Consider the following 57671-nt stretch of genomic DNA (forward strand, 5'->3'; position numbering starts at 1 on the left):
AGGCGCTTGCCCTTGGCGCCGCCGGAGAGCAGGAAGGCCCCCATGCTGGCCGCGAGGCCGTAGCAGATGGTCACCACGTCGGGAGCGACCTGCTGCATGGTGTCGTAGATGGCCAGACCTGCCGTGACCGATCCCCCCGGCGAATTGATATAGATCTGGATGTCCTTCTCAGGGTCTTCCGCTTCGAGGAAGAGCAGTTGGGCCACAAGGGCATCGGCGACGGCGTCGTCGATGCCGGTGCCCATGAAGATGATCCGCTCCCGCAGCAGGCGCGAATAGATGTCGAAGGCCCGCTCGCCCCGGCCGGATTGCTCCACCACCGTGGGCAGCACGCCGGGACTGGCCATCGGCGAACCGCCCGCGCTGACGCTGGGCAGGCCGTTCCAGGGACGCTCCCCCTGCCAGCGGTTTTGAACCGGGTGGGGGCGCAGGGTGCTGAGAGGGGCGTCGATCACGCGGTGGCTGCCGGGCTGTCGGACTGGTCGGTCAATCTATGGGGAATCCCAGGCCTGTGGATTCAGGCCGGTTCGGGATTCCCTCAGGCCTGGGAAGTCAGGCCTCCGCCGGGGCCGCAGGATCGGTCTCCGTGGTGGCCTCGGTTGCCGGGCTGTCGTCGCTCTCCTGCTGCGGCGGAGCCTCGGAGATGGTGCTGTTCTCCTCCAGCCACTCCAGCAGTTTGCTGCGCAGCAGGTCGTCGGTCACCGCCAGCCGCAGGCGCTCCGGATCGATCGCGTCGCTGTCGCTGAGGCTGCGGCTCACCTCCCGCAGCTTCTCCTGGATCTCCTCGGCGGCCACCTCGATCGCTTCGGCGGCGGCCAGGGCCTGGAGGGCCAGGTTGCGGCGCAGACGCTGCTCCGCCTCCGGCCTTGAGGTCTCCATCAGGCTGCGTACCAGTTCGGGAGTGAAGAGCTTCTTCACGTCCATGCCCTGCTGGGCGATCTGGCCGGCGGTCTGCTCGATCAGGGCGCGGATCTCCTCCTGCACGAGGGTTTCCGGCAGTTCCACCTCCAGCTGCTCCACCAGGGCGGTGAGCAGGGCGTTGTGGCGGTTGTTGCGGGTGCGTTGCTCGGCATCCTCCTGCAGCCGTTGCTCCAGGTCCTGGCGCAGCTCGGCCAGGGTCTGCTTGTCGCTGGCCTGCTGGGCGAAGGAGTCGTCCAGGGCCGGCAGTTCGTGGGTCTTGAGCTCCTTCAGACTGATCGCGAAACGGGCCTGGCGGCCGCGGGCCTCCTCCTGGGGGTAGCTGTCGGGGAACTGGCACTCAATCGTGCGGTTCTCGCCCACGGCCATGCCGATCACCCCCTCCACGAAACCGGGGATCATCCGATCAACTTCGAGTTCGACCTCCATGGTCTCGCTGCTGCCACCGGTGATCGGCTCATCGGTGTCGGCATAGACGCCTTCGAAGCTCATCACGGCCACGTCACCGGCGGCGGCCGGGCGGCCTTCCACCGGCACCAGGGTGGCCAGTCGCTTGCGCTGCTCCTCGATCAGCTCGTCGACCCGGGCCGGATCGAAGGGCACGCTCTCGGCTGCCGCCTTCAGGCCCCGGGTGACCTTGAGGCTCGGGCTGGGCTCCACATCCATCACGAGGGTGAGGGTGAGCTCACTGCCGGGGCTGAAGCGCTCCAGCAGCTGCTCGAAGCCTTCGCTCAGTTCGGGGCGGCCGATCGCTTCGATCGCCTCCTGCCGGATCGCCTCCTGCACGATGGCCTCCACCAGCTCCTCGAGGGCCGTGGCACGGATCCGCACCGGTCCGATCTGCTGGAGCAGCACCGGCCGCGGCACCTTGCCTTTGCGGAAACCAGGCAGCTTGATGCTGCGGCTGAGTTTCTCGAGGGCGGTGTCGTAGCTGGCCTGGCAGCGCGCAGCAGGGACGGCCACCTCCACGGCGATGCGGCTGCCGGGCCTTGGACTGGTGTTGACCGTCAGCTCTGGGCTGCGGTCCGTGGGATTGGCGGACTCGGCGGTGGCAGGCATGAAGGGGGCGGATCAACAGGCAGCCCCTCATCCTAGAAAGTGGCCCAGGACACGCCGCGCCACGTATTGTGCGGAGGACGACGACGACGTCCATATCCCTGCTGCCGGTCCGGACCGGGCTTCTTGCCCTATGGCCGGAACTGCAGCAACGGTCTCGATTCCGGTTGAGCCCGCCTGAACAAGATCGCCCTTTGCAGCGATTCTTGAAGCGACACAATTAATTGCTTGCAATTGTTTGCTCGCAGTTGATTTGGTCTCAGGCGACCTCGCCTGACGCATACCCCCGGCGCCCCACCTCTCAGCAGCATCTGCCACGGCTCGAGCCCAGCCTGGAGACAGCTCCCCACTCCGGTCACGACATCCGATTCGTCGCCGCCAGTTTTTTCACTTCACGTTCACCCACTCCCCAACCTCCCCTCCCCCACCCTGTCGACCGGTTCGGCCGGCCTCTGCCGCCGCTCTCCTCGATCGCACTCCGCCACTCCGCCCTGCCCGAACTGCGTCGGCACGGCGCTCCTGCCCCGCAGCGCTCCTTGATCGACCACCCGGTTTTCGTTGACAGCCACGTTCTCATCCACAGCTCTGGCCGTTGACGTCATGGATCCCTCCCGTTCCCGCCGCTCTTGACCGTTTCTCACCCCCTCACCACCGCTGCCAGCTCTGCCGCCCTGCCGCAGCGCCCCCTGCGGATCGCGATCCTTGGTGCCACCGGCGCCGTTGGCCAGGAGCTGCTGCAGCTGCTGGAGGAGCGCCGCTTCCCCGTGGCGGAGCTGCGGCCCCTGGCATCGCCCCGCTCTGCCGGCCAGACCCTGACCTGGCAAGGACGCAGCCTCACGATCGAACCGGTGACGGAGGAGGCTTTCGACGGCGTTGATCTGGTGCTGGCCTCTGCCGGTGGTTCGGTGTCGAAGCAATGGGCGCCGCTGGCGGCCGCGGCCGGCGCCGTGGTGATCGACAACTCCAGCGCCTTCCGCATGGATCCATCGGTGCCGCTGGTGGTGCCGGAGGTGAATCCCGAGGCCGCCTTCAGCCACGGCGGCATCATCGCCAACCCAAACTGCACCACGATCCTGCTCACCCTGGCGCTGGCACCGCTGGCGGCGCGGCGCCCGATCCGCCGGGTGGTGGTGAGCACGTATCAGTCAGCCAGCGGCGCCGGCGCCCGTGCCATGGAGGAACTGCAGCGCCTCAGCCGCACGGTGCTCGACGGTGGTGAGCCGGTGAGCACGGTGTTGCCCCATTCCCTCGCCTTCAACCTCTTCCTGCACAACTCCCCCCTGCAGCCCAGTGGCTACTGCGAGGAAGAGCTGAAGATGCTGAACGAGACCCGCAAGATCATGGGGCTGCCCGATCTGCGGCTCACGGCCACCTGTGTGCGGGTGCCGGTGCTGCGGGCCCACTCCGAGGCGGTGAACATTGAATTTGCCGAGCCCTTCCCGGTGGAGGAGGCGCGGCAGCTTCTGGCGCGGGCGCCCGGGGTGGAACTGCTCGAGAACTTCGAGACCAACCGCTTCCCGATGCCCACCGATGTGACCGGCCGCGACCCGGTGGCGGTGGGTCGGATCCGCCAGGACCTGAGCGATCCCAACGCGCTCGAACTCTGGCTCTGCGGTGATCAGATCCGCAAGGGCGCGGCCCTCAACGCCATCCAGATCGCCGAGCTGCTGCGCGATCCCGCCGCCATGCCGGCGGCACCCGTTTCTGCCGGAGGTGCCGCTTGAGCCCTGGGAACGCGGCAGCATCGCCTTGGTTGAACGCGCCCTTCGGCCGGGTCGTCACCGCCATGGTGACCCCCTTCGCCGCCGATGGGTCGGTGGACCTGGCGCTGGCCGGCCGCCTCGCCGATCACCTGGTCAGCCATGGCTCCGATGGCGTGCTGGTCTGCGGAACCACCGGCGAATCTCCCACCCTCAGCTGGGAGGAGGAGCACCGTCTGTTCGCCGCGGTGAAGGAGGCGATCGACGGCCGGGCCCAACTGATTGCCGGCTCCGGCAGCAACTGCACCGCGGAGGCGGTGGAGGCCACCCGTGCCGCGGCTGCCTTGGGTGCCGATGCCGCCCTGGTGGTGGTGCCGTATTACAACAAGCCTCCCCAGGAGGGCCTGGAAGCCCATTTCCGGGCTGTGGCCGAGGCAGCACCTCAGCTGCCGCTGATGCTTTACAACATCCCCGGACGCACCGCCTGCAGCCTGGCCCCCGACACCGTGGTGCGCCTGCTGGATCTGCCCAACGTGGTCAGCTTCAAGGCTGCCAGCGGCACCACCGAAGAAGTGAGCCAGCTGCGCCTGCTCTGTGGCGATCGCCTGGCCATCTACAGCGGCGACGATGCCCTCACCCTGCCGATGCTGGCGGTGGGAGCGGTCGGCGTGGTCAGCGTCGCCAGCCACGTGGCCGGACCCCAGATCAGGGCCATGATCCAGTCCTTCCTTGCCGGCGATGCCGCCGGGGCCCTGGCCCTGCATGAGCAGCTGCTGCCCCTGTGCAAGGCCTTGTTCTGCACCACCAATCCCATCCCCGTCAAAGCCGCCCTTGAGATCAGCGGCTGGCCGGTGGGTGCCCCCCGTCTTCCCCTTCTTTCCGCCGATACCGACGTGCGTCAACGCCTCATTTCTGTCCTGGCTGCCCTGCGTCCTACCTGACGCCAAGGCTTGCGCTGCCCGACGACGGACCGCCGTCCGTCCTTACGCTCGCTTCATCGGTCTCTTTCTCTTTTCTTCTCTCCTTTTTCCTACATGACCAATCAGAACGGCCACGCTCGTCCAAGTTCCTCCCCCGGCACCAACGGCAAGACGCCGGCCCTGCGGGTGATTCCCCTGGGGGGCCTGCATGAGATCGGCAAGAACACCTGCGTGTTCGAATACGGCGACGACATCATGCTGGTCGATGCCGGCCTGGCCTTCCCCAGCGATGGCATGCACGGCGTCAACGTGGTGCTGCCCGATACCAGCTATCTGCGCGAGAATCAGAAACGCATCCGCGGGATGATCGTGACCCACGGTCACGAAGACCACATCGGTGGCATCCCCCACCACCTCAAGAACTTCACGATCCCCGTCATCTATGGCCCCCGCCTGGCCATGTCCCTGTTACAGGGAAAAATGGAGGAAGCCGGTGTCACCGATCGCACGGTGATTCAGACGGTGGGTCCGCGTGATGTGGTGCAGATGGGTCAGCACTTTAAGGTGGAGTTCATCCGCAACACCCACTCGATGGCGGATAGCTTCACCCTGGCGATCACCACGCCGGTCGGCGTGGTGGTGTTCACCGGTGATTTTAAATTCGATCACACGCCGGTCGATGGCGAGCACTTCGACATGGCTCGTCTGGCCCACCACGGCGAGCAGGGGGTGCTGTGTCTGTTCAGCGACTCCACCAATGCGGAGGTTCCTGGCTTCACGCCATCGGAGCGGGCTGTGTTCCCCAAGCTCGATCAGCACATCGCTCAGGCTGAGGGTCGGGTGATCATCACCACCTTCGCCAGCTCGATCCATCGGGTGTCGATGATCCTGGAACTGGCGCTCAAGAACGGTCGCAAGGTCGGTCTGCTGGGTCGTTCGATGCTGAACGTGATCGCCAAGGCCCGGGAGCTCGGCTACATGCGTGCCCCCGATGAACTGTTCGTGCCGATCAAACAGATCCGCGATCTGCCCGATCGCGAAACCCTGCTGCTGATGACGGGCAGTCAGGGTGAGCCACTGGCCGCGCTGAGCCGCATCTCACGCGGTGAACATCCGCAGGTGCAGGTGAAGAGCAGCGACACGATCATCTTCTCGGCCAGCCCGATTCCGGGCAACACCATCTCCGTGGTGAACACGATTGATCGCCTGATGATGCTTGGCGCCAAGGTGGTGTATGGCAAGGGTGAAGGCATCCACGTATCTGGGCATGGTTGCCAGGAAGACCACAAGTTGATGCTGGCCCTCACCCGGCCCAAGTACTTCGTGCCGGTGCACGGTGAGCACCGCATGCTCGTCTGCCACAGCAAAACGGCCCAGTCGATGGGGGTGCCCGCCGACAACATGCTGCTGATCGATAACGGCGATGTGGTCGAACTCACCCCCGATTCGATCCGCAAGGGCGAACCGGTCAAGGCCGGCATCGAACTGCTCGATGCCTCCCGCAACGGCATCGTCGATGCGCGCGTGCTCAAGGAACGCCAGCAGCTGGCGGAAGACGGCGTGATCAACCTGCTCACCGTGATCAGCACCGATGGTGTGATGGCGGCCCCGCCCCGGGTGAATCTGCGCGGTGTGGTCACCACTGCCGATGCCCGCAAACTCTCGGTCTGGACAGAGCGCGAGATCAACTGGGTGCTCGAGAATCGCTGGAGCCAGCTGGCGCGTAACAGCGGCGGCAACGCCCCTGACGTGGACTGGGTTGGTGTGCAGCGCGAGATCGAGCTGGGGCTGCAGCGTCGCCTGCGCCGCGAGCTGCAGGTGGAGCCGCTGATCATCTGCCTGGTGCAGCCCGCCCCGGCCGGTACGCCCGCCTACAAGGGGCGCGCCGATGTCGAGCCCGATTCCCGGCCTGCGTCGCGGGGTCGCCGTGATGGCGGTCGGGAGATCGTCCGCAACGGCGCCTCCCAGCCCCAGCGTCAACCGGTGGCCGCTGCAGCTGCCGTCGCGTCAGCGCCCGCATCAGCCGCCCCATCCGCCGCTGCCGTCGCGGTAGCCCCGCCGGTGGCTGTGCCTGCCGCAGTTGTGCGTGAGGTGGCAGTCAAGGAGGAGGAGCCGGCCGGTCGCACTCGCCGCCGCCGCTCCGCCGCCGTGGCCGGTTGATCGCCGCTTGAACCTTGCTGCTGTCAGGAGTGGTGCGCGCCCTCAGCGCAGCACCACCCGCAGCAGGCCGCGGCCCAGCTCCTCCTCTTCCTCCGGAGTGAACAGGGGTGGCGCCATTGGATCTTCCTGCGCCTGCGCCTTCTCCAGAGTGAGGGTTGGAGTGCCATTCGCTTCGATCGGCACCACCTCGATCTCCTCGGCTCGGGCGGGATCGGCTTGGTGCACTTCGATCAGCTCGGGTTCATCCACCACCTCCACCGCGATCGGTCCCGAAGGGATTGGTGCAGCTGCGGCTTGTTCACGATCCGCCTGCGAGTCCGGCACGGCGATGCCTGCGGGGCCAGTCGGCGCCAGGGCCAGGCTGCCTGCGGCCGCTGAGGCCGGCATCACCGCTGAGGCCTGCAGAAAGGGATTGGAGGCCATCGAAACGGCGCCGGCGCCATCTGCCGCGGGCTGGGCTCCGGGGTCGCTGCCGCCCAGATCCACCATCCAGGGCATGGCCGACGCGGGAGTTTCGACTCCGCTGTTGCCTACGGCGGTTGGCGTGAACGGGAACGCCGCGCCAGCTGCATCGGCCGCTGCGACGCCCAGAGCTGCGGCTGAACCAGTGGCTGCAGTCTGCGGACCCTCTGCTTCTCCACGCTCCTGCTCAGCGTCGGATGTCCCCTGCACCGCGCCACCAGGAACGACGTCGACGTGCTCGGTGCCGTCCAGTACCGGTTCGGCTGCCGCGGTGCTGCTGAGCAACACCTGGCAATGCTCCAGCCCCTGCTGGGCGATGTCCAGCAGGATCGGTTCCGGCCTGGCCTGCTGCACCGTGGTGTAGTGCTCGGCGGCGGCGCTGGCGTTGCCGAAGCCATAGAGCTGGGTGTGGCCCAGCAGCAATTCCAGCCGCACGCTCAGTGAGGGGTTTGCTGCTGGATCCAGTTGCCCCAGCAGCTGCTGCCCGAGGGAGAGGGCTTCAGCCCAGTGGGCCTCGCTGTAGGCCAGCTCCACGGCGGCGTAGAGGGGCTCCTGGGTCTCAGTCATGCAGCGGCGATCCTGTGGTGGGCCCAAGCAGGGCCAGTGTGCTGCGATCCCAGCACAAGCGCCAGCCACCGGCCAGATCCAGCCGGCCCGGACCGCGGCGCGGCGCCAGGCGGGCCAGCAGGGTCTCCAGCTGACGGCTGGACAGCGGCTGCTGGGTGTGCTGGCTCAGCCAGTGCTGCAGCAGGGCCCGTTGGCTGGCCAGGCTGAGGGCCACCAGCGGCGCCCGTGGCAGTTGCCGGGTCGAGGTGGCCTGCAGGCCAGCCAGGGCCAGGGCCACAAGTTCGTCATCCCGTTCCAGTTCCTCGGCCAGCCGTTCGGCCTGGGCGCCGATCCGTTGGCTGGCACCGGGATGGAGCTGCTCCAGCACGGGCAGCACCTCCTGCCGCACCCGATTGCGGGCGAAGCGCGAGTCGGCATTGCTTGGGTCCGTCCAGATCGGCAGGCCGAGCTCCCGGCAGAGGCGGGCGGTGTCGCTGCGGCTGAACAGCAACAGCGGCCGCACCAGTTGGATCGCTGGCTCGGCGGCGCTGCCCGGCGGCGCTGGCTCCAGCAGGGGGCGCTGGCGCCGCAGGCTGGCCAGGCCGCGCCGGTGGCTGCCGCGGGCCAGGTGCAGCAGCAGGGTTTCGGCCCGGTCGCTGGCGGTGTGGGCCGTCACCACCCGACGGCAGCCCAGCCGCTCGGCCCAGTGGGCCAGCCGTTCGTACCGCCAGCGCCGCGCCGCCGCTTCCTTGGGTGCCAGCGCTTCGGCGCGATCGATCTGCAGCGGCAGTTCGTGCTGCTGGGCCCACTGGGCCAGTTCAGCGGCCTGCTGGCCCGACTCGGGCCGCCAGCCATGGTCGCCATGCCACAGCTGCAGCGACCAGCCATGCAGACGCGATAAATCCTCCAGCAGGCCCGTCATTGCCATCGAATCCTGCCCGCCGGAGACGGCCAGCAGCAGCGGTGTGCCGGCGGGCAGCAGCTGGGGCTGCCGGCGTAGCAGCTGGTGCAGCCGCAGATGATCCGGGCTCCAGTGCGGCTGGGCATGGGCCGGGGCCCCAGGTGGTGCCTCGTGGGGGTTCACGGTTTCAGATGGGAGAATCACGAATCCAGCTCTCTGCGCCGCCGATGTCGCGTCTGTCCAGCCTGCCCAGCTCCCTGCAGCGCGCCATCGCCGAGCGCCGGGCCCTGAAGGTGATCGCCGGTCTCTCCAATTTCGATGCCGCTGCAGTGCAGTGGATCAGCCGAGCCGCCGGTGCCGGTGGCGCCGACCTGATCGATGTGGCCTGCGATCCGGAGCTGGTGACCCTGGCGGCCGCCGCCTCGGGCCTGCCGATCTGCGTGTCTGCGGTGGATCCCGAGCTGTTCCCCGCAGCGGTGGCCGCTGGCGCCGCCATGGTGGAGATCGGCAACTACGACAGCTTCTACCCCCAGGGCCGCATCTTCGGAGCCGAGGAAGTGCTGGCGCTCACCCGCCGCAGCCGCGAGCTGCTCGGCGATGTGGTGCTCTCGGTGACCGTGCCCCACGTGCTGCCCCTGGATCAGCAGGAGCAACTCGCCATCGATCTGGTCGCCGCCGGCGCCGATCTGATCCAGACCGAAGGCGGCACCAGTGCCCGGCCGTTCAGCCCCGGCAGCCTTGGCCTGATCGAGAAGGCGGCACCCACCCTGGCGGCCGCCCATGCCCTCAGCCGTGCCGTGACCGTGCCGGTGCTCTGCGCCTCCGGCCTCTCCGCCGTCACCCTGCCGCTGGCCATCGCCGCCGGTGCCGCCGGCGTGGGTGTGGGCTCCGCCGTGAACCGCCTCGGTGATGAGCTGGCGATGGTGGCGGTGGTGCGCAGTTTGCGCGATGCCCTGGCGCCGGCGACTGCGACGACGGCTGTGCCAGCCGATCGCTGATCGCAGGTCCTTCTCCGGCGCCGGCTGATGGGCTGGCGCCTGGCAGGGGTCCTGTCTACCGTCGAGGCATTCCCTGCGTCGAAGGATCGATGGGTTCGCTGGCCTGGCTGTTGCAGTGGCCGATCCGGGCCGTGGTGCTGCTGATCGTTGCCCAGTTGCCCCTGGGGGTGGAGATGCAGGGTTTCGGGGCGGCGGTGCTGGCTGTGATCGTGATCAGCCTGCTGGGGGCGCTGCTGGCGCCGCTGCTGAAGTTGCTGCTGGCGCCCCTCTGGGTGATCACCAGCCTGGGCGGGCTGATCGCGCCGATCAGCTGGCTGTTCGACGGCCTGATCACCGTGGCGCTGTTTGCCCTGGCGGCCTCTCTGATCCCGGAGTTCCGGCTGCGCAACGGCCTGCTCAGCGCCGTGCTGGGAGCGTTGGTCTACACCTTGCTCACCGGCGCGGTTCTGAGGGTGTTCGGGTTGGAGCGGGGCTGAGGCCGGCAACCCGTAGCGGGGCAGGCAGCACCGATCGGCCCCAACCGTGAGAATGGCCTGATGGCCTTTCAGCTGCACGCTCCCTACGAGCCCAAGGGCGACCAGCCCACCGCCATCGAGGCCCTCGTGGATGGGGTTGAAGGCGGTGAGCGCTATCAGACCCTGCTGGGAGCCACCGGCACCGGCAAGACCTTCACGATCGCCAATGTGATCGCTCGCACCGGTCGGCCGGCCCTGGTGCTGGCCCATAACAAGACCCTGGCGGCGCAGCTCTGCAATGAGCTGCGCGAGTTTTTCCCGAAGAACGCGGTCGAATATTTCATCTCCTATTACGACTACTACCAACCCGAAGCCTACGTGCCGGTCAGCGATACCTACATCGCCAAAACGGCGTCGATCAACGAGGAGATCGACATGCTGCGCCACTCGGCCACCCGCTCGTTGTTCGAGCGGCGCGATGTGATCGTGGTGGCCTCGATCAGCTGCATCTATGGTCTCGGCATCCCGTCGGAATACCTCAAGGCGGCGGTGAAGTTTCAGGTGGGCGACACGCTCAATCTCCGCGCCTCGCTACGGGAGCTGGTCAACAATCAATACTCCCGCAACGATCTGGAGATCTCCCGCGGCCGCTTCCGTGTGCGCGGCGATGTGCTGGAGATCGGCCCCGCCTATGAAGACCGTCTGGTGCGGGTGGAGCTGTTCGGCGATGAGGTAGAGGCGATCCGCTACGTCGATCCCACCACCGGCGAGATTCTGCAAAGTCTCGAAACCATCAACATCTATCCGGCCAAGCACTTCGTGACGCCGAAGGAGCGGTTGGCCGAAGCCATTGGCGAGATCCGCGCCGAGCTGCGCCAGCGGCTTGACCTGCTCAATAGCCAGGGTCGCTTGCTGGAGGCCCAGCGCCTCGAGCAACGCACCACCTACGACCTCGAGATGCTGGAACAGGTGGGCTACTGCAACGGCGTGGAGAACTACGCCCGTCACCTCGCCGGTCGGCCGGCCGGCACGCCGCCGGAGTGCCTGATCGATTACTTCCCAGACGACTGGCTGCTGGTGGTGGACGAGAGCCATGTGACCTGTTCGCAGCTGCAGGCCATGTACAACGGCGACCAGAGCCGTAAGGGTGTGTTGATCGAGCATGGGTTCCGTTTGCCCAGCGCCGCCGACAACCGCCCGCTCAAGGGGGAGGAGTTCTGGCAGAAGGCGCAGCAGACCATCTTCGTGAGTGCCACCCCGGGTAGCTGGGAGCTGGCCCAGAGCCAGGATCAGGTGGTGCAGCAGGTGATTCGCCCCACCGGCGTGCTTGACCCGATCGTGGAGGTGCGTCCCACCGAGGGTCAGGTGGACGACCTCTTGGGGGAAATCCGCGTCCGGGCCGAGAAGCAGGAGCGGGTGCTGATCACCACCCTGACCAAGCGGATGGCTGAAGACCTCAGCGACTACCTGGCCGAGAACGGCGTGCGGGTGCGGTATCTGCACTCCGAGATTCACTCGATCGAGCGGATCGAGATCATCCAGGACCTGCGCAACGGGGTGTACGACGTGCTGGTGGGGGTGAACCTGCTGCGCGAAGGTCTTGACCTGCCGGAGGTGTCGCTGGTGGCGATTCTCGACGCCGACAAGGAAGGCTTCCTGCGGGCCGAACGCTCCTTGATCCAGACGATCGGGCGGGCGGCGCGCCACGTGGAAGGGGTGGCGCTGCTCTATGCCGACAACCTCACCGAGAGCATGGAGAAGGCGATCTCTGAAACCGAGCGCCGCCGCGCCATCCAGCATGCCTACAACGTGGCCAACGGCATTATCCCCACCCCGGCTGGAAAGCGGGCTGGCAATGCCATCCTCGCTTTCCTGGAGCTATCCCGCCGGCTGAGCGATGAACAGCTTGAAGAGGCGACCGAGCAGGCTGAGAACAATGCGGTGCCGCTGGAATCGCTCCCCGAACTGATCACCCAGCTGGAGGACAAGATGAAAGCCGCGGCGAAGAATCTCGAGTTCGAGGAGGCGGCCAATCTCCGCGATCGGATCAAGCAGCTGCGCCAGAAGTTGGTGGGGAGGGCCTGATGCCAACCCCCGCCGAGCTGATGCTCAACCTCATGCTCGGCTTCGTGGGCATGGCCTACGTGCTGTATGGCCGCAAGCAGGATGCGCTGGTGCCGCTGGTGAGCGGCATCCTGCTGATGATCGTGCCGTATTTCCTGCCCGGCGTGCTGCCCCAGCTGATCGTGGGGCTGCTGTTGATCGCGTTGCCGTTTCTGTTGCGGCGTTGAGGCAGCTCAGGCCGGGGCTTCACTGCCTTCGGCTCGGTGCTGCACGCCACCGCCCAGGCCGAAGGCGCCGTGGACCACCCGCAGGGCCTCGACGCCATCGGCCTCGGCCACCACGCAACTGGTGCGGATTTCGCTGGTGGCGATCAGCTCGATGTTGATGCCGGCGTCAGCCAGGCTGCGGAACATGCGGGCGGCGGTGCCGGCGGTGCAGGGCATGCCCGCGCCCACCGCACTCACCCGGGCGATCGCCGGACCTTCCTCGAAGCGGGTGCCGGGCCATTGCTTCAGCAGCGGCGCCAGGGCCCGTTCCGCCTGGATCAGGTCGCCCTTGCGCAGGATGAAGCTCATGTCGCGGCTGAGCTGGCCGGGGCTGCCGTGGGTGCGCTCCGACTGCACGATGGCGTCGAGGCTGATGCCGTTGTCGGCCAGGGCGCGGCAGATCGCGGCGGCGGTGCCGGGCCGGTCCGGCACCTGCCGCACTGTCACCTGGGCCTGATCGCGATCAAGGGCCACGCCACGGACGGCCGGATCGCCCAGGTGGCAGGGCGGCGGATCATGGCGCAGCTGATGCTCGCCCAGCTCAAAGGCCTGGGCCGCCGACCGCAGGGCCTTGCTGCCCTGGGGGGCCTCCACCAGGCAGCTCACCTTCACCTCACTGGTGGCGATCAGCCGCAGATTGATGCCGTCGCGGGCGAGGGTGTCGAACAGGCGGGCGGCCACTCCGGGGCGGCCCATGATGCCGGCCCCGGCGATGCTGAGCTTCGCCATGCCGCCTTCGGCGCTGAGCAGGGCTGCCCCGGCGCCCATGGCCGCCAGCACCTGTTCACAGACCGTGCGGGCTGCCTCCATCTCGGATTGGTGGAGGGTGAAGGCGATGTCGTTGCTGGCGCCTTCGTGGGTGGCCTGCACGATCAGATCGACGTTAAGCCCCGCAGTCCCCAGGGCCTCGAACAGTTGGGCGGCCACGCCGGGGCAGTCGGGCACATGGGCCAGGGCCAGCACGGCCTGATCGACCTGCAGCTCCGCCGCGTCCACCGGCTTGCCCAGCTCCAGGCCTTCGCTGCCGATCGACCGGGGGGCGCCGCTGGTCAGGCGGGTGCCTGGGGCGTCGCTCCAGCTGGAGCGGACCACCAGGGGCATGCCGTAGTTGCGGGCAATCTCCACCGCCCGCGGGTGCAGCACCGCCGCGCCGAGGCTGGCCAGCTCCAGCATCTCGTCGCAGGTGACCGTGTCCATCAGCTGGGCGTCGGCCACCTTGCGGGGATCGGTGGTGAGCACGCCGGGCACATCGGTGTAGATCTCGCAGGCGGCGGCCCCGAGGGCGGCGGCCAGGGCCACGGCCGAGGTATCGGAGCCGCCCCGGCCCAGGGTGGTGATCTCGGGGGTGCCGGCCCGGCCGCTGCTGGTGCCCTGGAAGCCGGCCACCACCACCACCTGGCCATCGGCCAGCAGCCGCTGCAGCCGCTCGGTGCGGATCTCGAGGATGCGGGCCCGCCCGTGGGACGACTCGGTGATGATTCCCGCCTGGGTGCCGGTCATCGAGACGGCCGGTACCCCTTCGGCGTGCAGGGCCATCGAGAGCAGGGCGATGGAGACCTGCTCGCCCGTGGATAGCAACATGTCCATCTCGCGCTGGGGCGGATCGCTGCTGATGGCCTGGGCCAGGCTGGAGAGTTCGTCAGTGGTGTGGCCCATCGCCGAGACCACCACGACCAGGTCGTGGCCCTCCTCGCGGCAGGCGGCCACGCGCCGGGCCACGGCCCGGATCCGCTCCACGTCGGCCACCGAGGTGCCCCCGAACTTCTGAACGAGCAGGGCCATCGGCGGGTCGGACGCGGCGGGAACGGGCGATTATCGGCCCGCATGGTCAAGGGTGATGCCCCCGGCAAGCAGGAAACCATCGCGGAAGGCATCACCCGGCGTTGCGCCCCGCTTCAGGGCGGCCTCCACGTCCAGCAGCTGGCTGAGCAGCTTCAGCAGCGGCCCCGGGCCTCGGCCACGGAGCTGCTTGCGCATCACGTAGATCCGCTTGGGGTTGCCGATGCCGGCGGCCTTGGCGATGGTGGCCACGTCGGTCTCGCCGGTTTTGTCCAGCAGGCTCACCCACAGCCAGCCCCGGATCTGACTGGTCAGTGCCGCCACGATCCGCAGGGCCGGTTCGTTCACCTCCAGCAGGCTGTCCACCAGGGCGATCGCGTCGGCGGGACGCCCCGCCAGCAGGGCGTCGCCCACCGCCAGGCTGGTGGTGGCGTGGCTGCCAATCAGGGCCCGCACTGCAGCGACGTTGATCGGGCGGGCTGTGGGTGTCGCCGCTGAGGGTCCCGGGGCGGTGCCGGCATAGAGCGCCAGTTTTTCCAGCTCGCTGGCCAGGCGGGCGCTGTCGCTGCCGATCGCCTCGCACAGGGCCTCGGCGGCGGCCGGCTCCAGGCTCAGGCCCAGCTCATGGGCGGTGCGTGTCACCAGATCCAGCTGGCCGGCTCCGTCCCAGGCGGCCGGCAGAGTGAAGCTCCGTTCCCGGGCCACCGCCTTGAGCGCCTTGGTGATGCGCAGGCGGGCGTCGGGTTTGTTGCTGCTCACCAGCAGCAGGTGGCAGGTCTCGGGCACCAGCTCCAGGCAGGCCTCCATCTGGGCCGCCAGCTCCGCCGGACACTGGCTGGTGAAGGGGCTGCGCTGCAGCACCACCAGCCGCGCTCCGCTGCCGAAGGGCGGGGTGCGTGCCTCCTCCAGGGCCCGGGCGGCCTGGCCGGCATCGTTGCCGTCGAGGCGGCTGAGGTTGATCGACGCCCAGGCCGGATCCACCAGCTCGGTCACCAGGGCCTCCACGGCCCGCTGGCGGGCGGCTTCGTCGTCGCCCCAGTAGAGATGGATCGGCATCGGTGCGGCGCGGCCGGATGGAGCGGCAGAGGCTGGAGCAGGAACAGGAACAGGGAGCGGAGCGCGTGCCTGGCGCGCTGGCCGGTTTCGACCATCCGATCTTCACCGAAAGCCTGCGCCGCATCCACGCCTGGTTGGGGGAGACGGGTTTCCGCGGGGTGGAGCAGGAGGTGCTCGAACGGCTGGTGCACAGCAGCGGCGATCCGGCGCTGGCGCCCTTGCTGCGCTTCAGCACGGGGGCCTGCGACGCCGGACTGGCGGCACTGTCGGCCGGAACGGCGATCCTCACCGACACGGCCATGGCTGCGGCGGCGGTGGCGCCAATGGCGCGGCGCACCTTCGCCAACCCCGTGCACAGCGTGCTGGCCTGGGCTCCGGCGGTGGCGCCGGCCGGCTGCACCCGCGCGGCGGCGGGCATGGCGCGGGCCCTGGCGGAGCATCCCGGCGCCGTGGTGCTGATCGGCAGTGCCCCCACCGCGCTGGAGTGCCTGATCGATCTGGCCGGCCCATCTGCTGCTCACGATCCGATGGCGCCAGCCCTGGTGATCGGCATGCCGGTGGGCTTCGTGGGGGTGCTCGAAAGCAAGCGCCGCCTGGCCCGCAGCGGCCTGGCCCAGATCCGACTGGAAGGCAGCCGTGGGGGTGCTGGCCTGGTCGGGGCGGCTGCCAATGCCCTGCTGCGCCACGCCTGGCTGACCGCGAACGCCTGAGCCCTGCCCTGAGGGCGTCAGGCCGGTCGCTCAGGTCGACGCGACCGGGCCTGGTTCTCGATCCAGCCCCACCGCCACGTGGCTGTTGGCCTCGATCCGATCGAGCACCTGGCGGGCCCGCTGCACCACCACCGGCGGCACCCCGGCCAGGCGGGCCGCCTCGATGCCGTAGCTGCGGCTGGCGCCGCCGGTCACCACCCGATGCAGGAACACCAGGTCGTCGCCGGTTTCCTGCACCAGCACCTGGGCATTGGCCACGTTGGGCAGCAGATCGGCCAGCTCATTGAGCTCGTGGTAGTGAGTGGCGAAGATCGTGCGGGCACCGATGCGTTCGGCCAGGTGCTCGGCCACGGCCCAGGCGATCGAGAGTCCATCGAAAGTGGCGGTGCCCCGGCCGATCTCATCGAGCAGCACCAGGGAGTGGCTGGTGGCGTGATGCAGGATGTTGGCGGTTTCGGCCATCTCCACCATGAAGGTGGACTGGCCGCTGGCCAGGTCGTCGACGGCGCCGACGCGGGTGAAGATCCGATCGGCAATGCCGAGGCGGGCGCTGCGGGCTGGAATCCAGCTGCCGATCTGGGCCATCAGCTGCAGCAGCCCGCTCTGGCGCAGATAGCAGCTCTTGCCGCTGGCATTCGGACCGGTGAGCACCAGCAGATCCGGAATGGCGGTGGAAGGGGGCGCCGAGGTGGCCGACTCGGCCGGCGGGTCGAGCGGCGATGGCGGCGCAGACCCCAGCCGCAGGCTGTTGGCCGTGAAGGGCTCTTCCACCAGCAGCTGCTCCACCACCGGATGGCGCCCCGCTTCGATCCAGAGCTCGCGCCCCTCGACGATCTCCGGGCGGCAGTAGCCGCCGATGGCCGCCACTTCCGCCAGCGAGGCGATCCCATCCAGCTCGGCCACCCGTCGCGCCGCCTCCCGGATCACGGCGGCGCGCTCCCCAACTTGCTCGCGCAGGGCGCAGAACAGGTCGTACTCCCGCTGGGCGGCCCGGGTCCGCAGCTGCAGGATGCGGCCTTCGCGGCCCTTGAGCTCGGGGGTCACGAAGCGTTCTTCGTTGGCCAGGGTCTGGCGGCGGATCCAGTGCGTTGGTACCGAGGCGGCCTTGGCGCGGCTGACCGAGAGGAAGTAGCCGAAGGTGCGGTGGTACTGCAGGCGCAGGTTGGGGTTGCCGCTGGCGCGGCGCTCCAGGGCCTCCTGCTGCTCCAGCCAGCTGTCCTGGTCGTCGAGCTGGTTGCGCAGGCCGTCGAGGCGGGCATCGACGCTGTCGTGGATCAGGCCGCCATCGCTGAGGTTCAGCGGTGGATCGTCCACCAGGGTGTGGCGCAGCACCGCCGCCAGCTCCACCAGCTCCGGCCAGGTGCGTTGCAGCGCCGCCAAGGGAGGGCTGCTGGCCTGGGCGAGCAGGCCGGCCAGCAGCGGCAGCCGCTCCAGGCCGTCGGCCAGGGCCACCAGATCCCTGGCCGAGGCGGTGCCGGCGCCGGCCCGGCCCGCCAGCCGCTCCAGATCACCCATGGGCCGCAGCAGGCGCCGCACGCTCAAGCGCAGCGAACGGCTGGCCACCAGTTCGCCCACGCCGTCCTGACGGGCGCTGATCGCGGCCCGATCCACCAGGGGAGCCTCGATCCAGCGGCGCAGACAGCGCCCTCCCATGGCGGTCATGGAGCGATCCAGGGCCCAGAGCAGGGAGCCCTGCAGGCTGCCCCCCAGCTGGGTGCGGGTCAGCTCCAGGTTGCGGCGGGTCTGGGCGTCGAGCACCAGCTGGTCGCCGGCATGCCAGAGCCGAGGCATGTCCAGGGGCACCAGCCGGCCGGTTTCGGTGCCCTCCAGATAGGCGAGCAGTCCACCGGCGGCGCGCAGGGCCAGGGGGGCTTCGGCCAGGCCCAGGCCATCGAGGCTGGCCAGGCGGAAGCGCGCCAGCAGTCGTGCCCGCGCCTCCGGTGCCGCAAACGGCGTGCGGGGCTGGGTGGTGAGCAGCAGGCCCTCAGGGCACCAGGCCGGTTCGGGCTCCCCGCTCCAGAGCACTTCGGCGGCGTCCTGCTGCAGCAGCTCCTGGTGCAGCAGATCCGTTCCCTGCCGCTCGGTGAGCCGGAATTCGCCGGTGCTTACGTCGGCCACGGCCAGTCCCCAGTGGTTGCCCTCCCGCACCACGGCCACCAGCCAGTTGTTGCGGCGGGCGCTGAGCATGCCCTCGTCCAGCACCGTGCCCGGCGTGAGCACGCGGGTGATGTCCCGCTTGAGCAGGGCCCCCTTGGCTGGGGTGGTCTCCAGTTGGTCGCAGAGGGCAACGCTGAGGCCGTGGCGCACCAGTTCGCTGCAATGACGCTCGGCCGCGTGGTGGGGCAGGCCCGCCATCGGGACGCGCCCGATCGCCTTGCCGGCCTCCTTGCCGGTGAGGGTGAGCTCCAGCAGGCGCGAGAGCGTGATCGCGTCTTCAAAGAAGCACTCGAAGAAATCCCCCAGGCGGTAGAGCAGCACCCGCTCGGGATGGGCCGCCTTGAGTTCAACGTAGTGGCGCAGCACCGGCGTCAGCTGGGCCGGATCCACCAGGCTGTGGTGATGCCAGCGGGGCAGGTCGTGATCGGGCAGGTCGTCGGTGTCGGCCAGACCAGCGGCTGCGGCACAGGATCCGTCAGGGGTTGCTGCACTGGCGGAGCCACTGGGCTCCGTTTCCAGACCACCGAGGTCATTGCCGTTGCCGTCACCGGAGGCGAGGCCCATGCCGCCAGCCGCTCTGGCTGGCCGGCGCCGGCGGGGCCGGGCCGTGGCATCGGCCTCCAGCTGGGCGTCGTCCAGCGCCTCCCCATCACCGCTGCCGCTTGCCTCGGCTGGGGCCTGATCTGAGCAGGGAAGCGCGGCCGGAGCTGCGCCGAACAGGTCTCCCTGCAGACCCAGATCGGCCACCAGCGACAGCTGCTGCTCGGCTCCCGCGGCCACGCTGGCAGGACGAACGAGGCTCGATCGTAGGGGGCCTGGCCGTCCCGCTCCCGACAACTTGTGAAGGAACCTGCCGGCCCCGGGCCGGGGGCAGGAATCGTCGTGTGAGAATCCCGAAACTGACCGTCGGCGACCCCCTGCCGCTGCCGGCCATCTCCGTTGCCGCACCCATGCAGATCCTCAACACCCTCACCGTTCTGGCCCTGGTGGTGATGTCGTTCGCGCTGGTGGTGGCGGTGCCCGTGCTTTACGCCAGCAGCGACGACAGCGGCCGCTCCAATCGCATCATCCTGCTGGGCGGGGCCGCCTGGGTGGCCTTGGTGCTGCTCAACTGGGGCATGAGCTATTTCGTGGTCTGATCCCTTTGGCCAGTTTTGAAGGTCGCTTCACCGACGCTGCCAGCCTCCGCATCGCCGTAGTGGTGGCGCGGTTCAACGACCTGGTGACCGGCAAGTTGCTTAGCGGCTGCCTGGATTGCCTGTCCCGCCACGGCATTGATGTGGGCGAGGCGAGCGCCCAGTTGGATGTGGCCTGGGTTCCCGGCAGTTTTGAGATCCCCCTGGTGGCTCAGCGGCTCGCTGCCAGTGGCCGCTATCAAGTGGTGGTCACCCTCGGCGCCGTGATCCGCGGCGACACCCCCCACTTCGATGTGGTGGTGGCCGAAGTGAGCAAGGGCGTGGCCAGCGTCGCCCGCGACACCGGTGTGCCGGTGATCTTCGGCGTGCTCACCACCGACACCCTGCAGCAGGCCCTGGAGCGGGCCGGCATCAAGAGCAACCTGGGCTGGAGTTATGGCCTGCAGGCTCTGGAGATGGGCAGCCTGATGGCGGCCCTGCCCTGAGGTTCCGGCCTGTGCCGCCGGCCAAGCTGACGACGCCGGCGGATGGGAACACCGGTCTGCCCTTAGGTTTTGCTTCTGTCGTATGAGCGGTTTGCCCTGGCGTAGGCCCCGTCATCTGCTGGCGTTATGCGCCGGTCTCGACCTGGCCGCCTGCCTGGTGCTGGCTGCCGCGATCGATGCGCTGCGGGGAACCGATCTGCTGGCACAGCCTGGCTGGCTGGTGGCATTCGGGCTGGTCTACCTGCTGTTCGGCTGGCTGCTTGGCACCTATACGGTGCTGCGCTGGCCCTGGCTGCGGCTGCGGCTGGTGATCCTGCGGCTGGCGATCACCGCCCTGGCCACCATGCTGCTGGTGGCCCTGGTGGACTGGTTTCTCAACCTGCCGGCTGGTTTGTTCCTCAGCCACCGCAGTACTCAGGTTTATCTGCTGGGTTCCCTCAGCGTCTGGGCTCTGTTGGTGCGTCTCGCTCTGCGCTGGGTTGGCCGCCGCTATCCCCAGCGGGACTGGGGTCTGATGGCCGCCCCCCACGAAACCCCGTCGATCCTGCGTGAATGGCAACGCACGCCGTTTGCTGTCACGCCCCGGGTGCTGCCCCTCTCTGGTCATGCCGTCTCCCCCGGTGGGGTGGTGCTCGGCAGTGACCTGCGCCTGGCCCCCGACCAGGAGCGTCAGCTGCGCGCCCTGGGGGAGGGGGGCGTGCCGATCACCACGGTGATCGAGCTGGCGGAGCGGGAGCTGGAGCGCCTGCCGCCGGCTCTGTTGCCTGGGGATTGGCTCTCCCAGGCCGACATCCCCTGGTCTGACACCTTCAGCGTCCAGCGTCAGCTCAAGCGTGCCGCCGATGTGGTGGTGGCGCTGCTGCTGCTGCTGCTCGCGCTGCCGGTGATGCTGCTGGCCGGCCTGTTGATCTGGTTGGAGGACCGCGGCCCGGTGTTCTACGTGCAGGCCCGCAGCGGCTGGATGGGCAAGACCTTCCGCCTGCTGAAGCTGCGCACCATGACGGATGCAGATGCGGATGCCCCCGCCAGCTGGACCGTTCCCGGTGATGGCCGCATCACCAGAGTCGGGCAGGTGTTGCGCCGGGTGCGGCTCGATGAGCTGCCGCAGCTGGTCAATGTGCTCAGCGGCGACATGAGCCTGATCGGTCCCCGGCCGGAACGTCCCGAGCACGAGGCCGACCTTGAGGCCCACATCCCCCACTACCGCAAGCGGCACTGGATGCGACCCGGCCTGAGCGGCTGGGCCCAGGTGTCGGCACCCTATGCCGCCAGCCTGGAGGAAGCCGAACTCAAGCTCAGCTACGACCTCTATTACCTCCACAACTGGAGCACCGCCCTGGATCTGTTGATTCTGTTCAAGACCATCAAGATCGTGCTCAAGGCAGGAGGACGCTGAGATGAAGGCACTGGTGTTCGGCTGCACGGGCCAGGATGGCTCGCTCCTATGTCGCTCGCTGCTGCGCCAGGGGGTGGAGGTGGTGGGGCTATCGCGTTCCAGTAATCCCAACCTCGCCACCCATCAGCAGCTCGGCATCGCTGGGGACCTGGAACTCACCACCGCCGATCTCTGTGATTTCCGCGAGATCCTGGAGCTGATCACACGCCACCAGCCCGACGCGATCTACAACCTGGCGGCTCAGTCGTCCGTGGGCCTCTCCTTCCGCCAGCCGGTCGATACCTTCAACAGCATCATCAACGGCACTATCAATCTGCTGGAGGTGGCGCGCTTTGCCTCCTTTGACGGCCGCCTCTACTTCGCCGGCAGCAGCGAGATCTTCGGCAACACCGACCAACCAGCCGGTGTGGGCAGCCTCCGCCATCCGCTCAGCCCCTACGCCATCGCCAAGGATGCCAGCTTCAACACCGTGCAGGTGTACCGCCAGGCCTATGGACTGAAGTGCGTCACCGGCGTGCTGTTCAACCACGAATCGCCTTATCGCTCAGCCACCTTCGTGACCCGCAAGATCGTCGATGGGGCCCTGCGTTGTCTGCGTGATCCGGGTTTCCGCCTGCAACTGGGCGATCTCTCCGTGGCGCGTGACTGGGGCTGGGCGGAGGAATACATCGAGGCGATGCAGCTGATCCTGCATGCCGATCCGCTGCAGGATCAGGTGATCTGCACGGGGCGGATGGAAACACTGGAGTATTTCGTGGCCCGGGTGTTCCGTGAGCTTGATCTCGATTGGCACGACCACGTGGATCTGGTGGCAAGCCTGCGGCGTCCCTCGGAAATTCTCTGCAGCGTCGGCGATCCGGCGCCGATGCAGGACCGCCATGGCTGGCGGGCCCGCCGGGATGTGGACGGGGTGATCACGGCCCTGATCGCCCATGCCCGGCAGGCGTCGCTGCCCTGATTCGGCGGCTCTGAGCTTCCCCCTACGCCCCAGACCGCAGACCGCCATAGGCCTCGAGGTGCTCCTCGACCAGCCGCTCCATGCCGTAGTGCTGCCGCAGGCGCTCGTAGGCCTCGCCACCGAGCCGCTGCCGGGGCCGGTCGAGGTCAGCTCTGGGGCCCTCGGCCAGCCACTCGGCCCAGGCGCCGGCATTGAGGGCCGGCAGCAGGGTGGCGTAGCTCTGGCCCACCTCCCGGTGCACCTCCAGATCGGAGGCCACCACCGGGGTGTCGCAGGCGAGGGCTTCGATCAGGGGGAGGGAGAACCCCTCAGCCAGCGACGGCACCAGCACGGCTTCGGCGTGGCGGTAGAGCCAGGCCAGCAGCGGATCCGTCGCGGCCAGCTGCAGCACGGCACCTTCGAGCCCCTGGCCGCTGATCCAGCGCCGTTCCTCTGTTCTCCAGGGGCCTCCACCGGCACAGACCAGCAGGGGCTGATCCCTGTGGCCCGCCCGGTTGGCGTCGCCGCGGTGCAGCAGGCTCAGGGCCCGCAGCAGCGTCAGGCCGTTCTTGTAGGCGTGGCGCTTGCCCACCATCAGCCAGAACCGTCGCCCTTCCAGCGCCGCCACGGGCTGGGGGACCAGCCTGTCGATGGCGGTGGCCAGGTGGATCACCCGCAGGGGCGCCCGCAGGTTCGGCTGGAAGAAGGCCAGGTCGTCGGCGCTGGCAGCGCTGATGCTGAGGATCAGGTCGGAAGCCTCCAGCCACCCCGCCTTGTTGGCATGGGGGGAGCGCAGGCCCGGCAGGAAGAAGTGCTCGGGATGGCGCTCCGGCGTCATGTCGAACAGGCTGCTGACCAGGCGTTGATGGCGGCGCAGCCGGTAGGGCCGACCGCCGTAGTAGGTGGCGTGCACCACATCCGCCTGGCGCCAGGGCTGGTGCGCGGGCCAGCGGCGCTCGCCGGCCATCCACACCTCGGCGCCGGCGGTGCCCAGCTCCTGGGCCAGTTCGCGGAAGTAGCGGCTGATCCCCCCGCGCCGCTGCCGCCGGAAGATCTGGCCATCGAAGCCGATGCTGACGCTCGGGGAGGGGCGAGAGGGCATGCTTCAGTCTCCGGTATCCCGGGTCACAGCGTGCCCATGGACCCCCGCCCTGCCGCCGATCCCAACTCCGCCGCTTCCGATTTGAAAGCCGGGCTGCCGCTGGTGACGCTGATCACCCCCTGCCTCGAAGCCGCGAGCACCTTGCCCGAGACGCTCATGAGCGTGGCGCGGGCCCGGCAGATCCTGCAGCAGAGCGGTGAGGAGCTGGAGCATCTGGTGCTTGATGGCGGCTCCCGGGACGGCACCCAACGACTGCTGGAGCGGCATGCAGCCCGTCATTCCTTCTGCTGCTGGCAGACGGATATCGGCGGCGGCCCCTATGCCGCCATGAATGTGGGTCTGCGGCTGGCGCGCGGCCACTACAGCCATGTGCTCAACGCCGACGATCTCCTGCTGGATCCAGGCGCCTACGCGGCCTTCCTCCTGCAGGCTCGGCGGCAGCAAGCCGCTCTGCTGCTGGCCTCGATCGGTTACTTCCGCCGGCCTGACCGTTGGCTGCGGGCCCGCTGGATGGTGCCATCCCCGCCACGGGATCCGGCGCTCTGGCATCAGCAGCTCCGCAGGGGGCTGCACTATCCCCATCCCGGCTTTCTGGCCGAAACCGCTTTATACCGAACCACCGGGTTCGATGAGCGCTACAGCCTCTCCGCCGATTACAAGCTGATGCAGACGCTGCTGCTGCGACCCGAGCTCGCGGATCGCGTCCAGATCTGCTCGGACCCACTGGTGGCGATGGCGGAGGGCGGGGCCACCGGCGGCTGGCGGGCGATCCTGCGGGGCCGGCGGCAGTTGCTCGCGATCAACCGGGAGCTGGGGATCGTGGCGCCGGCCTGGCGGCGCTACTGGGGCAAGCTGCGCCTGCGGCTGGGGCCGCGGCCGGCTCCGATACCCTTGCCCGATTGTCCAGGAGTGGAGGGGTGGCGCCGCTGAACATCGCCTTCGATGTGAGCCAGACGGGTCGGCGCAAGGCTGGTTGTGGGTTCTACGCCGCCGCCCTGATCGACGGCCTGCTGGCCTCGGGTGCAGCGCACCACTTCACCCTGCTGACCAGCTTCGGCGATTTCTTTCACGATCCCACCCAGGCGGCGGCCTTTCCGCATCGCCGCCAGGGGGTGGCCTACGGGCCGCGCCTGCTGCGCCGCAGTGATGCGGAGGCCTTCTGGCGGGATCAGCAGCGGGTGAACGAACGGCTCGGCGGTTTCGATCTGGTGCACGCCAATAACTTCTGGTGTCCCCCCTGGCGGTTGCCCTGCCGCTTGATCTACACGCTCTACGACATGAGCTTCGCGGAGCACCCGGAATGGACCACCGAGAAGAATCGACTTGGTTGCTTCCAGGGCGTGTTGCAGGCCTCCCTGCATGCGGACTGGCTGGTGGCCATCTCCCACGCCTCGAAGCGTGCGTTCCTGCGCCATTACCCCCACGTGGTGCCAGAGCGGGTGCGGGTGATTCATCCCGCCTCCCGCTTTGATCAGCCCGGCTTCGATGTGCAACCCGCCCAGCCGCGTGGTGAGTTGTTCCGCAGCGGCCAGCCCTTTCTGCTCTCCACCGGCACGATCGAACCGCGCAAGAATCAGCGCTTCCTGCTGGAGGTCTACAACCGCTTCCGGGAGCGTGGTGGTGCCGCGATTCCGCTGGTGCTGGCGGGTGGCAAGGGCTGGTTGATGGAGGGCTTCGAGAAGGATCTGGCCGCCTCCCCCTGGGCTGCCGACATCCACCTGCTCGGCTATGTGAGAGATCGGGAACTGGTCTGGCTGTACCGCCACTGCCTGGTCAATCTCTATCCCAGCCACTACGAGGGTTTCGGGCTGCCGGTGCTGGAGGGGATGGGGCAGGGGGCTCCCGTGATCTCCTCCAACAGCACCTCCCTGCCCGAGATCGTGGCCGATGCCGGCCTGCTGCTGGCGCCGGATGATCGCGACGGCTGGGTGGAGGCCATCGAGAGCCTGGTCGCGGAGCCGCGGCGGCGCGAGGCCTTGGCGGTGGCGGCCCGGCAGCGGGCTGCCGGATTCAGCTGGGAGGAGAGCACTGGGCAGCTCCTGGATCTCTATGCGGAAGCGGGCAGCCTGGAGAGGCGTCATCGCTTGGTTAGTGTTCACTGAAATCCAGATGGACGATTTGTATTCTGGACTCAGTTCAGCACTTGGGAGATGACCTGCCGAGGGGACTGTCAGATGGAGAGCACTTTGCAGAGCAGGCCCATCAGTCCTTTCCCTGCAGGCTTGGAGCAGATCTTTTCCTGTCGGTATCTTCAGTCTTCACTCAAATCGTTTTGACCAGTGAGCTGGGGCCAACCTGATGGCTGAATCCAGTGCTTGTTTTATCGCCTTCGGGGCTGCCTGGCAGGGGCAGTGGTTTCAACCTTCGTGATACAATCGCAAAAAAACACGGTTGATGAGCTTGGAGCGGATTGCGTTTACGATTTGCAATGCGAGCTATCTTCCGTATGCGATTGAGTGCGAGCGCTCGTTTTTAGCCCATCACCAGAGCGGCTGGACGTTTCTGATATTTTTGGTGGATCACCCGCGATTGCTGCCGCATGACGTGAATGCGCTGAGGCAGATATTGTCTTCTGATAAAAGCAAGATCTTCGCGGTTTCGGATATTTTCTCGGGATCCAAAGATGTCTCTGGCATGAGCCTATATTATGATATAACAGAATACAGTACCGCCCTAAAGCCATGGATTTTTTCCTATGTGTTTGAACACTTTGCCCCCGCCTCGGCTACTTATATTGACCCGGATATTCAGTTCTTCGGTTCCTTTCCCCGCGAGGAGATTTTCTTTGGTGAATTTGATTGCTTGGTAACGCCGCATGTTCTGACAGACTCATTGAATTCTGTGCAGCAGCCAACACTCCAGAACATCCGATCTTGTGGATCCTATAATTTTGGCTTTGTTCACTTTGAGAATACTTCACCTTCGATGCGGGTGATTGATTTCTGGAGGCGACAACTCGTTTACGATGCTCTAATAAGTTTTGAAGAGAATTTATTTACTGATCAGAGATTTGGCGATTTGTTTCCCTGTCTCTGCAGCGTTCGTGTCAGTCATAATCCTGCTCTTAATGTTGCCTACTGGAATCTGCAGGAGCGCCTGGTTCATGGGATCCCTCCAGATCTCCCCTCTGTTCGGCTTGTCAGTGGTGGACAAGAACAGCAACGTGATCATCCCCTGATTTTCTTTCATTTCAGTGCTTTAAGCCCTCATGGCTCAATAGGAATTTCAAGGCATGGAGGGGTGCAGCCAAGATACGCGCGCGGTAGCAATAAGACGATTGAATGTCTTATGACTAATTATGAAGCAGCCATAGCCCTTCATCGTCAGAAGATTGAGGACCTGGCTCTTCTTCTGCGGCCTGATCTGATTGGCGCCATTGGCTTTGATCATGCCGGTATCCAGAAAGTCTATCGACTGAAACCCCAGCAACGCCGGGATCTCAATCGGTTTCTTAAGGCTCGAGCTGCAATGAATGCCCTGTGCCTTCCTCCCTCTCGGTTTGTTGATGAAGACTCTTTTCTCAGTTCACTCCACGGGTTTGCTTCGCAATCCGACAGTCTCATTCGTCAATCAGCCTTAAATATATTTGGAGCAATTGGTCTCCAGATTCCTGGACTCAGCTTGCACCCTGCCCAGGCCGGTGGGGATGTTGAGCGGGGACCCAAAGCCCAGCTCAACATTGTGGGCTATCCCAACTTCTCGTTCGGGATCGGGAGAATTACGGCATTGATTCTTGAAGGGCTAACGAATGCAGGGATTAGAATTTCATTCGTGGTAGATCCTGCCAATGCTAAGTCTGTCCTGCCAGGTGACCTTGCATGGGTTGAATCTCTTTCTTCTCTTTCGTCTTTTAACCCTGAGGTTCCAACACTATTTTTGATCAATGCTGATCAGCTTCTCCACTATATTAATACGGGCATCGCTGAGCACTGCTTTTCCAGGGTCTGCAATCTGGGCTATTGGTGGTGGGAGCTGGAGCGCCCCGTGCCTGTCCATAGCGAGGCGGCCCGCTTTCTGGACAAAGTGTTAGCGCCAACTCGATTTATTTTTGACAGCCTTGCTCATGCAGTTCCATCTCGCAAGCTCGTCTATGCTCCACTTGATTATCATGAGCTTTACAGCAGTCTAAATGCTTCCAGCGATAAGTTGATTGAGGATCAAGGGCAAGACCATGGAGCCCAGGGCTTTCTTTATGGATTGGGCTTGGATTTAGAGCTCAAAAAGTTTGCTACGCTGACTTTGATGGTGTTTGACTTCCATAGTTGTATCGAAAGGAAAAACCCCTGGACGGTGCTGGATATTTTCTCTGAAGCTGATTTTACTGATCATGCTTTGATCATCAAATGCTCTGGCGGGGCTGCAATGGCTGATCAGTATGTGCGCTTGATTGAGAGGGTTGCTGCCATGCCTAATGTCTTCCTCCTAGATAAACGGCTCAGTGAGGCTGATCTGGGCAGGCTTTTCAGCGCATGCCAGATCTACGTTTCTCCTCATCGGGCCGAAGGCTTGGGTCTCAACATCATTGAGGCCGATGCCAGTGGTTTGGCGACGGTTACGACCAATTATGGCGGAATTTCAGATTATCCATTTTTTGGGCCGGGTCCACACTTCAGGGTGGGATACCGCAAGGAGCCCATATCCTCCGGCTCGCTTGTTTATCAGCCTTATCTTAAGGGCATGACGGATTCTCTGCTCTGGGCCGAGCCAGATCAGGTGGATTTTGGCCGTGGTTTGCGCGAGTGCATTGCACAGGTTTCTTTGCTTTCAAACACACAGCCTGTAGACGCTGTTTCCGGCTCTGTGATCCCGGTTCAGTCGACAACCATCGTTTCAGTCCTCCAAGATCTATTGGTGAGTCAGGCTCAAGCTGTTTCGGTTCACCGAGCCAGCCTCTCCAAGGCAGTGGCGGCCCGGACACCTGCTGCCATTGCAGTTGTGCCAACGCTTTCAGAAGCCAAGCGCCAATTATATTTTGCCGCTAGCCAGTTATTGCGCAGTGTCAAGCAGTCGCTGTCTGCAGTCAAGAATCTGGCGAATGTCTGCCGATTGATTCTCTGGCTTCTTTTGCGTCGGCGTATGCCACTTCGGACCCTTTTACGCTCTCTCGTCTCGCGTCGGGCTTATCTTCGGCGTCCCCGGATCCTCGGCAGGGTCAACACTCCTCCGGCAAGCATGGATTAATCCCCTTCCATACGCTCCAGTCGAGGCAGGTCAGCCTGTAGTGGTCGATGAGCTGCCTCAGGGGGGGCTGTCAGGACGACCGTTTCGAGGTTGAAGTCAAGCAGCGTCCCAGGGCGCGCCAAGGTCTGGTCATGACCCAGGAGCTGCTGCGCAGCATGGCTTCGATCTGCTGGCCCAAATCCATGATCTTGGCCTGCAGCATCTCGCTTTCGTTGGCCCAGTGCCGCTGCCGCTCTGCCCAATGTCGTTGCTTGTCTGCCCAATCCCGCTCACGGGCAGCCCATTGATCCTCACGCTGGGCAAGTTGCTGGCGGCTCACCTCGCAAAGGCGATAGAGCAGCTCAGCCTCTTGGAGTGCCCAGTGACATTGGCTGGCCTGAAAGGCGGAATCGCTCTGAATGTGGGGAGCTGCCAGCTGTCCGACCGCCAGAATGTCGTGCTGATCGGGAGTGTTCCCTCGGGTACTTTTCTCGTCGTGGATGGCGGTGACATCACTGGCGTAGTAAGGCGTCTTGTTGAGCTGATGCCAGAGATCCAGGCAGAGGGCGATGTCTTCGCCGCAGACTCTGAACGTCTCACGCAGCCCGCCCACGGCTAAGAAATCGGAGCGTCGGAGCAGCATCAAGGCTCCCGTCACGGCTGGAATTGGCCCCGATTCGAGCGCCTCTGGACTGTTGGGGTCGATCAAGGACCCCAACTGCGGGCGGAGACGGTTGTAAGGAAGCCCTTGGTTGGAGAACAGCAGCCCGGCATGGCCGAGTCGACCGTCGGAGCAGCGCAGCTGGCCCCCCAGTACCCCCACCTCCGGATGTTGGTCCAGTTGATGCAGAGCCCGATCGATGCTGCCAGGATCGAGGATCAGATCATCGTTCAGCAGGAGCAGCCAGCGGCCCTGCGCCTGGTGGGCCAGGGCGTTCATGTTGCTGGCGAAGTGATAAGGCTCCCGCTGGGCGATGCGAAAACCGGGTGAGGCCGCAGAGGCGGGCGCCAGATCCGCCTCCGCTTCGGCGCTGCCGTTCCAGGAGCAGAGCACCTCATCGCCGGGGTGCCAGAAAGCGCGCGCCTGCTGGAGGCTGGCGAGCATGCGGTTGAGCAGTGCCGGTGTGCGGGAGATCACCAGGCAGGAGAGGCCGGTGGATCCGGCATCGCCGGAGCTGGATGGACGCGAGCTCGTGGGGTCGGGCGGCAGCATCGGAGTCAGGTCCAACCCTCCTGAAGGCCGGCGGCCAGGGGCAGCTCCAACCAGGGGTGGCGCTGCTGCAGCTGCCGACTCACGGCCCGCAGGTGACGGTGGGTGGAGGTGGCCAGCATGGAGGCGCCGTGGCGGTGGTAAGTGGCCAGCACCTGGGGGGCCAGCACACCCTGGTGCCCGGCTTCCATCAGCTTGCACCAGAAGTCGTAATCCTCCCATCCACCGGGGATGTGCTCATAGCCGCCCACGGCTTCCCAGCTGCTGCGCCGCACCAGGGCCATGGCATCGACCACGTTGCGCTGACGGAAGTGGGTCCGCTGCCAGCTGAGGCCGCTGATCAGGGTGGAGGGAGAGGCTGCGGCGCCGGTTTCGTCGACCACCTCCACCAAGGGATGCACCACCGCCACCGCACTTGGGCTGGCGTTGCCCACGGCCAGGCAGGTGGCTACGGCTTCAGGTTGGAGAAGGTTGTCGGCGTCGAGCACGAAGCACCAGGGGGAGCGGGCCCAGCGGAAGGCTGTGTTGCGGGCTGCGGCCAGGCCGCCGTTCTGGTCATGCCGCAACAGCAGGGTCCGCGCGAATCGGTGTCCGTGCTGGTCAAGCCAGACGCGGACGCGTTCCTCGCCGCCGTCTGCGGAGGCGTCGTCCACCACGATCAGCTCCAGGTGACCGTGGCTCTGGGCCCGCACGCTCTCCAGCGCCGTCACGATCCGCTCGGCGTAGTTGTGCAGGCTGATGCAAACTGCCGCGGTGGGTTCCGCCATTTGCTGCTCCCACAGGGAGCGGGCTCTGGGTTCGGGGGTGATCACCGGGGGGGGAGGCAGCGCGCCCTGGGCTCGCCAGACCAGCTCTTTCACCAGTTCTGCCGCGCTGAGAGGAGCTGTGAAGGCCTGGGGTGGCAGCCATCCAGTGCGGGGATCTGCCGGGGGGCTGAGGGCCTGCCAACCCCTCAGCCGCCGTTCGGCCTCTGGCGGAGTGAGCCGCACCAGCTGGAGGCCGGCCCGGTTGCAGCCCTGCAGCCAGCTGGCCAGCAGGCGAGCCTGCTGCACCCCGGCGATCGCCACCGCCTCGAACTCAGGCCAGCCCCACAGGGGCGGCTGCAACTCTCGCTCCCAGCTCGCGCCCGCGCTGCCCAGGGTCAGGATGGGCGCCTCTGCGGCCAGAGGTTCTGCGGCCAGAGCCTCTGCGGGCGGCAGGCCGAGCTGGAGGCAGGCCTCGGCTGCCATACCGTCCTGGCTGAGCCAGCCGTTGGCGTTGCCCTGGGGCTCGATGGGTCGGGCATTCACCCCAAGGCGGCGCAGCAGCGGCACCAGGTCGGACCGGGCGAACACCCAGGGCAGCAGGGCCAGCCCGAGCAGCTGCAGGCTGGCGGCGCCTGGCGGCAGCGGCTCCAGCAGCAGGGCCAGCGCGCCATCGTCATCACCGGCGGTGGTGGCGGCGGTCTCCCCGTCGAGACAGTCGAAGCCGGGGGGCAGCGGCAGGTGCTGCAGCCAGGCATGCACCTGCCAGTCGAGCAGGTCGCCGTCGGGCACCAGCACGCGGCAGCGCCGGGGGATCGGTGGTGGATCGTTCAGCAGCGCCTCCGGCAGGAGGAAGCTCTCCGGCGCCGCCGCTGCAATGGCCTCCAGCTCCTCGGCGCTGAAGCCCTGCCGCTGCCATTGCAGGATCCGGGCCACGGCTTGTTCGGGGTCTTGGTCGCTCAGGGCCAGGGCGGCGGCACCCCAGGGATGCAGGCCCTCGAGCCGGGCCGTGCGCCAGAGGGCCTGCCGCTGCGGGGTCCCCGCCAGCCAACGGGGTTCGGCCACTGGGCAGGGCGGCAGCTCCGCCGCCAGACCGACCTGCAGGAAATGGAAGAGCGGCGCTCCCGCCACCGTCAGCCCCCGCTCGCGGCACGCCTGCAGGTAGAAGGCCGTGTCGAAGAGGGGATGGACGGAGCGCCCCTCCCGCCAGCCCCGCCAGCTGTAGTGCTCCAGTGGCTCATGGTCGCTGGAGAGGCCAGGTGAGCGGCGGCGGTAGTGGCCGGGATCGAACCAGGGACCTGGATCCGGGCAGGGCACCAGCGCAGCCCGGCGGCGCAGCAGCCGCGCCCGCAGGCCGCTGCGAAACGGAGGGCAGGCAGGTAGAGGCCGTGGACGGGGATCATTCAGCCAAAGCTTCAGTTCGCCCGGCTCGCGGGTCTTTGCGTCGGATCGGCTTCGATCCAGATGCGCCAGGGTGCGCAGATGCTGGTGCAACCGGCACAGCTCTGGATGGATGGGCAGTGGCAGCTCGGCCGCGGCGCGGCGGCTGCGGCGATGGGCGGGGCGGATACGGGCGGCGGCCGCATCGAGAGTCTCCTGCGAGGGCTCGCTGCACCGGCAGAAGCGCGCCAGGGCCTCCAGCTGGCGGCGGCAGGCGGTGGGCTCGAACCAGGCGGCGTAGTCCACCACCAGCAGGGGCAGGTTGTCGCCACCGTTCAGCAGTGCCTGGTGGTGGCGCCACCAGAGCCGTTGGGCTCGCCAGGCGGTCATGCCGGCGGCCAGCCGGTCGCGCTGCAGGAGCGACACCATCACCTCGGCCGGATCCCGCACGCTGAGCACCAGCTTCAGGGGCTGGTCCAGCTCGGCTGCCACCTGGCGCCAGAGGGGCAGCAGCAGGGAGGTGCGGGGATCTTTCAGGGCCCAGGGGCCCGGCTGGCACCGCTGTTCCTCGGCCAGCAGCCGGGTCAGGCTGGCGGCGCACCGCCGCACCGCCGGAAAGCCGAGCCAGCCCTCGGTGAGCTCCATCACTCCCGCCTCGGCGGGCCACCACTGGCCGAGGCTGATCAGCAGCTGCTCCTGCAGGGCTGTCAAGTCGGCACGTTCGTAGTAGCCCTCAGGGTTGTGGGGATCAGCAGCGATCAGATCCCCCGGCAGTGGCACCCCCAGGGCCGGCAGCAGCGAACCCAGCAGTGAGGTGCCGCTGCGGTGCATGCCCACCAACAGGATCAGGGGAGGGTGCGCCGAGCTGCTCAATCCGGGGCTGGGGCGGCGGACGACTCAGGGTAAAGGGAGCGCTCCCAGTCGCTCCAGCGGGGATTCACAGCCCGCAGGCGCTGCCGGTCGCTGGAGCTGAAGCCGGGTTCGTCTTCGACGACTTCGGTGGGTTTGGCGTTCTCCCGTGGTGGCGTTTCCAGGGGCAGGGTGCCGGCGGGCAGCAGGGGGAGGAGCAGGCGGTTGAAGTCTGAGGCGAGATGCTCGAGCCGCAGGGCCTCCGTGCCCTGATCCACCGCGAAATACTGCAGCCACCAGTCGGCCGCCACCCACGTGCCACCCAGGCGGAGGGAATAGAAGAGGCCGCTGCGCACCGGCTCAAAGGGCAGGTCCGCCAGGTCCATGTGTCGCCGTTTGTGCTGCCAGTCGCTCACCAGCCACTGCTCCAGCCGCCGGGCGGTGATGAAGCGGCGCCGCGGCCCGGCCTGCCAGGAGCCACGGCCCTCGCGCAGTGCGATCGAATCGTGCTTGGCGGAGGTGTCGTCGGCGTCGACCGCAATGCCCGGCAGGGCCAGCTCACGGAAGAGCCTGGTCATGCTGGTGCCGCCGGTCTTGGGCAGATGCAGCCACAGAAAGGAGTCGGCAATGATCATTCCGTGCTCCGCTGCCGACGTGCGACTGACCTGAGCGAGAGTATCTGGGGCAACTGGCGGAGAGATGGCTGGGGCGAGAGAGATCGATCCAACAGCGGCGCCCCTGCCCGATTTCCTCGGCCTCGGCGTGCAGAAAGGGGGCACCACCACCCTGCAGCGGCTGCTGGAACGGCATCCGCAGGTGTTTCTGCCGGCGGGAAAGGAGGTGCACTTCTTCAGCCTGCACTACGGCGAAGGGGAGGCCTGGTACCGGCATCACTACGCCGCTGCGGCCCCCCACCAGCGCTGCGGCGACATCACGCCGTATTACCTGTTCCACCCCGCCGCGCCCGGGCGGATCCAGGCGCTGCTGCCGCAGGCGCGGCTGATCGTGCTGCTGCGGGATCCGGTGGAGCGCGCCCTCTCCCAGTATTTCCACTCGCGCCGCCTGGGGCTGGAACCCCTCGATCTCGACGCCGCCCTCGCCGCCGAGCCCCAGCGCCTGGCCGGTGCAGAGGCGCTGCTGGCGGCGGGGGATGGAGTGGTGGTGGGGCGGCACCGCAGCCACCAGGAGCACAGCTACCTCAGCCGCAGCCGCTACGAGCAGCAGCTGGACCGCTACGAGGCCCTGTTTCCGCCCGGCCAGCTGCTGCTGCTGCGCAGTGAGGACCTGTTCGCGGCGCCGGAGCGGATCTGGCCGCTGCTGCTGGAGTTCCTTGCCCTGGATCCCTGCCCGCTGCCGGCGGAGGCCGCCTCCCTGCGGGCCAATGCCGGCCGCGGCGAAGCCGGCCACGTGCCGGAGGCGCTGCGGCGGCGGCTGCGCCAGGAGCTGGAGCCCACTTACCGGGCGATGGCCGCTCGCTACGGGATCAGCTGGCCCTGAGCCGGGCCACAATGCGCCGATCAGCGGGCGGGCGCGGGATGACGGCGGACGTGACGGCGGACGAGCAGGGGCTGCGGCCCTGCCGGGTGCGGGTGGTGGTGCCGCACTACTACCACCAGGGTCCTGGCCACATCGGCTACGGCTCCACCCGCGCCGATTCGCTGCTGGAGCGCCAGATTGCCCTGTCTCGCTGCCTGGGGGGCCTGCTGGCCCTGAACCGGGCCGAGCGCGATGAATTGCTGCTGATCGACCTCCGCGCCATCGGCCTCACGCCGGGCAGCACCTACCCGGAGCGGCGGCTCAGCGGCGTGCAGGTGGAGCTGCATGTGTTCGTGACGGGCGACCGCTGCCTGGCGCCGGTGCTGAAGCACTACGGCCGCCGGATCCAGGTGCACCAGGTGGAGCTTGAGGATCCCCGGCGCTTGCCCCACGAGGCGCGCCGCTTCCTGCTGGATTCCGAGCCCGATGCCGATCTGTATCTCTACCTCGAAGACGATCTGGTGGTGGCGGATCGCCTCTTTGTTGACAAGTTGCTCTGGTTCCTGGAGCGCACCGGCCACCAGCTGGCCCTGATGCCTCACCGCTACGAACTCACCGGCGATCCGCGGATGCCGCGCCTGTTTGTGGATGGCCCGATTGCACTGGAGACACTGCAGCGCCTGGGCCGAGCGCCCCAGGAGGGTGTGGCCCAGGGGCGCTTCTGGGATGGGCAGGAGGTGGTGTTCGATCTGGCCAGCAATCCTCATGCCGGATGCTTTGCGGTGAGCGGGCCCCAGAGGCAGCTGCTGCGCGAGCAAGGCGTTCCAGACGACGGTTTTGTGGGGCCGCTGGAAACCGTGGCTACTTACACGGTGCTGCGGCACTTTCCGGTGGTGAAGCCCGCCTGGGCCTGCCGCGATTTCCTGCTGATCGAGCACGGCCACCCCTCGTTCCTGATTCACCGGCCGGTGCTGCCGCGGGTCTGAGGTTCAGCCGGCCAGCGTTGTGCTGACCAGCTTTCAGCTGTTCAGCAGGATCAGATCGGTGCTGGGGTCGATCTGGCCGGCCGCCACGGTCTGGAAGAACAGGTCGCCGCTGTCGTACGCGGCTGTGGTGTTGTTGATCCAGAGGTAGGTGCCCGTCAGCGACCCGGCCGTTACGGTCACCTCGAAGGTGGCGATGAAGGCGGTGGTGGAGGCTCCGCCGAGGGGATCAAGGGCGGCCTTGAGGGTGGTGAAGTCGTTGGCACTGGCCACCGTGAGGCTGGTCTTGGTGGTGATCACCCCGCTGGCGAGGCTGCCACCGGCCAGGGTGGTGGCCACGGCGCTGATGTCGAGTTTGCTCTTGGTCTTCACGAAGGCGCCGGCATCCGCGAAGCGATCAAATCCGGCCACGGTGCCAGTGGTGGTGGCGGCGGAATCGGTGATGGCGGTGATCTGATAACGGGTGTCCGTCACGCTGCCGCTGTAGGTGTCGGCTCCGCTGCCCCCGATCGTCCGATCGGCGCCGCCGCTGCCGATGATGGTGTCGAGGCCGGAGCCGCCCAGCAGGGTGTCCGCCTGGGCGGACCCGGTGATCTGGTCGTTGTCGTTGTCGCCACTGAGCACGAAGCCGGTTGTCCCAATGCCGTTCACGCCGCCGCTGGCGGTGATGAAGTCGTTGCCCTGGCCGCCGTAGAAGGTCACTGCCGTGAGCAGAGTGGCCGCATCGCTGCTGCCATAGCCACTGAGGCTGAGCAGATCGTTGCCGGCATTGCCGTTGAAGCGGCTGTTGCTGAAGGCTTTGGAGCCGGAGATGGTGAGGCTGTCGTTGTCCTGGCCGCCGAGGACGGCGGCATTGTCGGCACTGCCGCTGAACAGAATCGTGTCGCTGCCCTGGTTGCCATTCAGGGTGCTGGAGAGCAGGGAGGTGGGGGAGGTGAAGAAATCGTCGCCGTCGCCGCCGGAGAGGGTGCTGAAGGAAATGATGCTGTTGATGTTGATGAAATCATTGCCCTTGTTGCCGCTGAACAGGGAACTCTGCACCTCCCCCAGGGTGTTGATCGTGTCGGCGCCTTCTCCCCCCTGCACGGTGGAGGGGCTGATCAGGCCGTTGCCGATGCGGATCAGGGTAATGAAATCGTTGTTCTTCTGGCCGCCCGCATAGATCGGCAGGGTTTCATCCACGGCCGCGAGCACATCAAGCTCATCGCTGCCGATGAAGTCCACCTGCGTGGCACCACGGATGGTCGTGAAGGTCAAGGTCGGCCAAGAAGCAGTGGATGCAGGTTAGGGGCGATGGCCAAGGCTGCCCCATTGGTGGCCGCCGGTGCAGCACTGAAATCTTCAGCGCCCGATGGCGCCCGAGGCCACCAGTTCCATCAGGGCCAGATGGCGCGGCACGCACTGCTCCAGGCGGTAGTGGCGCAGGATCGTGTCGCGGGCCTTCTGCCCCAGGGCGGCGGCTCGTTCACAGTTGTGGAGCAACTCGGCCACGGCGATGGCCAGATCATCGGGTTTGAAGAAATCCACCAGCAGGCCGTTCTCGCCATCGCGGATCACCTCCTGCACAGGGGCGGTGGCGGAGCCCACCACGGCGCAGCCGCTGCTCATCGCCTCCAGCAGGCTCCAGCTCAGCACGAAGGGGTAGGTGAGATACACGTGGCAGGCCGAGAGCTGCAGCAGCTGCAGAAAAGCTTCGTAGGGCAAGGGGCCGGTGAAGTGGACGCGGCTGGCGTCGTATCGGCCCTCGATGTCCTGCAGAAACGCCTCCTTCCATTCGCCTTCCGGGCATTCGGCGCCATAGCTCACTCCTTCGGTGGCGCCTACGATCACGATCCGTGCTTCCGGCGCCAGCTGTTGCAGCGCAGGAATGGCCCGCAGGAAGGTGTGGCAGCCGCGGTAGGGCTCGAAGCGGCGGTTCACGAAGGTCACGATCGGCTGCCCCTGCTGGAGCTCGGTGCTATCCGGCAACAGCAGGGGAGCCGCGCCGGGATTGGGCTGGGCGCGGTTGGTATCGATGCCGTCGTGGATCACGCTGATCCGTTGCTGCCAATGTTGCGGAAAGCTGCTGCGCTGGAAAGCGGTGGCGCTCACATTCCAGGTGGCTGATTCCAGGGTCATCAGCAGATAGGCATTCTTCATCTGGGTACGGGCCTTGTCGTGCCAGCCCAAATGGCCCTGGAGTTCGGGATCGAAATTCAGATCAAACCCTTCGGTTTGATAGAAGAACTCCTGATAACACAGCAGCGGCACATCCGGCCACACCGCATGCAGAAACAGGGATTCACCCCAGCCCGGGTGGGCACAGATCAGATCGGGCTTGAATCCTTGCTCTTTCAGTTCAAAGGCAGCCTTGGCACAGGCTTCGGCGCGGATGAGTTTGGATTCGGTTTCCACTGCCCACGGATGAATTCCGGCGGCATTGACCCGATTGAGGCGATAGCGAAGGTATTGAACTGCTTCCGGAAAGGGGCGAGTGGGGGAATGAATCCCAAGGCCGATGATTGTGTGATGGGTATGCCGGCAGAGGTGTTCGAGGATGTGTCCGTATTGGCCGGGAAATCCTTGGTGTACAAAGAGAAAATTCACGCTCTAGTGCAACAAGCCAAAAGAAAAAGGGTCCCCGAAGGGACCCTTTTGATGGTACCAAATCAGATAGGGAATCAGACGATTGTAATATCTCCAAAGGCGATTTGACCGGCTGCCGCGGTCTTGAACATCAAGTCTCCGACGTTGTAGGCGGACTGGTTGTCGTTGATCCAGAGGTAGGTGCCAGTCATTGCGCCGGCAGCAACCGTCACGTTGGTGATCTGGATGGTGCCAGTGGTGGAACCCACGATGGCGGCGGCATCAAGGGCGGTCTTCAGGGCACCAAAGTCAGCGGCAGTGGCCACTGCAACGGCATTGGTGAAGAAGCCTGTAGCACCGCTAACGGCACCACCAGCGAGAGCTGAGGATACTGCAGTGATATTAAGCTTATCAGTGCCGGTAACGAAGGAGCCGGCAGCGGCGTAAGAGTCGAAGCCCCTAGTGGTTCCGCTGGTGGTAGCAGCGGAGTTGCTGATAGCTTCGATCACGTAGGTGTCAGTGCCAGCACTGACAGCATACTCGTCAGCACCATCGCCGCCCAACATCCGATTGGTACCAGTACCGCCGGAAATGTTGTCATTGCCGACACCGCCCCAGATGGTGTCGTTGCCGGCATTCCCAACAGCAGTGTCGTCGCCTTCCCCAAGGTAAATGGTGTCCTTGCCGGCAGAGCCGATGACGTTGTCGTTGGCCTTGTCGCCGCTGAGGGTAAAGCCTTCGCCACTTCCACCATTCACACCTGCAGCAGCATTGATGGTGTCGCCGCCTTGGCCGCCGAAGAAGGTGACGTTGGCAAAGGTGTCGGTAGCGGCGCTGGTGATGGTAATAGTGTCAGTACCATCGTTACCATTGATGCTTGAGTTGCTGTAGGCAGCACCGCCAACGAAAGGAGTTACGGTCAAGGTGTCGTTGCCTTGTCCACCCAGAATGTTGCTGCTTGCTACCGGAGCGGCAATGGCAATCGTGTCGTTACCCAAGTTGCCATTCAGGGTGCTGGACACCATGCTGGCCGGCGGGGTGAAGGTGTCGTTGCCATCACCACCAGCGATCAAGGTGTTGGTGACGATGCCATTGATGTTAATGGTGTCATCGCCCTTGTTGCCGTTGAAAATGCTGTCTGCCGAGATGGCAAAGGTGGCAAGGAGGTCGGCCCCTTCGCCGCCTTGAACAGTTGCGTTGCGGGTGACGCCAGTTGCAACTTGAATGTAGGTGATGGAATCGCCAGCCTTGCGTCCACCGACGAAAGAAGGCTGGTCAATGTTGACGGCAACCAGAGCATCCACTTCATCCGTACCGATGAAGTCGATCTGTCCGGCACCTGGGATGGTTGTGAAAGCCAAGGTTCCTGAATGAAGAGGACTCCCGACTACAGTAGGAGCCCGCCCCAGCGCAGGTCAAGAGAGGGGGGACGGCTCTGTGCCAGGACCCTGACAGTCACAGCGCCAACAGCCGAGACCGATGAGAAAAGATAGCCCGCTTGAGTCCACCCAGTCTAAGACTAGCAAGAATCAGATACGTCGCAGAGAATCGGCCTTGTCCTTAAAGTCGCTGAGCAGCAGCTGCAGGTAGGTGACTTTCCGCAGCTTGATGTGGGCCGTCAGGCTCATGCCCACCTGCAGGGGCAGCTGGCGGCCGCTCTTGAGTTTGAGCTGCTGGCTGGCCAGTTGGATTGTGGCGGGAAACCGATACAGCTCCCGTTGCTTCTGGGGGTCCGGGGCGAGGGCATCGGACCCCACCCGCTTCACGCTTCCTTCCAGAACGCCGAAATCGGTGGCGGGGAAGGAGTCGATGTTGAGGTCAGCCGGCATGCCGACCCGCACGAAGCCGATGTCGTTGGTGTCGATTTCCACATTGGCCTGGAGCTTGTCGAACGGCACGATCTTCATCACGGTGGCGGCGCTCTGGGCCGCGTAGCCAACGGCAGTGGGTTTGAGATCAAACACCACCCCGTTCACCGGGGAGCGCAGCGCCTGGTAGCGCAGGGTCACCGTTGCCTCGGTGAGCCGGCCCTGTAGGTCGGCCAGTTCGCCGCGCAGACCAGAGACCTCCCCCTGCAGCTGCTCCATGCCCTGCTCGAGGATCGCCTTCTGGCGCAGCCGGTCAACCCGGGTCTGCATCAGGCGGCCCTGGGTTTCCTGCACCTTGTTGCGCTGCTGCAGGTATTGCAGCTCCGCCGAGGCACCTTCTTTGGCCAGGCGCTCGAAACGGCTGAGGATTTCCTTCTCGAGGGCCAGATTCTGCTCGAGCATGTTGACCTCCTCGCCATTCATCTCCAGGTAACGGGCCAGTTCCTTGTCTTTCAGGGTCAGTTGCTCTTCTTTGCGCAGCAGTTGATCCCGTTTCTGCTTCTGGGCCTGCTGCAGGGATTTCTGGTTCTGAGCGCTGGTTTCGGTATCGAGCTGCATCAGGATCTGGCCGGCCTTCACTTGGTCGCCGTCTTTCACCAGGATCTTCGAGGCGATGCCCCCCACCGGCATCTGCACCTCCTTCACCGCTCCGATCGGCTCCAGCTTGCCCTTGGCCACCACGATCTCCTCGGTCTGGGCTAAGGCCAGCCAGCCCACGCCGAAGGCGGCCGTGCCCATCAGGCTCCAGAGGGTGAGCCGCATCCAGTGGCGGCTTTGCTGCAGCACGGTTTCGTCGTGGTTGGGAACGGCCACCCGTTGCTCGATGGCGGTCTGGGCCTTGCGCAGCAAATTCATCAGCCCGCCTCCTGCTGGCAATACAAGGCGTAGTAGCGGCCGCGCAGGTCGATGAGTTCCTCATGGGTGCCGGTTTCCACCACCGCGCCCTGATGCAGCATCACGATGCGATGGGCCCGCCGGATCGTCGAGAGACGGTGGGTGATGAAGAAGACCGTGCGGTCGTGCAGGGTGTCGATCAGGTTGTCGCACACCCGCCGCTCGGTTTCGTAATCCAGGGCGCTGGTGGCCTCATCCATCACCAGCAGCTTCGGGTTGCTGAGCAGGGTGCGGGCGATGGCGATCCGCTGGCGCTGGCCGCCGCTGAGCGAACCACCTCGTTCGCCCACCGAGGTGCTGTAGCCACCCGGCAGCTCCATGATGAAATCGTGGGCGCAGGCGATCCGGGCGGCTCGCACGATCTGCTCGGTGTCCGCATCCGGCTGGGTGAGGGCGATGTTTTCAGCCACCGTGCCGGAAAACAGCAGCGGATCCTGCGGCACGATGCCGATCTGGCGGCGCAGCGAATAGAGCTCCACCTTGTCGATGTCGTATTGATCGATCAGCACCCGGCCCGAATCGGGCCGGTAGAGGCGGGGCAGCAATTTCATCAAGGTGCTCTTGCCACTGCCGCTCTGGCCCACGATCCCCACAAAGGTGCCCTGGGCGATGTGCAGATCGATGTGCTTCAGCACCGGCGGTGTGCCGGGCTGGAAGCTGAAGGTCACATCCTCGAAGGTCACATCGCCATCCAGGGGCGGCAGGGGGATCTTGGCCTGGTCGGCTTCGTCGGACTCCTGCGGCGTGTCGATCACATCGGCCAGCCGCTCGAAGCTCACCCGCAGCTCCTGGATGTTCTGCCAGATGTTCGAGAGGCGCAGCAGCGGCTGGGTCACGTAACTGCTGATGATCCGGAAGGCGATCAGCTGGCCCAGGGTGAGCTCGCCCTTGAGCACCAGCGAGGCCCCCACCCAGAGCACCATCAGCTGCGAGAGCTTCTGCAGCACCTGGCCCGTTTCGTTCAGGGCCGTGCCGGTGATCGTTTTTTCGAAGGTGCGGGCGATGTACTGGCCGTAGCGCTCCTGCCACTTCCAGCGGCTCACCATCTCCACGTTCTGGGCTTTCACCGTCTGGATGCCGGTGAGCACCTCCACCAGATGGCTCTGGGTGCGGGCGTTTTCTTCGGCGGCCTGGCGGAACTGGCGGCGGAACAGCGGTGCCCCCAGCAGGGTGAGGCCGATCTGGATCGGCAGCACCACCAGGGCCACCAGGGTGAGCAGCCAGCTGTAGATCGCCATCACCACGATGTAGATCAGCGAGAAGGCCGCATCGAGGATCGTGGTGAGCGCCTGGCCGGTGAGGAAGCCGCGGATCTTTTCCAGTTCGGCCAGGCGGGAGCCGAGTTCACCCACCGGGCGTTGGTCGAAATAGTGCAGCGGCAGCCGCAGCAGGTGATCGATCACCTCAGCGCCGAGGCGTTGGTCGATCCGGTTGGTGGTTTCGGTGAACAGGAAGGTGCGCAGGCTGCCCAGCACGCCCTCCAGCAGGGTCACCACCACCAGGGCGAAGCCGAGCACCTGCAGGGTGTCGAGGCTGCGCTGGCTGATCACCTTGTCGATGATCACCTGGATCAGCAGCGGGTTGGCCAGGGTGAACAGCTGCACCACGAACGAGGCCAGCAGCACCTGCATCAGCACGCCGCGATAGCGCGTCAGCGCCGGCAGGAACCACTCCGGCCCGAAGCGCTGCTCCGGCGTCATCGTGGAGCGCTCCATCACCAGCAGCTCGATGCCCTCGGGGAACAGCTGCTCGAGCTGTTCGGGGCTGAGCTGCACCCGCCCCTGTTCCGGTGAGGCCAGGGTGAGGCCGCGGCCGTTGCTGGCGATCGCCACCGCGAAGCCACCCTCCCAAGGAAGGAGAGAGGGCACCTGCAGGCGGGTGCCCATCGAGGCGGGCACGCGGGCGGCGATCACATGCAGGCCCAGGCTGGCGCCCAGCTGGCCGCAGAGCTGCAGGTTCGGCGCCTGGCCGCGGCGCAGGCTGTCGCGCAGCACCTTGTCGATCGCGTCGCGGCGGAAGGGCAGCTTCAGCTGGCGGGCCAGCATCTGGAAGCAGGCCAGGGTCGACTCCACCGGACCCTTGCCCTCGATAAGGCGGAAGCCTTCGAGCGGATTGTCCTGGCCCAGATCGAGGTGGCTGCCGGTCGGCAGTTCCGGTGCCAGGGCCAGGGCCGATGAGCTGGTGGCTGGGCTGGTTTGCTGTTTGGCAACGCCGCTCTCCTCCAGCAGGGAGGCGGGCAGGCTGATCAGTCGCAGGCTGAAGGGTGGGCGCGCCACCGGTGCTGCTGTCCCGGCGCTCAGCACCTTGCCGATCTCACCGTCTGCGGTGTTGGCGCTGGCCAGCAGCACCACCCGTGGATCGGCGTGCTCTTCAGGCTGGGTTTGGGCCAGGCAGGCGGCATCCACCAGCCGGGCCTGCTGCACCGCTGGACCCAGCACCCGCTGCATCGAGAGGTCGCTCTGGGCCTGGCGGTTCTGGATCGCCATCAGCAGGGCCGCCACCTCGGCGGGCCACAGGGTGCTGTCGCACCACTGACGGAAGCTGGTCTCGTTCTTATAAAGCTCCACCACCAGCTCGTCGCTGATCCGGGCGGCGATCACATCACCGGCGGACGTCACGTCTTCGCAGGAAGCCGCCCGCAGCAGCGAAGGCAAGCCCACCAGGTTTCCAGGGCCGAGCTTGGCCAGGGTGTCGAGCCGGCCGCGCTCTCGGCCCAGCAGGCGGCACTCCCCCTGCAGCAGCAGATAGACATGGGCTGGCAGCACCTGGCCATCCACCAGGGTCTGCCCCGGGCGGAAGCGCAGCACCTCCACCTCCGCCTCCAGGCGGCGACGGGATGCAGCTCCCAGTCCTGCGAAAGCCGGATGGGCGAGAACGGGTGCGATGGGCGCCTGGGTCATGCTGGAACCGATGGGACGCCCTCGTCCTGATTGCAAAGTGCGCCGATCTTACGCGTGGTCTCCTGCTGCACCCATTGATCCATCAGCTCCGCGGCCATCTGCTGGGCTATGGCCGCATCGAAGCTGGCGGGGGTGTAACTCTCCAGCCGCACCACCAGCCACCACTCGGCGATGGCGAAGGGCTCCAGCAGCAGGCCGGGAGGGCTGGTGCGCAGCCGTTCCGCCAGCTGCGGATGGGCCTGGGTGAGCGGCACCGGTCCCACCACGCCCTTGGTGGCTTTTTCCGGGCCTTCGGAGTACTGGCCGGCCAGGTCGGCGAAGTTGGCCTCGCGGGCAGCGATGCGCAAGTAGAGCTCCCGGGCCAGGAAGCCATCCCGTACCCGCAGCAGGCTGTACACCACCCGATCCAGCTGGTTCTTGCGGGTGAGGAAGTGGGCTTCGGCCTTGGGACCGTAGTGCTCCTGGCAATAGCGGCGCATCCGCAGCGGCAGCTCGGCCTGGTGCACCAGATCCTCAGGCCGTAAGCCCTGAACCTTGAGGTACTCATCCCGCGCGGCTTCGTTCTGAAGGCCGGCCTGCTGGTGGAAGGCCTGCAGGGCCTGTTGCTGCTCCTCCAGGCTGAGGGGCTCGTTGCCCACGGCTTCTTCCACCACGAGGCGCTGTACGAGCGAGCGCAGCAGGTTGTTGCGCTGCAGCAGCTGCAGGGCCGCCGGGTCGATGGGGAGAGGCGCATCGTTCATTCGAACCACCCTAGGAGCGCCAGGTCGCTGCCACTTCTGACAGGTGCCCGCCGGATTGACCAAGGGCCCGGCGGTGGTGCATGCTCACTGGGTCGGCGACGCAGCCGAAGCGCGGATGTAGCTCAGTGGTAGAGCATCTCCTTGCCAAGGAGAGGGTCGAGAGTTCGAATCTCTTCATCCGCTTGATTTGAGCTGATCTTTCAGTGGGGCGCTTGCCGGTGATCCCGGTGCCACACCAGCAGATGCTGGCTGTGGCTGGCGTCGAATCCGAGCCGCCGGTAGAAGCCGGCGCTGTTGGTCGTCATCAGATAGACGCGCTCGGCCTGGCGAACCGCAGAGCAGAGCAGCAGCTCCTCGACGATGCGCCGGCCCAGACCCAGGCCCTGATGTTCGGTGGCCACCACCACGTCCCAGAGCACGGCGCGGAACACACCGTCGCTGGTGGCGCGGCCGAACCCCACCAGCTCCTGGCCGCGCCAGGCGCTCACCACCGCCTGGCTCTGGCCCAGCATCCGGGCGAGCTGGCGGGGCCGGCGGTGGCAGGCCCAGAAGCTGTGCTGGTCAAACAGCTGCCGCAGGGCCTCCAGCCGCCAGCGCAGGCGCAGGACCAGGGGACCGTGGCGGATCAGGCGGATGGCCGCGGCCTCAGCGGGGGATGGGGCGACGGCGCACAAGGCAGGTTGCACGGGTTTGGGCAAATCCTCGCCTCCGGCCTGGCGGCTCCCGTGCTGCGGCGGCAGGTCTGCGCCGGCACGCCAGCGATTCGGCCGGCGGGCCATGTCGCCAGATCCCTTGCGGCATCTGGCTTTTGTGGATCGCAGTGGCCGGCCCGCGGTGATAGGGTGACCGATTCAACCAGTCGGCCTTCCCATGCTCAAGCTGCTGCTGGGTGATCCCAATGCCCGCAAGCTGAAGCGTTACCAGCCGATTGTTTCTGACATCAATCTGCTGGAAGAGGAGGTGGCTCCCCTCTCCGACGACGATCTCCGGGGCCTGACGGCCGAATTCCGCCAGAAGCTGGAGACCGCCCGCGGCGCCGGCGGCTCCGCCGAGGCCGTTGCCGCCCGGGAACGCAAGCTGCTCGATGAGCTGTTGCCCCAGGCCTTCGCCGTGGTGCGGGAAGCGGGCAAGCGCGTGCTCGGCATGCGCCACTTCGATGTGCAGCTGATCGGCGGCATGGTGCTGCACGACGGCACGATCGCCGAGATGAAGACCGGCGAGGGCAAAACCCTGGTGGCCACCCTGCCGGCTTACCTCAATGCCCTCACCGGCCGCGGCGTGCACGTGGTGACCGTGAACGACTACCTGGCCCGGCGCGACGCCGAGTGGATGGGGCAGATCCACCGCTTCCTCGGGCTGAGCGTGGGCCTGATCCAGCAGGAGATGGCCCCCACCGAGCGGCGACGCAACTACAACTGCGACATCACCTACGCCACCAACTCGGAGCTGGGCTTCGATTATCTGCGCGACAACATGGCGAACGACATCGCCGAGGTGGTGCAGCGCGACTTTCACTACTGCGTGATCGACGAAGTCGACTCGATCCTGGTTGATGAAGCCCGCACGCCCCTGATCATCTCCGGTCAAATCGAGCGTCCGCAGGAGAAATACCGCAGTGCCTCCGAAGTGGCCGCCCAGCTGGAGCGTGCCGCTGAGCTGGGCAAAGACGGCATTGACCCGGAAGGTGACTATGAGGTGGATGAGAAGCAGCGCAACGTGACCCTCACCGATGAGGGCTACGCCAAGGCCGAGCAGGTCCTCGGCGTGAGCGATCTGTTTGATCCTGCTGACCCCTGGGCGCATTTCATCAACAATGCGCTGAAGGCGAAGGAACTGTTCGTCAAGGATGTCAACTACATCGTGCGCGGCGAGGATGCCGTGATCGTTGATGAATTCACCGGCCGGGTGATGCCGGGCCGCCGCTGGAGTGATGGTCTGCACCAGGCGATTGAGGCCAAGGAGCAGCTGCCGATCCAGCCCGAAACCCAGACCCTGGCCTCGATCACCTATCAGAACTTCTTCCTGCTCTATCCGCGCCTGGCGGGCATGACCGGCACCGCCAAGACCGAGGAGGTGGAGTTCGAGAAGACCTACAAGTTGGAGGTCACGATCGTGCCCACCAACCGGCCCCGCTCCCGGGCCGACTGGACCGATCAGGTGTACAAGACCGAAACCGCCAAGTGGCGGGCCGTGGCCCTGGAAACCGCCGAGATCCACAAGGCCGGTCGCCCTGTGCTGGTGGGTACCACCAGCGTGGAGAAGTCTGAATTGCTCAGCGCCCTGCTGGCCGAACAGCAGATCCCCCACAACCTGCTCAACGCCAAGCCCGAGAACGTGGAGCGGGAGGCGGAGATCGTGGCCCAGGCCGGTCGTGCCGGCGCCGTGACCATCGCCACCAACATGGCCGGCCGCGGTACGGACATCATCCTGGGCGGCAACAGCGATTACATGGCCCGCCTCAAGCTGCGGGAGGTGCTGCTGCCCCGGCTTGTGCGCCCCGAGGAGGGGCATCGGCCGCCGGTGCCCCTGCAGCGCTCCGCCGACGGTGGCGGCGGTTTCGGTGGCAGCGGTGCGAGTGGTGGTGGCGGCCAAGGAGCGGGTGGTGATGCGTTCCAGGCCCCGAGCGAAGCCCGGGCGATCGGCAGCCTCTATCCCTGCGAACTCAGCCCCGATACCGAATCCGACCTCTCCGTACTGGTGAAGGAGCTGGTGGCGACCTGGGGAGATCGGGCCCTCACGGTGCTGGAGCTGGAGGATCGCATCGCCCAGGCGGCCGAGAAGGCCCCCACCGACGACCCCAGCATCCAGCTGCTGCGCGAACGGATCGCCCAGGTGAAGGCGGAGTACGACGCGGTGGTGAAGCAGGAGGAGCAGCGGGTGCGCGAGGCCGGCGGCCTGCATGTGGTCGGCACCGAACGGCATGAATCGCGCCGGGTGGACAACCAGCTGCGCGGCCGGGCGGGTCGGCAGGGAGACCCCGGCAGCACCCGCTTCTTCCTGTCGCTGGAAGACAACCTGCTGCGGATCTTCGGTGGCGATCGGGTGGCTGGCCTGATGAATGCCTTCCGGGTGGAGGAAGATATGCCGATCGAATCCGGCATGCTCAACCGCTCGCTGGAGGGGGCTCAGAAGAAGGTGGAAACCTATTACTACGACATCCGCAAGCAGGTGTTCGAATATGATGAAGTGATGAATAATCAGCGCAAGGCCGTCTATGCCGAGCGCCGCCGTGTACTCGAGGGCCGCGAGCTCAAGCAGCAGGTGATCGGCTACGGCGAACGCACGATCGACGACATCGTGGAGGCCTACGTCAACCCCGATCTGCCGCCCGAGGAATGGGATCTGGAGCGCCTGGTGGGCAAGGTGAAGGAATTCATCTATCTGCTCGAGGATCTGCAGCCCAAGGATGTGCAGGGACTCTCGATGGAGGAGCTCAAGGCCTTCCTGCAGGAGCAGATGCGCAATGCCTACGATCTCAAGGAAGGCCAGATCGAGCAGCAGAACGCCGGTTTGATGCGTGATGCTGAGCGCTTCTTCATTCTCCAGCAGATCGATACGCTCTGGCGCGAGCATCTGCAGGCGATGGATGCGCTGCGCGAATCGGTGGGTCTGCGCGGCTACGGCCAGAAGGATCCGCTGATCGAATACAAGAACGAGGGCTACGACATGTTCCTGGAGATGATGACCCAGATGCGTCGCAACGTGATCTACTCCATGTTCATGTTCCAGCCGCGTCAGCCGGCCCCGGCGTCTTCGGTGACGGCCTGAGTTCGGCAGGGTAGCCATGCAGCTTGTGTCGCCTCAGCGATTGCAATCACTGATTGTTCTTGTCTTTTGTGGCGGGCGAATTCTCGCATGAGTGCTGATCCTGATGGCAACATTGCCGTGGTCCCTGTTGCGATGGCCGATACGGTATCACCGGTGTTGGAGCTGCATGATGTGTGGTTGCGTATCCCCGTCCATACCACGGAAACCCGTAGCCTGAAAAAGGCCTTGATTCGTTCCGTGACTGGCGGTGCACTGCGCAAGGCAGGCTCTGGGGCAGAGATTGAAGCCCTTCGTGGTATCAGCTGCATGATCTCTCATGGCGAGAGGGTTGCATTGATTGGTCACAACGGTGCCGGCAAGTCCACTTTCCTCAGGCTGGTCTCGGGTATTTATCAGCCCAGCAGTGGCACTTTCCGTGCCCATTGCCCAGTGTTCCCAATGATCCAGAAGAATTTCATTACCAGCCCCGATCTCAGCGGTGTCCACGCCGCAAAGGGACATTATCTATTGATGCATGGCAATCTACGAGGCTTTGAGGCTTTTCTGGAGGATGTGCTTGATTTCTCTGGGCTGGGGGATTTCATCCATTTGCCCATGAAGGGATATAGCGAGGGGATGAGTGCGCGATTGCTGTTCTCGATGCTGACTGCATCGCAGCATGATTGCCTAGCGCTGGATGAGGGGTTTGGTGCCGGCGATGCCAGCTTCTTTGGAAGGGCCCAGCGGCGCATGGAAGAGTTCATTGACGCCGCCGGAACCTTGTTGCTTGCCAGCCACTCTGATGGTCTGTTGCGCCAGTTCTGTACGCGAGGACTGGTCTTCGACCAAGGGAGGATTGCTTGTGATGCACCCCTTGAGGAAGCCTTGGCTTTCTACCATGAACGTTGTTTCTAAGTCGTTGCGATACGCCTGGTCCTCTCGCAGGGCTTGGTGGTTTACCGCCACAGCGCGCACCAAGGCCAGGTTTGCTCGAACGGCGCTAGGGGGCTTCTGGTTGGGGCTTTCGAACCTGTTTTCAATCGCTGCCTTGGCGATTGTCTATGGCACTGTTTTCGGGGTTCAGGATTTCAGCCGATATGTCGTCTATCTTGGCACTGGCCTCGTGATCTGGAATGCAATTGCGGCGGCAATAGGCTCGGCCCCCAGCCTCTTTGAGTACAATGCTGGGCGTTTGAAGAATACCAACATAAACCCTATTTTCTACACTCTGGAAGAGTGGGCATTTCAGGTCCAAACGTTCGTTCAGTCGTTTGGGCTGGTCTTGCTGGCTTTATCTGTTTTTCAGCCGACGCTCTATCTGCATTTTTTTCGCGTTGGCTTGCTGCCGATGCTGAATCTTTTGCTTTTTATCTATTGGGTCCCCTTGATTATTTGCCTGATCGGCGCTCGCTATCGCGACCTCTTCCAGCTCGTGCCAATTGCCTTGCAGTTGCTTTTCCTGGTGTCGCCTATTCTTTATCAAAGGAAGAATCTCGGCTCCTTGGTCTGGATGGCTGATTTTAATCCTTTCTATCGGCTCCTGAGCCCTTTTCGTCATGCGTTGATTGAGGGCGAGTTCAAGGCAGGGCAGTCGTTTCTGATCCTTGCTGTGAATCTGGCTGGCATCTGGATTGCGTTGGTGATGCTGGATCGTCAGCGCCGCTATCTGCCATTCTTGGTTTGACGCAGAGGCTGCTTTTCCTTGGTTGAGGTTGAGCTCAAGTCCCCTGCTTCTCTGAGCTCTTGGCATCGTTACGGAGCGTGTAATGACGAGGCTTCTGATGGCCGCACTGGTTCGTCAGTCATGAGCTCCGGCGGAGCCAGCTGCAGGCTGCAGGCCCCGATCACCTGGACCTGCTCAGCCTCCACGACCCGCAGGGCGCGGTAATCCACGACTCGGTGAATGAAACTGCGCCCTTGACGATGGTGGGTGAGGATCCCTCCCCCGGCAAAGTAAAGCCCAGGCCAGAGGCCCCCCTGAAAACTAAATCGCAGGCTCCAGTGATGTCCAGTGGGATAGCTGGTGCTGCCGCTGAGGGAGGGCTGGTTGGGGTGCTCAGGGTACATCTGGCCACTGATCCGTTGGCCGGTGTGGCTGGCCAGGTGGCAGGCGAAGCACACCCCCTCTAGGTCGGTGTCGGCGGCGTAGTCGAAGCAGAGGGCAAAGCCTTCGCCGAAGGGCAGCACGTTGGCGCGCTGGCCCTCCAGGGTCTCGAACCAGGCCTCGGTGATGCGGGCGCCATGGCTGGGATACACCTCGGTGCTCTGGGGCTGCAGGGACGCATCGAACCAGGCCTCAAGCGGGCCAGGGCCGCTTTCGGGCTCGGGGTTGGCGATCGTGGCGTCCGTGTTGTCGATCAATCCGGCCGCCTTGGGGAGGCCTGTTGTCTCGAATGCGTTTTCGGTGTTGGGCTTGGCGGTGGCTGCCTGCAGGGTTTGGGCGAGAGGGGGAGCCAGCACGGCGTCCCATTCGGCATCGCTGGCCGTGATCAGGCGCTGATACAGCACGGTGATCCGCGCCGGCTCATCCAGCCGGCGGGCGCGGCCCTTGTGCAGCAGCAGGGCCCGGTCGCAGTGCTGAAGAATCTGGGGGCAACTGTGAGTCACCAGCAACACCGAGGTGCCGTTCTCCTTGAGCCGCTCGAGGTGGGCATAGCACTTCTTCTGGAACAGCTCATCGCCTACCGCCAGGGCCTCATCCACCACCAGCACGTCTGGATCCACATGGGCCTGCACCGCGAAAGCCAGCCGTACGGCCATGCCGCTGGAGTAGGTCTTCACCGGTTGATTGAGGAAATCGCCGATGTCGGCGAAGCCGAGGATGCGGTCCAGCCGTTCGTCGGTTTCGACCCGGCTCAGCCCCAGCACGGAGGCGTTGAGGTAGACGTTCTCAAGGCCGCTGAATTCCGGGTTGAAGCCGCTGCCCAGCTCCAGCAGTGCCCCCAGTCGCCCGCGCACCTGCACCGTGCCGCTGGTGGGGGTGAGGGTGCCGCAGAGCAGCTGCAGCAGGGTGCTCTTGCCGGAGCCGTTGCGGCCCACCACCCCCAGGGTCTGGCCGCGGGCCAGGCGGAAGCTCACCTCCTGCAGAGCCCAGAACGGCCTGTAGAGCTGACGAGTGCTCCCCCAGAAGGCCTGCAGCAGCCGGTCGCGGGGGTGGTCGTAGATGTGGTAACACTTGCTGATCCCCTCGGCCACGACCGCGTCAGCCGGCTGCGTCATCGGAACCTCTGTACTGGGGGTCTGTGGTCTGGAGGTCATGGGAGTCAGAGCACGTCAGCGAAGCCGCGCCGCGCCTTCTGGAACAGGCGGAAGCTGAGCTCACAGGCCAGCAGGCCCAGGGCGGTGCCGATCACCAGGTAGCTGGCGGAAGGGGGCAGGCCCTTGATGGCCACATCGCGGGTCTGCTCGATCACCGCCACCAGCGGGTTGAGGCGCAGCAGGGGCTGCCAGCGCAACGGCAGGGCGCTGAGGGGATAAAACACCGCGCTCAGAAACATCAGCATGCTCACCACGGTGCCCAGCACCTGACCGAGATCGCGCACGTAGACCCCCAGTGCCGAGAGCAGCCAGCTCAGGGCCAGGCAGCCGCTCACCAGGGGCAGCCAGATCAGGGGCAGCCACAGCAGGGTGGGCGGAATCGCCCCCTGGGCCACCAGCTCGAACAGGGCCAGCACCACCAGGCTGGTCAGAGCATGGAAACAGGCCGTGGCCACGCTCACGGCAGCCAGAATCTCGAGGGGAAAGATCACCTTGGTGACCAGATTGGCATTCTCGAGGATCAGCCCGGGGGCCTTGGTGGCGCTTTCTGAGAAGAGATTGAACACGATCAGCCCGGCGAACAGGTTGATCGCGAAACCGAGTGGGCCGGCCTGCTCCAGATCCCCCCAGCGCGCCTGGAACACCTCGGAAAACACGAAGGTGTAGACGGCCAGCATCAGCAACGGCGTCAGAAAGCTCCATCCCCAGCCCAGCACCGAGCCGCGATAGCGCCCCTGGACTTCACGCAACGTCAGGCGCCAGGCCAGCTCCCGCTGTTTCCACAGGGCACGCCAGAATCGCGGGGTGATCCGTTGTTGCCAGCCGCCATCCATCGCGGCAGGTTACGCGTTGCCGTTCACCCAGACTCGTCGCCAAGAAATTCCAGGATTTCCCGGTCCATCAGATTCTGGGACAAGCCGCTGCAGGGTTCCTGCAGGGGGCGGCCGGCTGCCACCTCCCGCAGGCAGGCCTGCAGCCGCGCCAGTTCATTCTCGAGCGTGTCGATGCGCTCCATCAGGTTGCGAATCACGCGCGCTTCGGTGTCCGGCAGGGCCGAGTGGGCCAGCGGGTCGATGCGAACGCCGGATTGATGCACCACCCGGCCGGGGATGCCCACGACGGTGCAGTTGGGCTCCACGCTGCGCAGCACCACCGACCCAGCGCCGATGCGGGTGTTGGCCCCCACCGTGATCGCCCCGAGCACCTTGGCGCCGGCCCCCACCACCACGTTGTTCTCCAGGGTGGGATGGCGCTTGCCGTGCTCCTTGCCGGTGCCCCCCAGGGTCACGCCCTGATACAGCAGGCAGTTGTGGCCCACCACGCTGGTTTCGCCGATCACCACGCCCATGCCGTGGTCGATGAACACGCCCCGGCCGATGCGGGCACCGGGGTGGATCTCCACGCCGGTGAGCAGGCGCGAGAGCTGGCTGAGCAGCCTCGGCAGCAAGGGAACCCCCATCCCCCAGAGCCGGTGGCTGAGGCGGTGCAGCACCAGGGCGTGGAAGCCGGGGTAGCAGAGCAGGATCTCCAGGGTGCCGCGGGCGGCCGGATCCCGTTCCTTGATGATCGCCAGATCGGCCCGGATCGCGTTCAGCATGCGGAGATCATGCGGCGGCAGCGATCATGCTGCAGCAGACAGCAGGCCGATCTCCTTGCGCAGCTGATCGATCGTGGCAGTGCCCAGGTAGCTCTGGGCGCAGTGCACCACCGGCAGCCGCATCAGCTGGGCCCGGTTCTGGCGCAGAGTCTGTTCCACCAGCGGCAGGCTGGGTCGGTCGCAGAGCACGTGGCTGGCGGCGCGTAGCAGGGCCAGCAGGCGGCTGCCGGTGTCGGGATTGGCGGTCATCACCAGCAGTTCATTGCCGCGCATGCTGTGCAGGATCACCTCGGCGGCCCTGAGGATCCCTGGGCTGATGCTGACCAGGCCCACGCAGCTGCCGGCCCGCAGCTCCTTGAGCAGGTTGAGTTCGTGGCGGAAGTCGTTGAGGTCCACCGGCACCGCCCGCACGCCGTGGCGTTTGGCGATCTCCTCCACCGGCTGCAGGAAATAGCGGCTGGTCACCACCGTGCCGTTGTTGGAGCTCTCCAGCACCGATTCCAGCTCCTCCATCGGCACCACCTCCACCGGCACCTCCAGGTTGGGGGCCAGTTCCTCAGCGATCAGGTGGGAGGCACCGATGTCTTCCCGGGGGGTGCTCACCAGCACCCGGGCGCCGCAGCGCAGCCGCCAGTCGATCTCGCGGGTGAACAGATCGCGGGCCTGCTGCAGGGTGCAACCGGCGTTGAGCAACCCATCCACGCCCTGCCGCACCTCCCGGTCGATGTCCGGCAGGGCCTTCTGGCGCGGGCCGGGGGGCAGGCGGATCTCGCGCGGGTTCTGCTGGTCGCGCACGTAGATGCCAGAGCCGGCCATGGCCTCCACCACGCCGTCGTTCTCGAGCTGGCGGTAGACCTTGCTGATCGTGTTGCGGTGCAGGCCGGTCTGCATCGCCAGCTGGCGGGTACTGGGTAAGCGGTGGCCGGGGGGGTAATGGCGTGCCGCGATCGCGAAACAGATCTGGTTGTAGAGCTGGGTCGACGCCGGGATGTCGCTTTCCTGCTGAATGTGGAATCGCACGCCGGAGGGGACAGAGCTTTCGCCGGCCACCCTAAGGATCAAACCCCCCCGTGACAATTGTCCCGTTGGCATACGGTCATGTGCCGGTCTGGTCCGGTTCTGCCGTTGGGGCGACCGCACAATGGCGGCTGCGCTTCCTGCTGCCATGGCTTCCGATGCCACCCCCGCTCCGGCCCCTGCTGCTCCGGATGCTGCCGGCTGGGTGACGATCCCGGTCGCGGCCGCCGCTGCAGTGGCTCCCACAGGCCTGCGCTGCTGGTGGGAACCGGCCAGGGGCGGGTACTGCCGGGGTGGAGTGCTGGTGTTGCCGGAGGTGTTCGGTGTGAATGGCTGGGTGCGCGGCACGGCGGGCCGTCTGGCGGCCGAGGGCTATGCCGCCCTGGCGATGCCCCTGTTCTCCCGCACGGCGCCGGAGCTGGATCTCCCTTACGACACCGCCAGCCTGGTGGAGGGGAGACACCACAAGGACCAGACCACCACCGCCCAGATCCTTGCCGATGGCGCGGTGGCCACCGCCTGGCTGGCTGGGCAGCTGGAGGCCCAGGGCCTCAGCGCGTCTGCGGGGCAGTCCGTGGGGCTGGGCTGTGTGGGCTTCTGCTTCGGCGGCCATGCCGCCCTGCTGAGCGCAACCCTGCCGGCCATTACCGCCACAGCGGATTTCTATGGCGCCGGCGTGGCCAGCGGCCGCCCCGGTGGCGGTCCCCCCAGCCTCAGCGAGGTGGAGCGGATTCCGGGCCGGCTGCTGTGCGTGTGTGGGCGCCAGGATCCACTGATCCCGCCGGCCGATGCGGCCGCGATTCGCTCCGCCCTGGAGGCGGCCAACGCGGCCAATCGGCTCAGCGCTGACGGATCGCCTGAGGCCCGACACCGCTATCTGGAGGTGGAGGCCGGCCATGGCTTCATGTGCGACGCCCGCGTCGACTACAACGCCGACGCGGCTGCCATCGGTTGGGCTGCCCTGCTGGAGTTCTTCGCGGCGAGCCTCTGAGTCAGGGGTTTCAGCCGGCGGTGGCTTGCACCCTGGATTCGATCACCCTGGCTTCCGTCTTCTCGGGCTTGCTGATCTCCGCCTTCGGTTTGGGGCTGGCGCCGCCGCCGCCCGTCTTGGCGACGGCCTGCTTGCGCGGCGTCAGGAACATGATCATGTTGCGGCCCTCCCGCTTGGGAGACTGCTGGATCTCGGCCATTTCCTCCAGGTCTTTGGCCATCCGGAACAGCAACTGCTCCGCCAGGGCGGTGTGCTGGATCTCGCGGCCGCGGAAGATCACCGTGCACTTGACCTTGTCGCCGGCCTTGAGGAACCGCAGGGCCTGACCGATCCGCACTTGGTAGTCGTGCGAATCGATCTTGTAACGCATCTTGACCTCTTTGACTTCGGTCTGATGCGATTTCTTCTTGGCTTCCTTGGCCTTTTTTTCCTGCTCGAATTTGAACTTGCCGTAGTCCATGATCCGGCAGACCGGAGGATCGGCCTTCTCGCTCACCAGCACCAGATCCAGTTCCCGATCCACGGCCACCGCCAGGGCCGCCTCCCGCGTGATCACCCCCAGCTGACTGCCGTCGGCATCGACCACCCTCAGATTGGGGTAATTGATCCGGTCGTTGATGTTGGGCAGCTCCCGGACGGGAGCACGGCGGTCAAAACGGGGACGGGGAGGCATTCAGAGGGGCGAAGGTTTGCTGGCTTGGACACCTGAGGACAGCTCAGGGTCTGCAGGCCTTCACCTTAGAACGGCCGCGATCGTCTGTCTGGCCTGTTGCGGGAGATCACCAGCCTGATCGGCTTGGCCCAGCCAGTGGGGCTGGTGCTGGCGCCGGAACCAGGTGTGCTGCCGCTTGGCGAACTGACGGGTGCGTTGCTCGGTGAGGGCGCGGGCCTCCGCCTCGCTCAGGCTGCCCTGCAGCAGGCTGCGCGCCTCGCCATAGCCGATCGTGTCCAGCAGGGGCAGAGTGCTGCCGTAGCGCCCGATCAGCCGTTCGGTTTCGCTCACCAGACCGGCCTCGTAGATCAGGCCGGTGCGGCGGGCGATGCGCTGATGCAGGTCGGCCGGATTGAGGCCCAGTTCCAGCACGCGCCAGGGGGGTGGGTTGCGGCTCTGCTGGCTGGCGAGGGGCCGGCCACTGGCGTAGAGCACCTCCAGGGCGCGCTGGGTGCGCACCGCGTCGGCCGGGGCGATGCGGGCTGCGGCCTCCGGATCGGCCTGGCTCAGGAGCTGGTGGCAGGTGGGCTGGCCCAGGGCGGTGAGCTGGGCCCGCAGGGCGGGCTGGGGCGGCACCCGCGGCGGTTCCAGCCCCTGGGTGAGGGCCTGGAGATAGAGGCCGCTGCCCCCCACCAGCAGGGCCACGCCGCGGCGGGCGTGCTCCTGGGCGATGGCCTCCAGGGCCAGAACGCGGAACTCCTGCAGGTTGATCGGTTGGTCGGGGCGCCGCAGATCGAGCAGCTCATGGCGCACCCGCCGCCGCTGCTCCGCTGTGGGCTTGGCGGTGCCCAGGTCCATCTCGGCATAGAGCTGGCGCGAATCCACCGACAGCACGGCCAGATCGAAGTGTTCGGCCAGCTCAATCGCCAGGTCTGTCTTGCCGCTGGCGGTGGGGCCGAGCAGCACGATCACCAGGGGGCGTGGGTCCCCGGCGGCGGCACCGGCGGGCGCGAGGGGCACGGCGGAAGTGGGCAACCAGGGTCACTCTGCATCCCTGGTTCAAATCGGACCGCAGAAGCGGCTGAGAGCCCCTGCAGGAAGCCGGTGATAGATTGCCTGCCGCGGCAAGGCCTGAGCAGGGCTTCCGCGCCTTTCTGCCCCGGGATCTCGCCGTCCTGTGCCCACTCCCTGGGGACACCCAACCGCATGAGCGACGCCACCAAAGTCCAGGCCGCCTACGGCGCCGAGCAGATCCAGGTGCTGGAAGGCCTGGAGCCGGTGCGCAAGCGGCCGGGTATGTACATCGGTACCACCGGTCCGCGGGGCCTGCACCACCTTGTCTATGAGGTGGTGGATAACTCGGTCGATGAGGCCCTGGCTGGGCACTGCACCGAGATCCTGGTGGTGCTGCATGAGGATGGCTCCTGCGCGGTGACCGACAACGGCCGCGGCATCCCAACCGATATCCATCCCCGCACCGGCAAGAGTGCCCTGGAAACGGTGCTCACCGTGCTCCACGCCGGCGGCAAGTTCGGCTCCGGTGGTTACAAGGTGTCCGGCGGCCTGCACGGCGTTGGCGTGTCGGTGGTGAACGCCCTGAGTGAATGGGTGGAAGTGACGGTGTTTCGCCAGAATCAGGTGCACCGCCAACGCTTCGAGCGCGGCAACCCGATCGGTTCGCTCCGGTCCGAGCCCGGCGAGGAAGGCCGCACCGGCACCTCGGTGCGTTTTCTTCCCGACCTGCAGATCTTCTCCACCGGCATCGTCTTCGACTACGCCACCCTGTCGGCTCGTCTGCGGGAGCTGGCCTACCTCAACGGCGGCGTGCGGATTGTCTTCCGAGACGAGCGGGCCACGGCCCGGGGCGCAGACGATGCCGCCCATGAGGAAATTTACTTCTACGAAGGCGGCATCAAGGAGTACGTCGCTTACATGAATGCCGGCAAGGATCCGCTCCATCCCGACATCATTTACGTCAACGCTGAAAAGGAAGGCGTTCAGGTTGAAGCGGCCCTGCAGTGGTGCGTGGATGCCTACTCCGACAGCATCCTCGGCTTCGCCAACAACATCCGCACCGTTGATGGGGGCACCCACATCGAGGGCCTCAAGACGGTGCTGACCCGCACCCTCAACACCTTTGCCAAGAAGCGCGGCAAACGCAAGGATGCCGACGCCAACCTCGCCGGGGAGAACATCCGCGAGGGGCTCACGGCCGTGTTGTCTGTCAAGGTGCCCGAACCCGAATTCGAGGGCCAGACCAAGACCAAGCTCGGCAACACCGAGGTGCGCGGCATTGTCGATTCTCTGGTGGGCGAGCAGCTGAGCCAATACCTGGAATTTCATCCCGCCGTGATCGATCTGATCCTGGAGAAGGCGATCCAGGCCTTCAATGCCGCCGAGGCGGCCCGGCGGGCTCGCGAGTTGGTGCGGCGCAAGA

General features: G+C 66.0%; 46 protein-coding genes and 1 tRNA gene (2 of these 47 cut by a window edge). 23 read left to right on the forward strand and 24 right to left on the reverse strand.

The features are described from left to right. Both clpP and tig read right to left on the reverse strand, forming a co-directional pair. On the reverse strand, positions 1 to 431 hold the 5' portion of the coding sequence (gene clpP, locus KQ310_RS07335; protein WP_399237905.1) for an ATP-dependent Clp endopeptidase proteolytic subunit ClpP. Its footprint begins 274 nt before the window's first position; only the first 431 of its 705 coding nucleotides appear in the window; its start codon is at positions 429 to 431; the stop codon falls past the left edge of the window. 121 nt (positions 432 to 552) lie between these two features. Then, the gene (tig, locus tag KQ310_RS07340) at positions 553 to 1977 is read right to left on the reverse strand and encodes a trigger factor (protein WP_259721116.1); all 1425 of its coding nucleotides are present in this window, start codon (positions 1975 to 1977) and stop codon (positions 553 to 555) included. 623 nt (positions 1978 to 2600) lie between these two features. Here tig and KQ310_RS07345 point away from each other — a divergent pair. From KQ310_RS07345 to KQ310_RS07355, 3 genes are all read left to right on the forward strand, one after another. After that, complete coding sequence (locus KQ310_RS07345) at positions 2601 to 3698, forward strand: aspartate-semialdehyde dehydrogenase (RefSeq protein WP_259721117.1); 1098 nt, start codon at positions 2601 to 2603, stop codon at positions 3696 to 3698. Positions 3699 to 3727: 29 nt separating this feature from the next. Then, entirely contained in the window at positions 3728 to 4615 is an 888-nt protein-coding gene (dapA, locus tag KQ310_RS07350; RefSeq protein WP_259721118.1) for a 4-hydroxy-tetrahydrodipicolinate synthase, read from the forward strand. Positions 4616 to 4708: 93 nt separating this feature from the next. Next, on the forward strand, positions 4709 to 6754 hold the full coding sequence (locus tag KQ310_RS07355) for a ribonuclease J (protein ID WP_259721119.1): 2046 nt from the start codon (positions 4709 to 4711) through the stop codon (positions 6752 to 6754). A gap of 42 nt (positions 6755 to 6796) precedes the next feature. Here the strand turns inward: KQ310_RS07355 and KQ310_RS07360 are convergent, their stop codons facing one another. Next, a complete protein-coding gene (locus KQ310_RS07360; protein ID WP_259721120.1) occupies positions 6797 to 7783 on the reverse strand; it encodes a hypothetical protein in 987 nt (328 codons plus the stop codon). Beyond that, entirely contained in the window at positions 7776 to 8867 is a 1092-nt protein-coding gene (gene tilS, locus KQ310_RS07365; RefSeq protein ID WP_259721121.1) for a tRNA lysidine(34) synthetase TilS, read from the reverse strand. The genes KQ310_RS07360 and tilS overlap by 8 nt, the downstream gene beginning before the upstream one ends. A 23-nt stretch (positions 8868 to 8890) precedes the next feature. Here tilS and KQ310_RS07370 point away from each other — a divergent pair, with 23 nt between their 5' ends. From KQ310_RS07370 to KQ310_RS07385, 4 genes are all read left to right on the forward strand, one after another. Further along, entirely contained in the window at positions 8891 to 9661 is a 771-nt protein-coding gene (locus tag KQ310_RS07370; protein WP_259721122.1) for a DUF561 domain-containing protein, read from the forward strand. 89 nt (positions 9662 to 9750) lie between these two features. After that, positions 9751 to 10137 (forward strand): phage holin family protein, encoded by a 387-nt coding sequence (locus tag KQ310_RS07375; RefSeq protein WP_259721123.1) that lies wholly within the window; start codon positions 9751 to 9753, stop codon positions 10135 to 10137. A gap of 60 nt (positions 10138 to 10197) precedes the next feature. After that, entirely contained in the window at positions 10198 to 12201 is a 2004-nt protein-coding gene (uvrB, locus tag KQ310_RS07380) for an excinuclease ABC subunit UvrB (RefSeq protein WP_259721124.1), read from the forward strand. Continuing rightward, positions 12201 to 12407 carry a hypothetical protein gene (locus KQ310_RS07385; protein ID WP_259721125.1) on the forward strand — a complete coding sequence of 69 codons (207 nt, stop codon included), beginning with the start codon at positions 12201 to 12203 and terminating at the stop codon, positions 12405 to 12407. The genes uvrB and KQ310_RS07385 overlap by 1 nt, the downstream gene beginning before the upstream one ends. Before the next feature lie 6 nt (positions 12408 to 12413). Here KQ310_RS07385 and KQ310_RS07390 read toward each other — a convergent pair whose 3' ends face one another. After that, a complete protein-coding gene (locus KQ310_RS07390) occupies positions 12414 to 14228 on the reverse strand; it encodes an aspartate kinase (RefSeq protein WP_259721126.1) in 1815 nt (604 codons plus the stop codon). A 30-nt stretch (positions 14229 to 14258) separates the two neighbouring features. Next, positions 14259 to 15281, reverse strand: coding sequence for a DNA polymerase III subunit delta (gene holA, locus KQ310_RS07395; protein ID WP_259721127.1), 1023 nt, complete (start codon positions 15279 to 15281; stop codon positions 14259 to 14261). A gap of 17 nt (positions 15282 to 15298) precedes the next feature. Here holA and KQ310_RS07400 point away from each other — a divergent pair, with 17 nt between their 5' ends. Further along, positions 15299 to 15991 carry a precorrin-8X methylmutase gene (locus KQ310_RS07400; protein WP_259721182.1) on the forward strand — a complete coding sequence of 231 codons (693 nt, stop codon included), beginning with the start codon at positions 15299 to 15301 and terminating at the stop codon, positions 15989 to 15991. A gap of 30 nt (positions 15992 to 16021) precedes the next feature. On the opposite strand, the gene mutS is transcribed toward KQ310_RS07400, so the two are convergent. Then, positions 16022 to 18928, reverse strand: a complete 2907-nt coding sequence (mutS, locus tag KQ310_RS07405; protein WP_259721128.1) for a DNA mismatch repair protein MutS — start codon at positions 18926 to 18928, stop codon at positions 16022 to 16024. A 170-nt stretch (positions 18929 to 19098) separates the two neighbouring features. Between mutS and psbZ the strand changes: the two genes are divergently transcribed. The 4 genes from psbZ to KQ310_RS07425 all read left to right on the forward strand — a co-directional run bounded on the left by psbZ (position 19099) and on the right by KQ310_RS07425 (position 22123). Further along, complete coding sequence (psbZ, locus tag KQ310_RS07410) at positions 19099 to 19287, forward strand: photosystem II reaction center protein PsbZ (protein ID WP_197158954.1); 189 nt, start codon at positions 19099 to 19101, stop codon at positions 19285 to 19287. A gap of 5 nt (positions 19288 to 19292) precedes the next feature. Next, positions 19293 to 19769: a 6,7-dimethyl-8-ribityllumazine synthase gene (ribH, locus tag KQ310_RS07415; protein WP_259721129.1), complete on the forward strand. Its 477-nt coding sequence runs from the start codon at positions 19293 to 19295 to the stop codon at positions 19767 to 19769. A gap of 82 nt (positions 19770 to 19851) precedes the next feature. After that, positions 19852 to 21165 carry a sugar transferase gene (locus KQ310_RS07420; RefSeq protein ID WP_259721130.1) on the forward strand — a complete coding sequence of 438 codons (1314 nt, stop codon included), beginning with the start codon at positions 19852 to 19854 and terminating at the stop codon, positions 21163 to 21165. 1 nt (position 21166) lies between these two features. Beyond that, positions 21167 to 22123: a GDP-mannose 4,6-dehydratase gene (locus tag KQ310_RS07425; RefSeq protein ID WP_259721131.1), complete on the forward strand. Its 957-nt coding sequence runs from the start codon at positions 21167 to 21169 to the stop codon at positions 22121 to 22123. Between the two features lie 22 nt (positions 22124 to 22145). Here the strand turns inward: KQ310_RS07425 and KQ310_RS07430 are convergent, their stop codons facing one another. Further along, positions 22146 to 23204 carry a glycosyltransferase gene (locus KQ310_RS07430; protein ID WP_259721132.1) on the reverse strand — a complete coding sequence of 353 codons (1059 nt, stop codon included), beginning with the start codon at positions 23202 to 23204 and terminating at the stop codon, positions 22146 to 22148. Between the two features lie 36 nt (positions 23205 to 23240). Here KQ310_RS07430 and KQ310_RS07435 point away from each other — a divergent pair, with 36 nt between their 5' ends. From KQ310_RS07435 to KQ310_RS07445, 3 genes are all read left to right on the forward strand, one after another. After that, entirely contained in the window at positions 23241 to 24134 is an 894-nt protein-coding gene (locus KQ310_RS07435) for a glycosyltransferase (RefSeq protein ID WP_259721133.1), read from the forward strand. Continuing rightward, positions 24122 to 25306, forward strand: a complete 1185-nt coding sequence (locus KQ310_RS07440) for a glycosyltransferase family 1 protein (protein ID WP_259721134.1) — start codon at positions 24122 to 24124, stop codon at positions 25304 to 25306. The genes KQ310_RS07435 and KQ310_RS07440 overlap by 13 nt, the downstream gene beginning before the upstream one ends. Before the next feature lie 292 nt (positions 25307 to 25598). Next, positions 25599 to 28385, forward strand: a complete 2787-nt coding sequence (locus KQ310_RS07445) for a glycosyltransferase (protein WP_259721135.1) — start codon at positions 25599 to 25601, stop codon at positions 28383 to 28385. A 70-nt stretch (positions 28386 to 28455) separates the two neighbouring features. Here the strand turns inward: KQ310_RS07445 and KQ310_RS07450 are convergent, their stop codons facing one another. Genes KQ310_RS07450 through KQ310_RS07460 form a run of 3 tightly spaced genes read right to left on the reverse strand, consistent with a single transcriptional unit; the run spans position 28456 to position 33181 of the window. Further along, on the reverse strand, positions 28456 to 29577 hold the full coding sequence (locus tag KQ310_RS07450; RefSeq protein WP_259721136.1) for a glycosyltransferase family 2 protein: 1122 nt from the start codon (positions 29575 to 29577) through the stop codon (positions 28456 to 28458). Between the two features lie 5 nt (positions 29578 to 29582). After that, positions 29583 to 32570, reverse strand: a complete 2988-nt coding sequence (locus tag KQ310_RS07455; RefSeq protein WP_259721137.1) for a glycosyltransferase — start codon at positions 32568 to 32570, stop codon at positions 29583 to 29585. After that, a complete protein-coding gene (locus tag KQ310_RS07460; RefSeq protein ID WP_259721138.1) occupies positions 32567 to 33181 on the reverse strand; it encodes a hypothetical protein in 615 nt (204 codons plus the stop codon). Before KQ310_RS07460 ends, KQ310_RS07455 begins: the two co-directional genes overlap by 4 nt. A gap of 64 nt (positions 33182 to 33245) precedes the next feature. On the opposite strand from KQ310_RS07460, the gene KQ310_RS07465 reads away from it, so the two are divergent. Then, complete coding sequence (locus KQ310_RS07465) at positions 33246 to 34043, forward strand: sulfotransferase (protein ID WP_259721139.1); 798 nt, start codon at positions 33246 to 33248, stop codon at positions 34041 to 34043. A gap of 38 nt (positions 34044 to 34081) precedes the next feature. Then, complete coding sequence (locus KQ310_RS07470) at positions 34082 to 35008, forward strand: hypothetical protein (RefSeq protein WP_259721140.1); 927 nt, start codon at positions 34082 to 34084, stop codon at positions 35006 to 35008. A 33-nt stretch (positions 35009 to 35041) separates the two neighbouring features. Here the strand turns inward: KQ310_RS07470 and KQ310_RS07475 are convergent, their stop codons facing one another. The 6 genes from KQ310_RS07475 to KQ310_RS07500 form a co-directional block, all read right to left on the reverse strand. Further along, entirely contained in the window at positions 35042 to 36262 is a 1221-nt protein-coding gene (locus KQ310_RS07475; protein WP_259721141.1) for a hypothetical protein, read from the reverse strand. A gap of 84 nt (positions 36263 to 36346) precedes the next feature. After that, complete coding sequence (locus tag KQ310_RS07480) at positions 36347 to 37591, reverse strand: glycosyltransferase family 4 protein (protein ID WP_259721142.1); 1245 nt, start codon at positions 37589 to 37591, stop codon at positions 36347 to 36349. Positions 37592 to 37665: 74 nt separating this feature from the next. Further along, a complete protein-coding gene (locus KQ310_RS07485; protein WP_259721143.1) occupies positions 37666 to 38931 on the reverse strand; it encodes a calcium-binding protein in 1266 nt (421 codons plus the stop codon). A gap of 168 nt (positions 38932 to 39099) precedes the next feature. Further along, positions 39100 to 40293, reverse strand: a complete 1194-nt coding sequence (locus tag KQ310_RS07490; protein WP_259721144.1) for an HlyD family efflux transporter periplasmic adaptor subunit — start codon at positions 40291 to 40293, stop codon at positions 39100 to 39102. Next, on the reverse strand, positions 40293 to 43232 hold the full coding sequence (locus tag KQ310_RS07495; RefSeq protein ID WP_259721145.1) for a peptidase domain-containing ABC transporter: 2940 nt from the start codon (positions 43230 to 43232) through the stop codon (positions 40293 to 40295). Before KQ310_RS07495 ends, KQ310_RS07490 begins: the two co-directional genes overlap by 1 nt. Then, positions 43229 to 43972, reverse strand: a complete 744-nt coding sequence (locus KQ310_RS07500; protein ID WP_259721146.1) for a peptidylprolyl isomerase — start codon at positions 43970 to 43972, stop codon at positions 43229 to 43231. Before KQ310_RS07500 ends, KQ310_RS07495 begins: the two co-directional genes overlap by 4 nt. Before the next feature lie 111 nt (positions 43973 to 44083). Between KQ310_RS07500 and KQ310_RS07505 the strand changes: the two genes are divergently transcribed. Further along, positions 44084 to 44155 (forward strand) — tRNA-Gly (locus tag KQ310_RS07505). A gap of 17 nt (positions 44156 to 44172) precedes the next feature. Here the strand turns inward: KQ310_RS07505 and KQ310_RS07510 are convergent. Next, positions 44173 to 44751 (reverse strand): GNAT family N-acetyltransferase, encoded by a 579-nt coding sequence (locus KQ310_RS07510; protein ID WP_259721147.1) that lies wholly within the window; start codon positions 44749 to 44751, stop codon positions 44173 to 44175. 91 nt (positions 44752 to 44842) lie between these two features. Between KQ310_RS07510 and secA the strand changes: the two genes are divergently transcribed. From secA to KQ310_RS07525, 3 genes are all read left to right on the forward strand, one after another. Continuing rightward, on the forward strand, positions 44843 to 47740 hold the full coding sequence (secA, locus tag KQ310_RS07515) for a preprotein translocase subunit SecA (RefSeq protein WP_259721148.1): 2898 nt from the start codon (positions 44843 to 44845) through the stop codon (positions 47738 to 47740). 87 nt (positions 47741 to 47827) lie between these two features. After that, positions 47828 to 48634 carry an ABC transporter ATP-binding protein gene (locus KQ310_RS07520; protein ID WP_259721149.1) on the forward strand — a complete coding sequence of 269 codons (807 nt, stop codon included), beginning with the start codon at positions 47828 to 47830 and terminating at the stop codon, positions 48632 to 48634. Beyond that, entirely contained in the window at positions 48618 to 49403 is a 786-nt protein-coding gene (locus tag KQ310_RS07525; RefSeq protein ID WP_259721150.1) for an ABC transporter permease, read from the forward strand. Before KQ310_RS07520 ends, KQ310_RS07525 begins: the two co-directional genes overlap by 17 nt. Before the next feature lie 68 nt (positions 49404 to 49471). On the opposite strand, the gene KQ310_RS07530 is transcribed toward KQ310_RS07525, so the two are convergent. The 4 genes from KQ310_RS07530 to KQ310_RS07545 are packed head-to-tail and all read right to left on the reverse strand — an operon-like array spanning position 49472 to position 53594. Continuing rightward, positions 49472 to 50938: an ABC transporter ATP-binding protein gene (locus tag KQ310_RS07530; protein ID WP_259721151.1), complete on the reverse strand. Its 1467-nt coding sequence runs from the start codon at positions 50936 to 50938 to the stop codon at positions 49472 to 49474. Between the two features lie 44 nt (positions 50939 to 50982). After that, positions 50983 to 51810, reverse strand: coding sequence for an ABC transporter permease (locus tag KQ310_RS07535; protein WP_259721152.1), 828 nt, complete (start codon positions 51808 to 51810; stop codon positions 50983 to 50985). A gap of 23 nt (positions 51811 to 51833) precedes the next feature. Then, positions 51834 to 52574, reverse strand: coding sequence for a serine O-acetyltransferase (gene cysE / locus KQ310_RS07540; protein WP_259721153.1), 741 nt, complete (start codon positions 52572 to 52574; stop codon positions 51834 to 51836). A 24-nt stretch (positions 52575 to 52598) separates the two neighbouring features. Next, positions 52599 to 53594 (reverse strand): GntR family transcriptional regulator, encoded by a 996-nt coding sequence (locus KQ310_RS07545; protein ID WP_259721183.1) that lies wholly within the window; start codon positions 53592 to 53594, stop codon positions 52599 to 52601. 145 nt (positions 53595 to 53739) lie between these two features. Between KQ310_RS07545 and KQ310_RS07550 the strand changes: the two genes are divergently transcribed. After that, on the forward strand, positions 53740 to 54582 hold the full coding sequence (locus KQ310_RS07550; RefSeq protein ID WP_259721154.1) for a dienelactone hydrolase family protein: 843 nt from the start codon (positions 53740 to 53742) through the stop codon (positions 54580 to 54582). Positions 54583 to 54592: 10 nt separating this feature from the next. Here KQ310_RS07550 and infC read toward each other — a convergent pair whose 3' ends face one another. Together infC and miaA are read right to left on the reverse strand one after the other, a co-directional pair. Next, on the reverse strand, positions 54593 to 55255 hold the full coding sequence (gene infC / locus KQ310_RS07555) for a translation initiation factor IF-3 (RefSeq protein WP_311134718.1): 663 nt from the start codon (positions 55253 to 55255) through the stop codon (positions 54593 to 54595). A 60-nt stretch (positions 55256 to 55315) separates the two neighbouring features. Further along, positions 55316 to 56254, reverse strand: a complete 939-nt coding sequence (miaA, locus tag KQ310_RS07560; RefSeq protein ID WP_259721155.1) for a tRNA (adenosine(37)-N6)-dimethylallyltransferase MiaA — start codon at positions 56252 to 56254, stop codon at positions 55316 to 55318. A 186-nt stretch (positions 56255 to 56440) separates the two neighbouring features. On the opposite strand from miaA, the gene gyrB reads away from it, so the two are divergent. Continuing rightward, on the forward strand, positions 56441 to 57671 hold the 5' portion of the coding sequence (gene gyrB, locus KQ310_RS07565; RefSeq protein WP_259721156.1) for a DNA topoisomerase (ATP-hydrolyzing) subunit B. The gene runs 728 nt beyond the window's last position; only the first 1231 of its 1959 coding nucleotides appear in the window; the start codon lies at positions 56441 to 56443; its stop codon lies beyond the right edge, outside the window.

Origin of the sequence: Synechococcus sp. CS-1328 (assembly GCF_025128095.1) — a bacterium.
Classification (GTDB): Bacteria; Cyanobacteriota; Cyanobacteriia; order PCC-6307; family Cyanobiaceae; genus CBW1002.

Bases quoted from the DNA above. Each gene is read 5' to 3' on its own strand.
- tig (WP_259721116.1), bottom strand. From the start codon at position 1,977: ATGCCTGCCACCGCCGAGTCCGCCAATCCCACGGACCGCAGCCCAGAG.
- KQ310_RS07355 (WP_259721119.1), top strand. From the start codon at position 4,709: ATGACCAATCAGAACGGCCACGCTCGTCCAAGTTCCTCCCCCGGCACC.
- KQ310_RS07360 (WP_259721120.1), bottom strand. From the start codon at position 7,783: ATGACTGAGACCCAGGAGCCCCTCTACGCCGCCGTGGAGCTGGCCTAC.
- KQ310_RS07370 (WP_259721122.1), top strand. From the start codon at position 8,891: ATGTCGCGTCTGTCCAGCCTGCCCAGCTCCCTGCAGCGCGCCATCGCC.
- KQ310_RS07375 (WP_259721123.1), top strand. From the start codon at position 9,751: ATGGGTTCGCTGGCCTGGCTGTTGCAGTGGCCGATCCGGGCCGTGGTG.
- uvrB (WP_259721124.1), top strand. From the start codon at position 10,198: ATGGCCTTTCAGCTGCACGCTCCCTACGAGCCCAAGGGCGACCAGCCC.
- KQ310_RS07385 (WP_259721125.1), top strand. From the start codon at position 12,201: ATGCCAACCCCCGCCGAGCTGATGCTCAACCTCATGCTCGGCTTCGTG.
- KQ310_RS07390 (WP_259721126.1), bottom strand. From the start codon at position 14,228: ATGGCCCTGCTCGTTCAGAAGTTCGGGGGCACCTCGGTGGCCGACGTG.
- holA (WP_259721127.1), bottom strand. From the start codon at position 15,281: ATGCCGATCCATCTCTACTGGGGCGACGACGAAGCCGCCCGCCAGCGG.
- KQ310_RS07400 (WP_259721182.1), top strand. From the start codon at position 15,299: ATGGAGCGGCAGAGGCTGGAGCAGGAACAGGAACAGGGAGCGGAGCGC.
- psbZ (WP_197158954.1), top strand. From the start codon at position 19,099: ATGCAGATCCTCAACACCCTCACCGTTCTGGCCCTGGTGGTGATGTCG.
- KQ310_RS07420 (WP_259721130.1), top strand. From the start codon at position 19,852: ATGAGCGGTTTGCCCTGGCGTAGGCCCCGTCATCTGCTGGCGTTATGC.
- KQ310_RS07425 (WP_259721131.1), top strand. From the start codon at position 21,167: ATGAAGGCACTGGTGTTCGGCTGCACGGGCCAGGATGGCTCGCTCCTA.
- KQ310_RS07430 (WP_259721132.1), bottom strand. From the start codon at position 23,204: ATGCCCTCTCGCCCCTCCCCGAGCGTCAGCATCGGCTTCGATGGCCAG.
- KQ310_RS07435 (WP_259721133.1), top strand. From the start codon at position 23,241: ATGGACCCCCGCCCTGCCGCCGATCCCAACTCCGCCGCTTCCGATTTG.
- KQ310_RS07445 (WP_259721135.1), top strand. From the start codon at position 25,599: ATGAGCTTGGAGCGGATTGCGTTTACGATTTGCAATGCGAGCTATCTT.
- KQ310_RS07450 (WP_259721136.1), bottom strand. From the start codon at position 29,577: ATGCTGCCGCCCGACCCCACGAGCTCGCGTCCATCCAGCTCCGGCGAT.
- KQ310_RS07460 (WP_259721138.1), bottom strand. From the start codon at position 33,181: ATGATCATTGCCGACTCCTTTCTGTGGCTGCATCTGCCCAAGACCGGC.
- KQ310_RS07465 (WP_259721139.1), top strand. From the start codon at position 33,246: ATGGCTGGGGCGAGAGAGATCGATCCAACAGCGGCGCCCCTGCCCGAT.
- KQ310_RS07470 (WP_259721140.1), top strand. From the start codon at position 34,082: ATGACGGCGGACGTGACGGCGGACGAGCAGGGGCTGCGGCCCTGCCGG.
- KQ310_RS07490 (WP_259721144.1), bottom strand. From the start codon at position 40,293: ATGAATTTGCTGCGCAAGGCCCAGACCGCCATCGAGCAACGGGTGGCC.
- KQ310_RS07495 (WP_259721145.1), bottom strand. From the start codon at position 43,232: ATGACCCAGGCGCCCATCGCACCCGTTCTCGCCCATCCGGCTTTCGCA.
- KQ310_RS07500 (WP_259721146.1), bottom strand. From the start codon at position 43,972: ATGAACGATGCGCCTCTCCCCATCGACCCGGCGGCCCTGCAGCTGCTG.
- KQ310_RS07510 (WP_259721147.1), bottom strand. From the start codon at position 44,751: ATGGCCCGCCGGCCGAATCGCTGGCGTGCCGGCGCAGACCTGCCGCCG.
- secA (WP_259721148.1), top strand. From the start codon at position 44,843: ATGCTCAAGCTGCTGCTGGGTGATCCCAATGCCCGCAAGCTGAAGCGT.
- KQ310_RS07520 (WP_259721149.1), top strand. From the start codon at position 47,828: ATGAGTGCTGATCCTGATGGCAACATTGCCGTGGTCCCTGTTGCGATG.
- KQ310_RS07525 (WP_259721150.1), top strand. From the start codon at position 48,618: ATGAACGTTGTTTCTAAGTCGTTGCGATACGCCTGGTCCTCTCGCAGG.
- KQ310_RS07530 (WP_259721151.1), bottom strand. From the start codon at position 50,938: ATGACGCAGCCGGCTGACGCGGTCGTGGCCGAGGGGATCAGCAAGTGT.
- KQ310_RS07535 (WP_259721152.1), bottom strand. From the start codon at position 51,810: ATGGATGGCGGCTGGCAACAACGGATCACCCCGCGATTCTGGCGTGCC.
- cysE (WP_259721153.1), bottom strand. From the start codon at position 52,574: ATGCTGAACGCGATCCGGGCCGATCTGGCGATCATCAAGGAACGGGAT.
- KQ310_RS07550 (WP_259721154.1), top strand. From the start codon at position 53,740: ATGGCTTCCGATGCCACCCCCGCTCCGGCCCCTGCTGCTCCGGATGCT.
- infC (WP_311134718.1), bottom strand. From the start codon at position 55,255: ATGCCTCCCCGTCCCCGTTTTGACCGCCGTGCTCCCGTCCGGGAGCTG.